Annotated in this window: 60 protein-coding genes (1 of these 60 running past the window's edge); 19 read left to right on the forward strand and 41 right to left on the reverse strand. The window is 54.9% G+C overall.

Translation table 11 applies throughout. The annotated features are described in order from the left end of the window. The 9 genes from L579_RS23360 to fkpA form a co-directional block, all read right to left on the reverse strand. The coding region (locus L579_RS23360; protein WP_235056596.1) for a GTP-binding protein at positions 1 to 143 on the reverse strand (143 nt) is incomplete at its 3' end. A gap of 69 nt (positions 144 to 212) precedes the next feature. Beyond that, the gene (gene fusA, locus L579_RS13645) at positions 213 to 2,327 is read right to left on the reverse strand and encodes an elongation factor G (protein WP_013510773.1); all 2,115 of its coding nucleotides are present in this window, start codon (positions 2,325 to 2,327) and stop codon (positions 213 to 215) included. A gap of 93 nt (positions 2,328 to 2,420) precedes the next feature. Beyond that, the gene (gene rpsG / locus L579_RS13650; protein WP_013510774.1) at positions 2,421 to 2,891 is read right to left on the reverse strand and encodes a 30S ribosomal protein S7; all 471 of its coding nucleotides are present in this window, start codon (positions 2,889 to 2,891) and stop codon (positions 2,421 to 2,423) included. A gap of 96 nt (positions 2,892 to 2,987) precedes the next feature. Then, complete coding sequence (rpsL, locus tag L579_RS13655) at positions 2,988 to 3,362, reverse strand: 30S ribosomal protein S12 (RefSeq protein WP_003852912.1); 375 nt, start codon at positions 3,360 to 3,362, stop codon at positions 2,988 to 2,990. A gap of 130 nt (positions 3,363 to 3,492) precedes the next feature. Further along, on the reverse strand, positions 3,493 to 3,780 hold the full coding sequence (tusB, locus tag L579_RS13660; protein ID WP_036626698.1) for a sulfurtransferase complex subunit TusB: 288 nt from the start codon (positions 3,778 to 3,780) through the stop codon (positions 3,493 to 3,495). Positions 3,781 to 3,789: 9 nt separating this feature from the next. Next, positions 3,790 to 4,149 carry a sulfurtransferase complex subunit TusC gene (gene tusC, locus L579_RS13665; RefSeq protein ID WP_021184808.1) on the reverse strand — a complete coding sequence of 120 codons (360 nt, stop codon included), beginning with the start codon at positions 4,147 to 4,149 and terminating at the stop codon, positions 3,790 to 3,792. Next, entirely contained in the window at positions 4,149 to 4,535 is a 387-nt protein-coding gene (tusD, locus tag L579_RS13670; protein ID WP_021184809.1) for a sulfurtransferase complex subunit TusD, read from the reverse strand. The genes tusC and tusD overlap by 1 nt, the downstream gene beginning before the upstream one ends. Then, a complete protein-coding gene (locus L579_RS13675) occupies positions 4,535 to 5,257 on the reverse strand; it encodes a helix-turn-helix transcriptional regulator (protein WP_013510778.1) in 723 nt (240 codons plus the stop codon). The genes tusD and L579_RS13675 overlap by 1 nt, the downstream gene beginning before the upstream one ends. A 168-nt stretch (positions 5,258 to 5,425) precedes the next feature. Then, positions 5,426 to 6,256, reverse strand: a complete 831-nt coding sequence (gene fkpA / locus L579_RS13680; RefSeq protein ID WP_021184810.1) for an FKBP-type peptidyl-prolyl cis-trans isomerase — start codon at positions 6,254 to 6,256, stop codon at positions 5,426 to 5,428. A 271-nt stretch (positions 6,257 to 6,527) separates the two neighbouring features. Between fkpA and L579_RS13685 the strand changes: the two genes are divergently transcribed. Further along, positions 6,528 to 6,746, forward strand: coding sequence for a protein SlyX (locus L579_RS13685; RefSeq protein ID WP_013510780.1), 219 nt, complete (start codon positions 6,528 to 6,530; stop codon positions 6,744 to 6,746). A 34-nt stretch (positions 6,747 to 6,780) separates the two neighbouring features. On the opposite strand, the gene slyD is transcribed toward L579_RS13685, so the two are convergent. The 4 genes from slyD to kefG form a co-directional block, all read right to left on the reverse strand. Continuing rightward, the gene (gene slyD / locus L579_RS13690) at positions 6,781 to 7,338 is read right to left on the reverse strand and encodes a peptidylprolyl isomerase (protein WP_021184811.1); all 558 of its coding nucleotides are present in this window, start codon (positions 7,336 to 7,338) and stop codon (positions 6,781 to 6,783) included. Positions 7,339 to 7,534: 196 nt separating this feature from the next. After that, entirely contained in the window at positions 7,535 to 7,735 is a 201-nt protein-coding gene (locus tag L579_RS13695; RefSeq protein WP_152521888.1) for a YheV family putative zinc ribbon protein, read from the reverse strand. 34 nt (positions 7,736 to 7,769) lie between these two features. Beyond that, positions 7,770 to 9,575, reverse strand: coding sequence for a glutathione-regulated potassium-efflux system protein KefB (gene kefB, locus L579_RS13700; RefSeq protein WP_021184812.1), 1,806 nt, complete (start codon positions 9,573 to 9,575; stop codon positions 7,770 to 7,772). Then, complete coding sequence (gene kefG, locus L579_RS13705; RefSeq protein WP_021184813.1) at positions 9,575 to 10,126, reverse strand: glutathione-regulated potassium-efflux system ancillary protein KefG; 552 nt, start codon at positions 10,124 to 10,126, stop codon at positions 9,575 to 9,577. The genes kefB and kefG overlap by 1 nt, the downstream gene beginning before the upstream one ends. Before the next feature lie 116 nt (positions 10,127 to 10,242). Here kefG and L579_RS13710 point away from each other — a divergent pair, with 116 nt between their 5' ends. Continuing rightward, the gene (locus L579_RS13710) at positions 10,243 to 12,150 is read left to right on the forward strand and encodes an ABC transporter ATP-binding protein (protein WP_021184814.1); all 1,908 of its coding nucleotides are present in this window, start codon (positions 10,243 to 10,245) and stop codon (positions 12,148 to 12,150) included. Between the two features lie 46 nt (positions 12,151 to 12,196). On the opposite strand, the gene tauD is transcribed toward L579_RS13710, so the two are convergent. From tauD to L579_RS13735, 5 genes are all read right to left on the reverse strand, one after another. Beyond that, entirely contained in the window at positions 12,197 to 13,036 is an 840-nt protein-coding gene (gene tauD, locus L579_RS13715) for a taurine dioxygenase (protein ID WP_021184815.1), read from the reverse strand. Then, a complete protein-coding gene (gene tauC, locus L579_RS13720; RefSeq protein WP_021184816.1) occupies positions 13,033 to 13,866 on the reverse strand; it encodes a taurine ABC transporter permease TauC in 834 nt (277 codons plus the stop codon). The genes tauD and tauC overlap by 4 nt, the downstream gene beginning before the upstream one ends. Next, entirely contained in the window at positions 13,863 to 14,630 is a 768-nt protein-coding gene (gene tauB / locus L579_RS13725; RefSeq protein WP_021184817.1) for a taurine ABC transporter ATP-binding subunit, read from the reverse strand. Before tauB ends, tauC begins: the two co-directional genes overlap by 4 nt. A gap of 11 nt (positions 14,631 to 14,641) precedes the next feature. Then, entirely contained in the window at positions 14,642 to 15,622 is a 981-nt protein-coding gene (tauA, locus tag L579_RS13730) for a taurine ABC transporter substrate-binding protein (RefSeq protein WP_021184818.1), read from the reverse strand. A 168-nt stretch (positions 15,623 to 15,790) separates the two neighbouring features. Further along, positions 15,791 to 16,393 carry a LysE family translocator gene (locus tag L579_RS13735; protein WP_021184819.1) on the reverse strand — a complete coding sequence of 201 codons (603 nt, stop codon included), beginning with the start codon at positions 16,391 to 16,393 and terminating at the stop codon, positions 15,791 to 15,793. Positions 16,394 to 16,454: 61 nt separating this feature from the next. Between L579_RS13735 and L579_RS13740 the strand changes: the two genes are divergently transcribed. From L579_RS13740 to L579_RS13750, 3 genes are all read left to right on the forward strand, one after another. Continuing rightward, positions 16,455 to 17,471, forward strand: coding sequence for a hydrolase (locus L579_RS13740; protein WP_021184820.1), 1,017 nt, complete (start codon positions 16,455 to 16,457; stop codon positions 17,469 to 17,471). A 2-nt stretch (positions 17,472 to 17,473) separates the two neighbouring features. Continuing rightward, positions 17,474 to 17,692, forward strand: coding sequence for a YheU family protein (locus L579_RS13745; protein WP_036626752.1), 219 nt, complete (start codon positions 17,474 to 17,476; stop codon positions 17,690 to 17,692). 61 nt (positions 17,693 to 17,753) lie between these two features. After that, positions 17,754 to 18,623, forward strand: a complete 870-nt coding sequence (locus tag L579_RS13750; RefSeq protein ID WP_021184822.1) for a phosphoribulokinase — start codon at positions 17,754 to 17,756, stop codon at positions 18,621 to 18,623. A 91-nt stretch (positions 18,624 to 18,714) separates the two neighbouring features. Here L579_RS13750 and L579_RS13755 read toward each other — a convergent pair whose 3' ends face one another. Further along, positions 18,715 to 19,119, reverse strand: coding sequence for an OsmC family protein (locus tag L579_RS13755; protein WP_021184823.1), 405 nt, complete (start codon positions 19,117 to 19,119; stop codon positions 18,715 to 18,717). Positions 19,120 to 19,421: 302 nt separating this feature from the next. Between L579_RS13755 and crp the strand changes: the two genes are divergently transcribed. Together crp and L579_RS13765 are read left to right on the forward strand one after the other, a co-directional pair. Continuing rightward, positions 19,422 to 20,054 carry a cAMP-activated global transcriptional regulator CRP gene (gene crp / locus L579_RS13760; protein WP_013510795.1) on the forward strand — a complete coding sequence of 211 codons (633 nt, stop codon included), beginning with the start codon at positions 19,422 to 19,424 and terminating at the stop codon, positions 20,052 to 20,054. A 58-nt stretch (positions 20,055 to 20,112) separates the two neighbouring features. Further along, positions 20,113 to 22,188 (forward strand): YccS/YhfK family putative transporter, encoded by a 2,076-nt coding sequence (locus tag L579_RS13765; protein WP_021184824.1) that lies wholly within the window; start codon positions 20,113 to 20,115, stop codon positions 22,186 to 22,188. Between the two features lies 1 nt (position 22,189). On the opposite strand, the gene L579_RS13770 is transcribed toward L579_RS13765, so the two are convergent. The 5 genes from L579_RS13770 to ppiA all read right to left on the reverse strand — a co-directional run bounded on the left by L579_RS13770 (position 22,190) and on the right by ppiA (position 25,540). After that, the gene (locus L579_RS13770; protein ID WP_021184825.1) at positions 22,190 to 23,410 is read right to left on the reverse strand and encodes a bifunctional acetylornithine/succinyldiaminopimelate transaminase; all 1,221 of its coding nucleotides are present in this window, start codon (positions 23,408 to 23,410) and stop codon (positions 22,190 to 22,192) included. An 87-nt stretch (positions 23,411 to 23,497) separates the two neighbouring features. Beyond that, a complete protein-coding gene (locus tag L579_RS13775; RefSeq protein WP_021184826.1) occupies positions 23,498 to 24,073 on the reverse strand; it encodes an aminodeoxychorismate synthase component II in 576 nt (191 codons plus the stop codon). 41 nt (positions 24,074 to 24,114) lie between these two features. Further along, positions 24,115 to 24,708: a putative adenosine monophosphate-protein transferase Fic gene (locus tag L579_RS13780; RefSeq protein WP_021184827.1), complete on the reverse strand. Its 594-nt coding sequence runs from the start codon at positions 24,706 to 24,708 to the stop codon at positions 24,115 to 24,117. Continuing rightward, positions 24,698 to 24,868: a YhfG family protein gene (locus tag L579_RS23365; protein ID WP_021184828.1), complete on the reverse strand. Its 171-nt coding sequence runs from the start codon at positions 24,866 to 24,868 to the stop codon at positions 24,698 to 24,700. The genes L579_RS13780 and L579_RS23365 overlap by 11 nt, the downstream gene beginning before the upstream one ends. 99 nt (positions 24,869 to 24,967) lie before the next feature. Then, positions 24,968 to 25,540 (reverse strand): peptidylprolyl isomerase A, encoded by a 573-nt coding sequence (ppiA, locus tag L579_RS13785; protein ID WP_021184829.1) that lies wholly within the window; start codon positions 25,538 to 25,540, stop codon positions 24,968 to 24,970. A 263-nt stretch (positions 25,541 to 25,803) separates the two neighbouring features. On the opposite strand from ppiA, the gene tsgA reads away from it, so the two are divergent. Continuing rightward, positions 25,804 to 26,982 (forward strand): MFS transporter TsgA, encoded by a 1,179-nt coding sequence (tsgA, locus tag L579_RS13790; RefSeq protein ID WP_021184830.1) that lies wholly within the window; start codon positions 25,804 to 25,806, stop codon positions 26,980 to 26,982. 33 nt (positions 26,983 to 27,015) lie between these two features. Here tsgA and L579_RS13795 read toward each other — a convergent pair whose 3' ends face one another. Beyond that, entirely contained in the window at positions 27,016 to 28,299 is a 1,284-nt protein-coding gene (locus tag L579_RS13795) for a cytosine deaminase (protein ID WP_021184831.1), read from the reverse strand. Positions 28,300 to 28,513: 214 nt separating this feature from the next. Between L579_RS13795 and nirB the strand changes: the two genes are divergently transcribed. The 4 genes from nirB (at position 28,514) to cysG (ending at position 33,699) form a co-directional block, all read left to right on the forward strand. Next, positions 28,514 to 31,054, forward strand: coding sequence for a nitrite reductase large subunit NirB (nirB, locus tag L579_RS13800; RefSeq protein WP_021184832.1), 2,541 nt, complete (start codon positions 28,514 to 28,516; stop codon positions 31,052 to 31,054). Next, positions 31,051 to 31,377 (forward strand): nitrite reductase small subunit NirD, encoded by a 327-nt coding sequence (gene nirD / locus L579_RS13805; RefSeq protein ID WP_021184833.1) that lies wholly within the window; start codon positions 31,051 to 31,053, stop codon positions 31,375 to 31,377. The genes nirB and nirD overlap by 4 nt, the downstream gene beginning before the upstream one ends. A gap of 30 nt (positions 31,378 to 31,407) precedes the next feature. Continuing rightward, a complete protein-coding gene (nirC, locus tag L579_RS13810) occupies positions 31,408 to 32,211 on the forward strand; it encodes a nitrite transporter NirC (protein WP_021184834.1) in 804 nt (267 codons plus the stop codon). A gap of 123 nt (positions 32,212 to 32,334) precedes the next feature. Continuing rightward, entirely contained in the window at positions 32,335 to 33,699 is a 1,365-nt protein-coding gene (gene cysG / locus L579_RS13815) for a siroheme synthase CysG (protein ID WP_021184835.1), read from the forward strand. Between the two features lie 56 nt (positions 33,700 to 33,755). Here the strand turns inward: cysG and trpS are convergent, their stop codons facing one another. The 12 genes from trpS to pilM form a co-directional block, all read right to left on the reverse strand. Continuing rightward, positions 33,756 to 34,760 carry a tryptophan--tRNA ligase gene (gene trpS, locus L579_RS13820; protein WP_021184836.1) on the reverse strand — a complete coding sequence of 335 codons (1,005 nt, stop codon included), beginning with the start codon at positions 34,758 to 34,760 and terminating at the stop codon, positions 33,756 to 33,758. A 16-nt stretch (positions 34,761 to 34,776) separates the two neighbouring features. Further along, positions 34,777 to 35,454: a phosphoglycolate phosphatase gene (locus tag L579_RS13825; RefSeq protein WP_021184837.1), complete on the reverse strand. Its 678-nt coding sequence runs from the start codon at positions 35,452 to 35,454 to the stop codon at positions 34,777 to 34,779. Continuing rightward, entirely contained in the window at positions 35,438 to 36,121 is a 684-nt protein-coding gene (rpe, locus tag L579_RS13830) for a ribulose-phosphate 3-epimerase (protein WP_021184838.1), read from the reverse strand. The genes L579_RS13825 and rpe overlap by 17 nt, the downstream gene beginning before the upstream one ends. Positions 36,122 to 36,186: 65 nt before the next feature. After that, on the reverse strand, positions 36,187 to 36,999 hold the full coding sequence (dam, locus tag L579_RS13835) for an adenine-specific DNA-methyltransferase (protein ID WP_021184839.1): 813 nt from the start codon (positions 36,997 to 36,999) through the stop codon (positions 36,187 to 36,189). A 96-nt stretch (positions 37,000 to 37,095) separates the two neighbouring features. Further along, a complete protein-coding gene (locus tag L579_RS13840; RefSeq protein WP_021184840.1) occupies positions 37,096 to 38,109 on the reverse strand; it encodes an SPOR domain-containing protein in 1,014 nt (337 codons plus the stop codon). 70 nt (positions 38,110 to 38,179) lie between these two features. Then, a complete protein-coding gene (gene aroB / locus L579_RS13845) occupies positions 38,180 to 39,271 on the reverse strand; it encodes a 3-dehydroquinate synthase (protein WP_021184841.1) in 1,092 nt (363 codons plus the stop codon). A 38-nt stretch (positions 39,272 to 39,309) separates the two neighbouring features. Continuing rightward, on the reverse strand, positions 39,310 to 39,831 hold the full coding sequence (aroK, locus tag L579_RS13850) for a shikimate kinase AroK (protein ID WP_021184842.1): 522 nt from the start codon (positions 39,829 to 39,831) through the stop codon (positions 39,310 to 39,312). A gap of 380 nt (positions 39,832 to 40,211) precedes the next feature. Further along, positions 40,212 to 41,477: a DNA uptake porin HofQ gene (gene hofQ / locus L579_RS13855; RefSeq protein WP_081692783.1), complete on the reverse strand. Its 1,266-nt coding sequence runs from the start codon at positions 41,475 to 41,477 to the stop codon at positions 40,212 to 40,214. Continuing rightward, positions 41,413 to 41,802, reverse strand: coding sequence for a HofP DNA utilization family protein (locus L579_RS13860; RefSeq protein WP_036626717.1), 390 nt, complete (start codon positions 41,800 to 41,802; stop codon positions 41,413 to 41,415). The genes hofQ and L579_RS13860 overlap by 65 nt, the downstream gene beginning before the upstream one ends. Then, the gene (locus L579_RS13865; protein ID WP_021184844.1) at positions 41,792 to 42,283 is read right to left on the reverse strand and encodes a HofO family protein; all 492 of its coding nucleotides are present in this window, start codon (positions 42,281 to 42,283) and stop codon (positions 41,792 to 41,794) included. Before L579_RS13865 ends, L579_RS13860 begins: the two co-directional genes overlap by 11 nt. Next, positions 42,276 to 42,818, reverse strand: coding sequence for a PilN domain-containing protein (locus L579_RS13870; RefSeq protein WP_021184845.1), 543 nt, complete (start codon positions 42,816 to 42,818; stop codon positions 42,276 to 42,278). The genes L579_RS13865 and L579_RS13870 overlap by 8 nt, the downstream gene beginning before the upstream one ends. After that, positions 42,818 to 43,615 carry a type IV pilus biogenesis protein PilM gene (gene pilM, locus L579_RS13875; RefSeq protein ID WP_021184846.1) on the reverse strand — a complete coding sequence of 266 codons (798 nt, stop codon included), beginning with the start codon at positions 43,613 to 43,615 and terminating at the stop codon, positions 42,818 to 42,820. Before pilM ends, L579_RS13870 begins: the two co-directional genes overlap by 1 nt. A gap of 231 nt (positions 43,616 to 43,846) precedes the next feature. On the opposite strand from pilM, the gene mrcA reads away from it, so the two are divergent. Next, positions 43,847 to 46,396, forward strand: coding sequence for a peptidoglycan glycosyltransferase/peptidoglycan DD-transpeptidase MrcA (gene mrcA / locus L579_RS13880; RefSeq protein WP_036626722.1), 2,550 nt, complete (start codon positions 43,847 to 43,849; stop codon positions 46,394 to 46,396). A gap of 88 nt (positions 46,397 to 46,484) precedes the next feature. Here mrcA and nudE read toward each other — a convergent pair whose 3' ends face one another. Continuing rightward, positions 46,485 to 47,051 (reverse strand): ADP compounds hydrolase NudE, encoded by a 567-nt coding sequence (gene nudE / locus L579_RS13885; RefSeq protein WP_021184848.1) that lies wholly within the window; start codon positions 47,049 to 47,051, stop codon positions 46,485 to 46,487. A 405-nt stretch (positions 47,052 to 47,456) separates the two neighbouring features. On the opposite strand from nudE, the gene L579_RS13890 reads away from it, so the two are divergent. From L579_RS13890 to pckA, 5 genes are all read left to right on the forward strand, one after another. After that, the gene (locus L579_RS13890; protein WP_036626725.1) at positions 47,457 to 49,598 is read left to right on the forward strand and encodes an intracellular growth attenuator family protein; all 2,142 of its coding nucleotides are present in this window, start codon (positions 47,457 to 47,459) and stop codon (positions 49,596 to 49,598) included. Between the two features lie 53 nt (positions 49,599 to 49,651). Continuing rightward, entirely contained in the window at positions 49,652 to 50,320 is a 669-nt protein-coding gene (yrfG, locus tag L579_RS13895) for a GMP/IMP nucleotidase (protein WP_021184850.1), read from the forward strand. A gap of 13 nt (positions 50,321 to 50,333) precedes the next feature. Beyond that, on the forward strand, positions 50,334 to 50,735 hold the full coding sequence (gene hslR, locus L579_RS13900; RefSeq protein ID WP_021184851.1) for a ribosome-associated heat shock protein Hsp15: 402 nt from the start codon (positions 50,334 to 50,336) through the stop codon (positions 50,733 to 50,735). Positions 50,736 to 50,760: 25 nt separating this feature from the next. Continuing rightward, a complete protein-coding gene (gene hslO / locus L579_RS13905; RefSeq protein ID WP_021184852.1) occupies positions 50,761 to 51,627 on the forward strand; it encodes an Hsp33 family molecular chaperone HslO in 867 nt (288 codons plus the stop codon). A gap of 259 nt (positions 51,628 to 51,886) precedes the next feature. Further along, positions 51,887 to 53,509, forward strand: coding sequence for a phosphoenolpyruvate carboxykinase (ATP) (gene pckA, locus L579_RS13910; protein ID WP_021184853.1), 1,623 nt, complete (start codon positions 51,887 to 51,889; stop codon positions 53,507 to 53,509). Positions 53,510 to 53,587: 78 nt separating this feature from the next. Here the strand turns inward: pckA and envZ are convergent, their stop codons facing one another. Both envZ and ompR read right to left on the reverse strand, forming a co-directional pair. Next, a complete protein-coding gene (gene envZ / locus L579_RS13915) occupies positions 53,588 to 54,946 on the reverse strand; it encodes a two-component system sensor histidine kinase EnvZ (protein WP_036626728.1) in 1,359 nt (452 codons plus the stop codon). After that, positions 54,943 to 55,662: an osmolarity response regulator transcription factor OmpR gene (gene ompR / locus L579_RS13920; protein ID WP_001157751.1), complete on the reverse strand. Its 720-nt coding sequence runs from the start codon at positions 55,660 to 55,662 to the stop codon at positions 54,943 to 54,945. Before ompR ends, envZ begins: the two co-directional genes overlap by 4 nt. A gap of 491 nt (positions 55,663 to 56,153) precedes the next feature. Between ompR and yjbE the strand changes: the two genes are divergently transcribed. Then, the gene (yjbE, locus tag L579_RS13925; protein WP_021184855.1) at positions 56,154 to 56,399 is read left to right on the forward strand and encodes an exopolysaccharide production protein YjbE; all 246 of its coding nucleotides are present in this window, start codon (positions 56,154 to 56,156) and stop codon (positions 56,397 to 56,399) included. A 100-nt stretch (positions 56,400 to 56,499) separates the two neighbouring features. Here yjbE and greB read toward each other — a convergent pair whose 3' ends face one another. After that, on the reverse strand, positions 56,500 to 56,936 hold the 3' portion of the coding sequence (greB, locus tag L579_RS13930) for a transcription elongation factor GreB (protein ID WP_021184856.1). 67 nt of this gene lie beyond the right edge of the window; 437 of the gene's 504 nt are visible here — the last part of the coding sequence; its start codon lies beyond the right edge, outside the window — the gene reads right to left on this strand; it ends in the stop codon at positions 56,500 to 56,502.

Raw genomic sequence — 56,936 nt, forward strand, 5'->3', positions numbered from 1 at the left:
TCGAATGCACGAGCCTGACCGCCGTAGGTTTTAGCCAGAACGGTGGTGATCGCTGCAGTCAGAGTGGTTTTACCGTGGTCAACGTGACCGATGGTGCCCACGTTTACGTGCAGTTTGTTACGTTGAAATTGCTCTTTCGCCATGGCGATAATCCTTACGTTATGCCTTCATCAGTGATGAAGGCATCAGTTCACAATTTTTAAACCGTAGCCTTATTTGCCACGAGCTTCAATAACGGCCTGAGCGACGTTGTTCGGCGCATCATCGTACTTCAGGAACTCCATGGAGTAAGAAGCACGGCCTTTGGTCAGAGAACGCAACTGAGTCGCGTATCCGAACATTTCAGACAGCGGAACCTCAGCGTGAATCACAACGCCAGTTACGTTGGATTCCTGACCGCGCAGAATACCACGACGGCTGCTCAGGTCACCGATGACGTCACCAGTGTTCTCTTCCGGCGTCTCAACTTCAACCTTCATGATCGGCTCAAGCAGTACCGGCTTCGCTTTCTTAAAGCCATCTTTAAAGGCGATAGAAGCAGCGAGTTTAAATGCCAGTTCTGAGGAGTCAACATCATGGTATGAACCGAAGTGCAGACGAACACCCAGATCAACTACCGGATAACCAGCCAGCGGACCTGATTTCAGCTGTTCCTGGATACCTTTGTCAACCGCAGGGATGTATTCGCCAGGAATCACACCACCTTTGATGTCGTTGACGAACTCGTAGCCTTTCGGGTTTGAACCCGGCTCCAGCGGGTACATGTCGATGATGACATGACCATACTGACCACGACCACCAGACTGCTTGGCGTGTTTACCTTCGATATCGGTAACTTTCGCGCGAATCGCTTCGCGGTAAGCAACCTGCGGTTTGCCCACGTTCGCTTCAACGTTGAATTCACGCTTCATGCGGTCAACGATGATGTCGAGGTGCAGCTCACCCATACCAGCGATGATGGTCTGGTTAGACTCTTCGTCAGTCCATACGCGGAATGACGGGTCTTCTTTCGCCAGACGACCCAGAGCCAGACCCATTTTTTCCTGGTCAGCTTTGGTTTTCGGCTCAACGGCGATAGAGATTACCGGCTCAGGGAACTCCATACGCTCCAGGATGATCGGCGCGTTTGGATCACACAGGGTATCACCGGTGATCACGTCTTTCAGGCCGATTGCTGCAGCGATGTCGCCCGCACGAACTTCTTTGATCTCTTCACGCTTGTTGGCGTGCATCTGAACGATACGGCCAAAACGCTCGCGCGCAGATTTCACTGAGTTCAGCACGGTGTCACCGGAGTTAACCACACCAGAGTACACGCGGAAGAACGTCAGGTTACCCACGAACGGGTCAGTTGCGATTTTGAATGCCAGTGCAGAGAAAGGCTCATCATCGCTAGCGTGACGCTCAGCCGGAGTATCTTTACCATCGTCCAGCATACCGTTAATTGCCGGTACGTCGGTCGGAGCTGGCAGGAACTCAACAACTGCATCCAGCATCGCCTGAACACCTTTGTTCTTAAATGCAGAACCACAGGTCACGAGGATGATCTCGTTGTTCAGTACGCGCTGACGCAGAGCGCCTTTGATCTCTTCTTCGGTCAGCTCTTCGCCGCCCAGGTACTTGTCCATCAGCTCTTCAGAAGCTTCGGCAGCAGAGTCGATCAGGTTTGAACGCCATTCTTCAGCCAGGTCCTGCATGTCAGCCGGGATATCTTCGTAAACGAAGGTAGTACCCTGGTCAGCATCGTTCCAGTTGATAGCTTTCATTTTGATCAGGTCAACAACACCGGTGAAGTTCTCTTCTGCACCGATAGCCAGCTGCAGCGGAACCGGGTTCGCGCCCAGACGGGTTTTGATCTGACCTACAACTTTCAGGAAGTTCGCACCCATGCGGTCCATTTTGTTAACGAACGCAATACGCGGAACTTTGTATTTGTTAGCCTGACGCCATACGGTTTCAGACTGCGGCTGCACGCCACCTACTGCACAGTAAACCATTACTGCGCCGTCGAGCACACGCATGGAACGTTCTACTTCGATGGTGAAGTCAACGTGTCCCGGGGTGTCGATGATGTTGATGCGGTGCGGCTCAAACTGCTTAGCCATACCTGACCAGAACGCAGTAGTCGCTGCGGAGGTGATGGTAATACCACGCTCCTGCTCCTGCGCCATCCAGTCCATTGTTGCTGCGCCATCGTGTACTTCACCGATTTTGTGGTTAACACCGGTGTAGAACAGGATACGCTCGGTAGTGGTAGTCTTACCGGCGTCGATGTGTGCACTGATACCGATGTTACGGTAGCGCGCAATGGGTGTTGTACGAGCCATTTTATTCCTCGGTTTTTCGGACGTTCAAAGTTAGTCGACCCCAGCGGGTTGGCCGTTTGAGCGCCCGCTGGTTTAACAACAACTACGTGGCTGTTACCAGCGGTAGTGAGCGAACGCCTTGTTGGCTTCTGCCATACGGTGAACGTCTTCACGTTTCTTAACTGCAGTACCTTTGTTTTCTGCAGCATCAGAAAGTTCGTTCGCCAGGCGCAGAGCCATAGATTTATCACCGCGTTTACGAGCAGCTTCTACGATCCAACGCATTGCCAGAGCATTACGACGAACCGGACGGACTTCTACTGGTACCTGATAGGTAGAACCACCAACGCGACGTGACTTAACTTCGACAGTCGGACGTACGTTTTCGAGGGCTACTTCAAAGGCTTCCAGCTCGTTTTTACCAGAACGCTGAGCCAGGGTCTCAAGAGCGGTATAAACGATTGATTCAGCGGTAGATTTTTTACCATCTACCATCAGGATATTTACAAATTTAGCCAGCAGCTCTGATCCGAACTTAGGATCCGGCAGAATTTTACGCTGACCAATGACGCGACGACGTGGCATGGAAATACTCCGTTGTTAATTCAGGATTGTCCAAAACTCTACGAGTTTAGTTTGACATTTAAGTTAAAACGTTTGGCCTTACTTAACGGAGAACCATTAAGCCTTTGGCTTCTTCACGCCATACTTGGAGCGAGCCTGCTTACGGTCTTTAACACCTGAGCAGTCCAGCGCACCACGAACGGTGTGGTAACGCACACCTGGCAGGTCTTTAACACGACCGCCACGGATCAGGATCACGGAGTGCTCCTGCAGGTTGTGACCTTCACCACCGATGTAGGAAGTCACTTCGAAACCGTTAGTCAGACGCACACGGCAAACTTTACGCAGCGCTGAGTTAGGTTTTTTCGGGGTAGTGGTGTACACACGAGTACAAACACCACGTTTTTGCGGGCAAGCTTCCAGCGCCGGCACGTTGCTCTTTGCAACTTTGCGGACGCGTGGTTTGCGAACCAGCTGGTTAACTGTTGCCATTAAATAGCTCCTGGATTTGCTTTAGCTTTTGCTTCGTAAACACGTAATAAATCGCCTCGTATTACTACGAGGAGGCAGAATTTTAGGGCTGTGTCAAAAGGGTGTCAAGAAATAACCAGGTTTTAGCGTACTACCAGGCTATTTGCTGCTGGTGCTTCGCCGTTAAAGCAACGAATTCAGTATAGTCCACGCAGGTTGCGCTGGTCGAAATTTGTGCAACCAGGCCACGCGCCACCACATCATCCTGCAACACCCAAAGTTTTGCCGCGGTGTTTTGTAACTTTTCCAGCATGGCACTACCCAATAACGCGGCCGTCACGCCGTCCTGGAGCAGCAACAGATCATCCTGCGGCTCCAGCAGCAACAATAAGGTATCGATATCGCATTGCCAGGGTGAATGCATAAGGGTGTAGAGCATGGTGAAGTCTCAGAAGCGAATGATGCGATGATAAGTCGCCAGTTTCTGGCGTAGCGCAGCCGCGTCCAGCACCTCAGCGGGTATCACACGCGGTGACGCAGCGTTGAATCCGCGTGTATGCAGTGATTCCTCACAGACAAAACACTGGTCGATATCATAAAGCGCCAGCACGCCAAAGGTGGCGATATAGTTACGTGCCAGAATCGGCTCAGGCTGTTGATCGCAATTAAGTTGCAGTACCCCATCGCCAATAAAAAACAGCGCAATATCCTCGCTGAGTGCAGCGGTAGCCAGCACCGCATCCAGCCCCTCCCTGCCTGCGCTGCTGCCATGGGGAGGTTGAGTAAAAAGAAAAGCCACACGGTTCATCAGAATTGCACCAAACGGTCACAGGTCAGTGAGGCTTCCGCCAATGCGCCAAGCCCGCTTAATACGAATCCGGGTTGCAGATTACTGCCTGCCAACTGCAAGCGCGCAGCTTCCTGAGCGTCAGTGACACCACGCCGCAACGCCGCAGCCACGCAAATATTCAACGCCACACCGTGCGATTGCTGAAGCTGCTGCCACTCGCGCACCATATCGACTTCATCACTGGCGGGAGCCGTCAGCTGATTGGCATTCAGCACACCTTCACGATAAAAAAACACGCTCTCAAGCTGATGCCCGGCCTGTAACAATGCACGGGCGAATAGCAACGCGCTGCTGGCGTGTTGGGTACCGTAAGCCGGGCCAGTGACCAGCAGGGTGTAGCGCATTAACGATCCTGTCCCTGAAAATCGCCGCTTTTAAACTGACGAATATAGAGATACACCGTGTGCTTGGAGATATTGAGGCGATCGGCAACCTGATTAATCGCGTCTTTAATATCGAAAATGCCCTTCTCGTACATGTTAAGCACAATCTGACGATTCTTGGCATTGTTGGATACATTGCGATCGGCGCTCACTTCCTCAATGGTAAACTCCAGCGTTTGCATCACCAGGTCTTCTACCGAGCTGGCAAAGTTCACGTTAGAGTCAACCTGCTGCATCTCTGGCGGCATAAAGGTCGACATAATCTGCGAGAAAGGCACATCGAGGTTCATGTTGATGCACAGCAGGCCAATGACCCGCTGCTGGCGATTACGAATAGCAATCGTCACCGACTTCATCAGTACGCCACTTTTGGCACGGGTGAAGTAGGCTTTTGAGACATTACTATCCGCACCGTGCATGTCATGCAACATGCGCAGCGCCAGGTCGGTAATCGGTGATCCGACTTTACGTCCGGTGTGTTCGCCATTGGCGATACGCACAGCGGAGCATTTTAAATCTTCCAGTGAATGCAGCACGATTTCACAGTGCGAGCCAATCAGCATCGCCAGACCATCGACGACAGCCTCATAGGATTTCAGGATATCGTAGTCTGCTTGCTCAAACGGACGTTGCTCCAGTAAATCGAAGTCAGTCAGTTCACCGGGATTGAATGGATTAGACATCGAAGACATCACCCTAAATGGCTGGAGCCTGTCACGGCAGCTCTGGGGCAGACTCATTTTGATAGTAGTAGTTGTGCAGGCGCTAGTCTGGCAAATGTCGCCGGGTTATGCCAGAGCTTTGTCATCCATCAGAAATGAAACCGCCGCACTGAGGCGGCGGTAGGCAGATTACTGCGCTTTCTTATCAGCAGCGGCCGGAGCCTGTGCTTTTTCATCGGCTTTCGGCGCCGGTTTGATGTCGAGCAGCTCAACATCGAACACCAGCGTAGAGTTCGCCGGAATACCCGGCACGCCGTTTTTACCGTAGGCCAACTGCGGTGGGATGACCAGCTTGATCTTACCGCCTTTCTTCACATGCTTCAGACCTTCGGTCCAGCCTGGAATCACACCATCCAGACGGAATGACAGCGGCTCGCCACGGGTGTAGGAGTTGTCGAACTCGGTACCGTCAATCAGGGTGCCTTTGTAGTTCACCACCACGGTATCGCTGTCTTTCGGTGCGTCGCCAGTACCTTCTTTCTCAACCTGGTACAGCAGGCCAGACTCAGTTTTCTTCACGCCTTTCTCTTTGGCGAATTTGTCAGCGAAAGCGGTGCCTTTATCAGCATTCTCTTTCGCGTCTTTTTCCATCTTAGCCTGAGCAGCGCCTTTCACGCGGCCTTCAAACGCCTGCAGAGTTTGCTCGATCTCTTCATCAGAGAGTTTGCTCTTGCCGCCGAACGCGTCCTGAACACCAGCAATCAGCTGTTGCTTGTCCAGTTTGATGCCCAGTTTCTCTTGTTCCTTAAGAGAGTTGTCCATGTAGCGACCCAGAGAAGCACCCAGCGCATAGGCTGATTGCTGATCTTCATTTTTGAAGGCAGCATTTTTCGGTGCCTGCGGCGCAGCCTGAGCAGCATCAGCCGGGGCGGTGGTCGCTTCAGCGGCCATTGCCAGCGGGGCATTCAGTGCGATGGCCATTGTGGTAGCTAACAATGTGACTTTAAACAGTGATTTCATCCTTTCTCCAAAACCGAAGCCTCTCGCCTCGGGAATCATTGCGGACTGTGGCCCACACTATAACTTTACGTGGCAGCGGCGAACACTCCCACAACGTAATTATCCGGTCAACCTCTGACCTTTTTTGCATCAGGAAGTTTCATCAGAGATGGTGGCATAATGTCCAGATTCAAGCACCCCTGTGGATTTACGCAAAAAACCAGACGATTCCGGGGTAAAACACGTAGAATCTCGCCCGCAATACGCAAGCACCGTAATATGAGGAGTGGTGATGGAACAAGCAGAATGGGAGCAACGCCTTGAGGCGCTGGAAAGCAAACTGGCTTTTCAGGAACACACCATTGATCAGCTCAATCAGACGGTGGTTCAACATGAACTGGAGATGAGCAAACTGCGCGAGCAGGTGCGTCTGTTGGTCGATAAAGTGAAGGCAGCCGCGCCATCCATGATTGCATCGCAATCTGAAGAAACCCCACCACCGCACTACTAAAGAAAAGGCCACCGCGAAGGTGGCCCTGAAATACTTAGTGGTTGCAACCGCAACCGCCGTGGCCGCCGCAGCCGCCCTGGCCGTGATCATGACCGTGGTCGTGATCATGATCGTGGTGATGACCGTGTTCACCATGAACATGACCGTGCGCCAGTTCTTCCGGCGTCGCTTCACGAATCGCAACCACTTCAACGTTGAAGTTCAGGTTCTGACCCGCCAGCATATGGTTACCATCAACCACAACATGCTCGTCTTCAACTTCAGTGATTTCAACCGGTACCGGGCCCTGGTCGGTTTCTGCCAGGAAGCGCATGCCAACCTGCAATTCGTCCACGCCCATGAAGACATCTTTCGGTACACGCTGCACCAGATTGTCATCGTACTGACCGTAAGCGTCGTTTGCCGGGATATGCACGTCAAACTTGTCACCTACCGCGTGATTTTCCAGCGCTTTTTCCAGACCAGAAATCAGGGAACCATGACCGTGCAGATAGTCCAACGGTGCACTCACCGGTGACTCGTCAACCAACACACCGTCTTCGGTACGAACCTGATACGCCAGGCTCACCACCAGGTCTTTTGCTACTTTCATGATATCTCCTAACCGTTGAGAACTGCGAATCCCGTCTCATTGGTCCATTTTTGCGAGCAAAAACACCAACCAGAAAGGTTCAAGACTGAGGATGCTGACAACGCAATGCCGCATACTGCTCAGCGTTAATGGCGCCGATTGTAGCGGAATTCAATCCCGCTGTAAGTTTAAGCTTAAAAAAAGCTGCGCCATCACGCTACTCGGGATGAAAAATGCCGATCACCTGCTCCTGACTGCGTACCTGATCGCGCACCTGCTTATCGGCTTCGCGCATCTGATGCCCGCACTTCACGCATTCCACCACGTCCACATTGTTTTCACGCCACATCGCCAGCGTGTCCTTCTGCTGACAGTGCGGGCACACCGCACCGGCAATAAAACGTTTACGCATACTGATTCCTGCCCGTTACACACGGATAAGGTAAGTGTAGTTACTCATCATCCCAGCCATCAAACTGACGCTTCTCATGCTGCATTTCGCGCTGGAAGATATCTTCCAGCTCGCGCCGCGCCTCACGCACGCGTGAAACGGTCGCGCTATCGGTTTGCTGGTTAGGCATCAACTCACGCAGCATACGCATATCCAGACGTCGGAAATGATGTTGCGCACGCTGCGCCTGATGCGGATGCATACCCAGCGAGATCAGCGCCTTGCGTCCCAATTCCAGCGCACTGGAGAAGGTTTCACGCGAGAACAGCGTCACGCCCGCCTGCAATAGCTCGTGAGCTTCCACACGACCACGCGCCCGCGCCAAAATCTTCAGTTGTGGGAAATGCTGCTGGCAGAGATGCACAATGGTCATGGCATCTTCCGGCTCATTACAGGTGATAACAATTGATTGCGCCGTTGCCGCACCCGCCGCTCGCAGCAGCTCCAGCTCGGTTGCATCGCCATAATAAACCTTGTAGCCATATTTACGCATCAGGCTGACGGCCGAGATATCGCGTTCCAGCACCGTGATGCGTTTGTTGTTTGCCATCAGCAAACGCCCCACCACTTGTCCGAAACGACCAAAACCGACCACGATCACCTGCGGCTGATCATCTTCAACAAAGGGCTTCTCGCTATCGTCTTCCGCCTCATTAAAGCGATGCGCCAGCAGACGATCAATCCCCTGCATCAGCAGCGGCGTGGTCATCATCGACAGCGTCACCGTCACCAGCAACAACGGCAGTTGATCGCCACTAAACAGCTTCGCCGACGCGGCCGCCGAAAACAGCACAAAGGCAAATTCCCCGCCCTGACTCAGCACCCCGGCGAACTGCTGACGCTCCGAACTGCGCAGGCCATATACCCGCGCCAGCACATACAGCACCAGCGTTTTCACCATCACCAGGATCACCACGCCCAGCAAAATTTCCAGGATGTGGGTGTAGAGCACGCCGAGGTTGAGCGCCATGCCGACGGAGATAAAGAACAACCCCAGCAGCAGCCCCTTAAACGGTTCGATCGCCACTTCCAGTTCATGACGATACTCACTTTCCGCCAACAGGATACCGGCGATAAAGGTCCCGAGCGCCATCGACAGGCCCAGAGCATCCATAAACAGTGCGGAGCCGAGCACCAGCAACAACGACGCTGCCGTGAAGACTTCACGCACACCGGAGGCAGCGATAAAGCGGAAAATAGGACGCAACAGGAAACGGCCACCAATCAGCATCCCGGCAAAGGCCAGCACCTTCATGCCAACCTTCAGCCAGTCCACATGGCCGCTGTCGCCACCCGCCAGCAGGGGCACCAGCGCCAACGCCGGGATCACCGCCAGGTCCTGGAACAACAGCACCGAGAAACCGAGCTGCCCGGCTTCGCTCCGGTTCATCCCTTTATCGCGCATCAACTGCAACGCCATCGCGGTGGATGACATCGCCAGACCGATACCGCCAATCACCGCGGCCTGCCAGGAGAAATCGGTCAGCCACAGCAGAACACCGAGAATCGCCGCAGAAATCAGCACCTGAGCCGCACCCACACCAAAAATCGAACGCCGCAGCGCCCAAAGTTTTGCCGGGTTCAGCTCAAGGCCGATGATAAACATCAGGAACACCACGCCAAGTTCGGAGAAGTGCAGAATCTCATCCACATCGCTGATGAAACCCAGCCCCCAGGGGCCGATGGCAATACCCGCAAGCAGATAACCCAGCACCGCGCCTATTCCCAGCCGCGCGGCGATCGGCACAATCAGCACCGCCGCCACCAGATAGATGACGCCCGCAGTCAGCAACGTTTGACCTTCCATCAGGCACCTCCCTGCGGCAACGGCGCAGAAAGCCAGTCGCTGTAAGCCTGCGCAAAATTACGCAGCACTGCCGGTGTCTGACGCCGCGCCCAGTAGATCACCATCGGTGTCATCCAGTGCATACGGCACATCTGTGCCGTCAGCTCAAACGGCCGCATGATGTCACTCATCGGGTAGCGGTTCAGTCCCTGTTGCGAATAGGCGGTTTCCGGCTCACCGGTGGTGACCACGCTACGCCAGTATTTCCCCTCCAGCGCATTGCCATCCACGCCGCTGGCAAAGCCACGCGACAACACGCGATCCAGCCACTCCTTCAGCAGCGCCGGGCAGCTGTAGGTATAAAGCGGATGCTGGAAAACCACGATTTGATGCTCACGCAGCAGTTGCTGCTCATAGTGAATATCGATAAAAAAATCCGGATAGTGGGCGTATAAATCGTGCACCGTGACGTGGTCCAGTTCCATAGCCGACTGCAGCAAAACCCGATTAGCAATCGAATCCTGTGATTCCGGATGGGCGTAAAGCAGCAGGATTTTGGGTGGCTGCGACATCGTTCCCCTCCAAAGCGTCGTCATAGCGCAGGAATTCCGCTACCATGCTCGACGCAACTAACAGTTCATCTAATTATGTTGCCAGTAAATTAACATATTCTGACGATACGGCGCTTATGATTGTCTTCTCCTCGTTACAAATTCGTCGCGGCACCAATGTGCTGCTGGATAACGCAACTGCGACCATTAACCCCGGCCAGAAAGTGGGCCTGGTGGGTAAAAACGGCTGCGGCAAATCCACGCTGTTGTCGCTGCTCAAAGGTGAAATGAGCAGTGATGCCGGTAGCGCCACCTTCCCGGGCAACTGGGCGCTGGCGTGGGTCAATCAGGAAACCCCGGCGCTGAGCAAAGCCGCGCTGGAATATGTTATCGATGGCGACCGCGAATATCGTCAGCTGGAGTCCGAATTAGCCGATGCCAACGCACGCAATGACGGCAATGCCATCGCGCTGCTGCATGGCAAGCTGGATGCCGTACAGGCGTGGAGTATCCATGCCCGCGCGTCAAGCCTGTTGCACGGTCTGGGTTTCAACCAGGAACAGCTTCAACGCCCGGTGAGTGACTTCTCCGGTGGTTGGCGTATGCGCCTCAACCTTGCGCAAGCGCTGGTGTGCCGTTCCGATTTGCTGCTGCTTGATGAACCGACCAACCACCTCGATCTCGATGCGGTGATCTGGCTGGAACGCTGGCTGAAAAGCTACGAAGGCACCCTGATCCTGATCTCGCACGACCGCGACTTCCTCGATCCGGTGGTGGATAAGATCATCCACATCGAACAGCAAACGATGTTTGAGTACACCGGTAACTACAGCTCGTTTGAACGTCAGCGCGTCGCCAAACTGGCACAGCAGCAAGCGTTGTATCAAAGCCAGCAGGAAAAAGTGGCGCACCTGCAAAGTTATATCGATCGTTTCCGCGCACAGGCCACCAAAGCCAAACAGGCGCAGAGCCGTATCAAAATGCTGGAGCGCATGGAACTGATTGCCCCGGCACACGTTGATAACCCGTTCAGCTTTAGCTTCCGTCCGCCGGAAAGCCTGCCGAATCCATTGTTAAAAATGGAAAAAGTGACTGCCGGCTACGGCGATCGCATCATTCTTGACGCCATCAAACTTAACCTGGTGCCGGGTTCGCGTATTGGCCTGCTGGGGCGGAATGGCGCGGGTAAATCGACGCTGATCAAGCTGCTGGCCGGTGAGCTCTCCCCCATTGATGGCGAAATTGGTCTGGCGAAAGGCATCAAACTGGGTTACTTCGCCCAGCACCAGTTGGAATTTTTACGTGCCGATGAGTCGCCATTGCAGCATCTGGCACGTATCGCGCCGAAAACGCTGGAACAGCAACTACGCGATTATCTGGGTGGTTTTGGCTTCCAGGGCGATAAAGTCAGTGAAGTGACCGAACGTTTCTCCGGTGGTGAGAAAGCCCGTCTGGTACTGGCGTTGATCGTCTGGCAGCGTCCCAACCTGTTGCTGCTCGACGAACCAACCAACCACCTCGATCTCGATATGCGTCAGGCTCTGACCGAAGCGCTGATTGATTTTGAAGGCGCCCTGGTGGTGGTGTCGCATGACCGCCATCTGCTGCGCGCCACCACCGATGACCTCTATCTGGTACACGATCGTAAAGTGGATATCTTCGAAGGTGACCTGGAAGATTACCAGCAGTGGCTGAGCGACCTGCAAAAACAGCAGGCGCAACAGGATGCCGCCCCCAGGCAGGATAGCGGCAACAGCGCCCAGGCCCGTAAAGATCAGAAGCGCCGTGACGCCGAACTGCGCGCCCAGACTCAGCCGCTGCGTAAAGAGATTGAGAAACTCGAAAAGCAGATGGCCAAGTGGCAGAGCCAGTTGAGTGAAGCTGAGCAGCTGCTGTCAGACAGCGCAATTTATGATCAGAGCCGCAAAGCGGATCTGACCGCTGCGCTTCAGCGCCAGGCAGAGAGTAAATCGGCGCTGGAAGAGGTGGAAATGGCGTGGCTGGATGCGCAAGAACAGCTGGAGCAGATGCTGGCCGCACCATAACAGCCCATTCCGTATCGGCGCGATTTATCGCGCCGATACGGACGTGTTACACCGGAACATCGCCTAAAACCGTCGCGCGCTGCATCACCCGCCGCGCCGGATAATAATCCGCATTAGCGTAATGCTGCGTCACGCGGTTATCCCAAATCGCCACATCATTCTCCTGCCAACGCCAGCGCACCTGAAACTCCGGCTTCGTAATATGGGAGAACAGGAAGCCCAGCAGGGCATCGCTCTCCTTTTCACTCAACCCAATCAGCCGCGTGGTAAATCCTTCATTGACGAATAACGCCTTACGCCCGCTAACCGGGTGAGTGCGGATCACCGGATGCGTCACCGGCGGATGTTTCGCCACCGCCTGCTGCCAGCGCTGATGTTCCTCTGCAGTTTTGCGATATTTGAACTCCTGAAAAGACTTTTTAAAATCGTGCTCGGCCCGCAACCCGGCCAACAACGTCTTAAAGGGTTCCGATAACGCCTCATACGCCGCAATGCCGCTGGCCCACAACGTATCACCGCCGCTTTCCGGCAACAGCTTAGAAGCCAGAATGGCAATCGCCGGGGGTGTTTCGATAAAGGTGACATCGGTGTGCCAGTTGTCGTTATCCGGCGGATTATCCTGATGGGTATCCAGCACGATGATTTCTTCCACGCCCGGCGCATGGGGATAGACGGGATGAATATGTAAATCACCGAAGCGTACCGCCAGCGCACGCTGCTGCTCCGGGGTAATCACCTGATTACGCAGGAACAACACCTGATGCCGCAACAGGCCATGATAAAGCTGTTCAAATTGCGCATCGCTCAGCGGGCGACTGAGATCCACATCGCTCACCTGCGCACCGATATTCGGCCCCAGTGCGCTAAAAGTCACACGTTCGTTCATTGCTGCTCTCCATTCCACGGCGTCAGGCGACGCTGCAAAGCGCGCAGACCCAGTTCTAAACTAAACGCGATCAACGCAATCACCAGGATGCCCGCCAGCACCACATCCGTCGCCAGAAACTCCCCGGCTGACTGCACCATAAAACCGAGGCCGCGCGTGGCGGCAATTAACTCGGCGGCGACCAGCGTTGACCACCCCACCCCGAGGCCGATACGCAGCCCGGTCAGGATTTCCGGCAACGCCCCCGGCAGAATCACCCAGCGCAACAGTTGCCAGCGCGTGGCACCCAGCGCCTGTGCGGCACGGATACGGACCTGCTGCGCATTTTTCACCCCGGCCAACGTGGACAAGGTGACAGGCGCGAAAATCGCCAGATAAATCAGTAAGATTTTTGAGGTTTCGCCAATGCCGAACCAGATCACCATCAACGGCAGATAAGCCAGCGGCGGCACCGGGCGGTAGAGTTCAATCAACGGATCGAGCAGCCCACGAATCGCCGGACTCAGCCCCATCGCAATCCCAACCGGAATGCCGATCAGCGCCGCAAAAAACAGCGCCACCAGCATGCGCGTCAGGCTGGCACCGAGATGCTGCCACAGCGTGGCATCCATAAAGCCCTGCGGGCTGGCAATCAACAGCAGCTTTTTCAGCACCTGCTGCGGCGCAGGCAGAAACAGCGGCGCAATCAATCCCAATGCCGTAACGCCCCACCACACCAGCAACAGCACCGCGACGCTCAGCAAACTGAGCGACAATTGCCGGGAAAACGGCCAACGCAGGCCACGGCGACGGCGCGCCGCCCGTGCTTTGTCATCAATTAATGCGCTCATGCAAACGCCTCCCGCTGGGCAAACACCTGATTCAGCACGTATTCGCGGCGTGCAATAAACGCCGGATCGGATTTAATGCTGCGGCAGGGTTCCCCGTCAGCGAAGCGTTGACCAAAATCGAGTTTCAGCCGCTCCACCACGCGTCCTGGCCCAGGTGAGAGCAGCACCAGCTCGCTGGCGAGGAACACCGCTTCCTCAATGTCATGCGTAATCAACAGGATCTGCTTGCCGGTATCGCGCCACAGCGTCAGTAACAGGGTTTGCATCTGTTCACGGGTAAAGGCATCAAGCGCGCCGAAGGGTTCATCTAACAGCAGCAGCTGAGGGTCAGCCGCCAGCGCACGCGCAATCCCCACGCGCTGACGTTGACCCCCAGAGAGCTGCCAGATAAAACGCTTTTCCGCTCCCTCCAGCCCGACTTTGCGAATCAGACGACGCGCGATGCTATGACGCTCCGCTTTTGCCATCCCCGCCAGTTGCAGACCAAAGGCCACGTTGTCGATCACATTGCGCCACGGCAGCAGCCCTTCGTTCTGAAACACCACGCCACGTTCAGCGCCCGGCCCGTTAACCGATTTGCCATCCAGCGTGATGCTGCCGGACTCCAGCGGCAGGAATCCGGCGATTAAATTCAGCAGCGTGGTTTTGCCACAGCCTGACGGTCCCAGCACCACCAGCAGTTCACGCTGATCCAGTTGCAGATTGATATCCTGCAACGCAGGTTGTCCGGCGTAACGCGCATTCAGATGGGTGATGCTGAGCATAGGACCTCCGGTTATTTCACTAAGGGGGCAACGAAGCGGGTAGTCACGAAGCTGCTGTAATCACTGGCGGCGTCCGGCACCTTGCCCTGCTCTTTCAGGAAGTGCGCGGTATCGACAATCGCCTTGTTCACCGGCTTGCCGAGCTGCTCCAGTTGCTGCTGCGCGGTCAGATAGGTGTTGCCTTCCACCAGTCCCGGCACCTGCGCTTCCGGCACACCGCTCAGACGCGACAGCTTGCTGAGGTTATCCGGCTGCTTCAGCCACTGTTGAGGGTTGTCGATGTAGGCTCTCTGCGCGTCCAGGGCGCTGCGGGCAAAGGCGGTGACAATTTCTGGATGCTGCTGGGCAAAGTCTTTACGCACCACCCAGACATCCAGCGTCGGCGCGCCCCATTTGCCCACCTGCGAGGAGTCGGTCAGCACCTTGCCATCCTTCTCCAGTTCGTTAACTGCCGGTGCCCAGACGTAGGCACCATCAATATCGCCACGCTGCCAGGCGGCAATGATCGCGGGGGGTTGCAGGTTCACCAGTTGGACGTCCGTGGGTTTGATACCCCAATGTTTCAGCGCCGCCAGCAGGCTGTAATGGGTGGTGGAGATGAAGGGGACGGCAATCCGTTTGCCGATGAGATCTTTGGGATTGTTGATGGATTTCTTCACCACCAACGCTTCGGAATTTCCGAGCTGCGAAGCCAACAGGAAGGCCTCGATCGGCAGTTGCTGCGTGGCCGCTACCGCCAGCGGGCTGGAGCCGATGTTGCCAATCTGGACATCGCCAGACGCCAGCGCACGCAACACGCTGGCTCCGCTATCAAACTTACGCCAGTCAACAGTCGCGCCGCTCTGTTTGGCGAAGGTGTTGTCGGCCTGTGCCACTTTGGCCGGTTCCGCCGAAGTCTGGTACGCCACCGTGACGTTAACCGCCTCGGCCTGGAAGGTCAGCAACGCCAGCGTTGCTGCCAATGTGGTTATGGTTTTCTTCACTGCCATCATCGTACACCCCAATATTTTTATGTTGGGTGCAGTGTCGCCATCAGTAATGGTTTCATAAAGGAATTAAAAATTATCCCTAATGAAAATCGGTTCTTAGGCAATCATCGGGCAAGACTATGCAGAATACGCAAATACAAAAAAGGCGCGTCAGACGCGCCTCGGATTGGCTTAGTGCCAAATCAACAGCACACAGGCGGCGGTCAGGATTCCCATCGCCAGGTTAAAGATTTTCCACGCACGCGGGCTTCGCAGCAAACGACCAATCAGTGAGCCGAAGCCCATCCAGATCACCCCGGAAACCACATTCACCAACGCCATACCGACGCTGATTGCTACCACCGAGTGCAGGTAAGCGGCCCCCGCCAGGCTAAAGCTGGCTACGGCCCCCAACGCCATCAGCCACGCCTTTGGATTAATCAGTTGCAGTAACCCGCCCTGCCAGAACGGCGTTGGCACCGGCGGGGCCGAATCCGTATCCAGTTGCTCATACTCCGCCGTGGCGATTTTCCATGCCAGCCACAGCAGATACAGGCTACCGGCGATTTTCAGAACCAGATGTAAGGCAGGATAGAGTAGGATAAGGCCACCCACGCCAAAGGCCACCATCAGCAGCATCGCCTGCATACCGATCATGATGCCGATTAACAACGGGAAAGAACGCAGAAAGCCAAAGTTGGCAGCGGAGGCGGTAAGTAACATATTATTAGGCCCTGGCGTGATCGCAGCGACCCAGAGAAAGCCCAGCATTGACAAAAACAGACTCAGTTCCATGTTGATTCGGGTGCTCCTCACCCAGGAAAGCCAAAAAACCCATCGAAACTATCAGCGAGATATGCATCAGACAAGCGTTTACCACAGTAATTTTGACTCCCCGCCCGAAGAGGACTTCATTCCTCTCAGCGGTTTTCGCAATCCGCATCTGCAAACTCTGCTGCCGCGTCTGCTCAGGCGGCGCGTGACTCTGCGCCCACACTGGCAACGCCTCGATTTACCGGACGGCGATTTTGTCGATCTTGCGTGGAGTGAAGACCCTATTCAGGCCGCGCACAAACCACGCATGGTGCTGTTTCATGGTTTAGAGGGCAGCTTTCACAGCCCCTATGCGCATGGGTTGATGCAGGCATGTCAGGCACGCGGTTGGCTGGCAGTGGTGATGCATTTTCGCGGCTGTAGCGGTGAACCGAACCGCCTGCACCGGATTTACCATTCCGGCGAAACCGAAGATGCCAGCTTCTTTCTGCGCTGGTTAAAGCGTGAATGGGGTGATGTCCCCACCACCGCCGTCGGCGTGTCGCTGGGCGGTAATATGCTGGCGTGCCTGACTGGATTAGAGGGGCATGATGCGCCGCTGGATGCCGCAGTCGCCATCTCTGCGCCCCTGCTGCTGGAACCCTGTAGCCAGAAGCTGGAGAACGGTTTCTCACGTTTTTATCAGCACTACCTGCTGACGCAGCTGAAAAAGAACGCTAAACGTAAGCTGAAGGCCTGGCCGGGCACCCTGCCGGTCGATTTGCGTGAACTGCGCGCCCTGCGCCGCCTGCGCGACTTTGACGATGCCGTCACCTCCAGGGCGCACGGCTTTGTGGATGCAGGCGATTATTATCATCGGGCCAGCGCGATGCCGCTGCTGACCGGGGTACGCAAACCGCTGCTGATCATCCATGCTAAGGACGATCCCTTTATGACCGACGCAGTAATACCGAAGCCGGAGCAACTGTCGTCCTCGATTCAATATCAGCTGACGCAGCAAGGCGGCCATGTCGGCTTTGTTGGCGGTACGCTGCTACGACCGCAAATGTGGCTGGAACAACGCGTGCCGCAGTGGTTATCAACTTACCTGGATGTATGATCGTGATTATTCCGTGGCAACAACTTGAAGCTGAAACGCTGGAAAACCTGATCGAAGCCTTTGTATTACGCGAAGGCACCGACTACGGTGAACAGGAGCGCAGTCTGGCGCAAAAAGTCGCTGATGTGCGTCGCCAACTGGAACGCGGTGACGCTGTGCTGGTGTGGTCAGAACTGCACGAAACCGTCAATATCATGGCACGCGGTGAATTTCGCGGCTAATGCACATCCCGGCTTTTCGTGCTAACAATGCTCATCGCCGGACTTCACAGGGAGCTTTGTTATGTCAGCCAGGCATCCGATCATTGCCGTTACCGGTTCCAGCGGCGCCGGAACCACCACCACCAGCCTTGCCTTCCGCAAAATATTCCAGCAGTTGAACCTGCATGCGGCGGAGGTCGAAGGTGACAGTTTTCATCGCTACACGCGCCCTGAGATGGACATGGCGATCCGCAAAGCGCGCGACCTTGGCCGTCATATCAGCTATTTCGGCCCGGAGGCCAACGATTTTGGCCTGCTGGAGCAAACCTTTAAGCAATACGGTAAAACCGGTCTTGGTCAGTCGCGCAAATATCTGCATACCTATGACGAAGCCGTGCCGTGGAATCAGGTGCCGGGCACCTTCACCCCGTGGCAGCCGCTGCCGGAAAACACCGATGTGTTGTTTTATGAAGGCTTGCACGGCGGGGTGGTGACGCAGCAGCACAACGTGGCTGAACACGTCGACTTATTGGTAGGTGTGGTACCGATCGTCAACCTTGAGTGGATTCAAAAGCTGATTCGTGACACCAGCGAACGCGGCCATTCACGCGAAGCGGTGATGGATTCGGTGGTGCGTTCGATGGAGGATTACATCAACTTCATCACCCCGCAGTTCTCACGCACCCATATCAACTTCCAGCGCGTACCTACCGTCGATACGTCTAACCCGTTTGCTGCGCGTGAAATTCCATCACTGGATGAAAGCTTTGTGGTGATCCATTTCCGTGGTCTGGAAGGTATTGCCTTCCCCTATCTGCTGGCGATGATTCAGGATTCCTTTATCTCGCATATGAACACCCTGGTGGTGCCCGGCGGCAAAATGGGGCTGGCGATGGAGCTGATTATGACGCCGCTGGTGCAGCGACTGATTGAAGGCAAACGCATCGAATAATCAAACATAACCGTAACGGCGCGATTTATTGCGCGATCCCGAGATCGCTGCGGGAAAAATCCGCACGATAAATCGCGCCGCTACGTTCGTGCTAAAGTTCGATAACCTCGTAACTGTGGGTGATTTCTACCCCTTTGCCCAGCATAATCGCCACCGAGCAATATTTCTCAGCCGACAGATCAACCGCTCGCGCCACCGCTTTATCGCCCAGCGCTTTGCCGGTAACAATAAAATGCAGGTTGATATGTGTGAAAATGCGTGGCGCTTCTTCACGACGTTCCGAGGTCAGTTTGACCTCACAATCCTTCACATCATTGCGCCCTTTTTGCAGGATCGACACGACGTCAATCGCGCTGCAACCGCCTGCCGCCATCAGCACCATCTCCATCGGGCTCGGTGCTTTGTCGCCCGAATTGCCATCCATTAATATCTGGTGACCTGATGAGGATTCTCCGAGAAAGGTAAGCCCTTCCACCCATTTAACCCGTGCCTGCATTATTCTTTCTCCTGAATAGGCTGATTTGCCGCCAGAGTACGCTTTCACCTGAGAAACAGCAATCCAGACTAATCGCCCTTTTGCTGAAGCGAGACAACAGAAGACAGCTAGCAAAAGCTGTGCTACAAACAGAGCTGAAAATATTTTCGTCGCAATAGACGAAGGCGGGAAGAATCAGAAGCCTGGCTTAAGAGTCCACCCGAATAATTTTCCTTAACAGGAAGCGCTCTACGATTTCACCGCCTGACAGGGAAAACTGCCCCCTGTGTTTTGGGCACGATTACAACAGAGGATAATAGCGAATGGTTCTCGGCAAACCGCAAACAGACCCTACACTCGAATGGTTCCTGTCCCATTGCCATATTCACAAATATCCATCCAAAAGCACCCTGATTCATCAGGGTGAGAAAGCGGAAACGCTCTACTACATCGTGAAAGGTGCCGTTGCGGTGCTGATCAAGGATGAAGAAGGCAAAGAGATGATTCTCTCCTACCTCAATCAGGGGGATTTCATCGGCGAGCTTGGCCTGTTTGAAGAAGGTCAGGAACGTAGTGCCTGGGTACGAGCCAAAACTGCCTGCGAAGTGGCTGAAATTTCCTACAAAAAATTCCGTCAGCTGATTCAGGTAAACCCGGATATTTTAATGCGTCTTTCGGCGCAGATGGCGCGTCGCCTACAGGTGACATCAGAAAAAGTGGGCAACCTTGCCTTCCTTGATGTGACCGGTCGCATTGCGCAGACGCTGCTCAATCTGGCCAAACAGCCCGATGCCATGACCCACCCGGACGGGATGCAGATCAAAATCACCCGTCAGGAAATTGGTCAGATCGTCGGATGCTCACGCGAGACAGTTGGCCGTATTCTGAAAATGCTGGAAGATCAAAACCTGATCTCCGCACATGGTAAAACCATCGTCGTTTACGGCACCCGCTAATTTCTTCTCACCCACGGCGTGATGGCAGCATCACGCCGTTTTTGTCTGCGATGAGCTGATGTGGCGTCGAATCATCTATCATCCCGAAGTGAACTATGCCCTGCGGCAAACGCTGGTGCTGTGCCTGCCCGTGGCCCTCGGCTGGCTGTTTGGCGACCTGCAAAAAGGGTTGCTGTTCTCCTTAGTGCCCGCCTGTTGCAACATCGCCGGTCTTGATACGCCGCATAAACGCTTTTTTAAACGCCTGATTATTGGCGGTTCCCTGTTTGCGACCGGCAGCTTTCTGATCCAGTGGCTGACGGATTATCACGTCCCCCTGCCGCTGATTCTGCTGGTGCTGCCATTATTAGTGGGCGTGACGGGTGAGATCAGCCCGTTGCATGGCCGCTTGTTGCCCGCCACGCTGATTGCCTCCATCTTTACCCTGAGCCTGGTGGGACGTATGCCGATCTGGGTGCCGCCGCTGCTCTATATCGGCGGGACCTTGTGGTATGGGTTGTTCAACTGGTTCTGGTTTTGGCTGTGGAAAGAGCAGCCGATGCGCGAGTCGCTGAGCCTGCTGTACCGTGAGCTGGCGGATTATTGCGATGCCAAATATACCCTGTTGACGCAGCTGACCGACCCGGAGAAAGCGCTGCCGCCGTTGCTGGCACGCCAGCAAAAAGCGGTAGATCTGATCACCACCTGCTACCAGCAAATGCATATGCTGTCGGCCAGCCGCGATAACAGCCATAAACGCCTGACGCGTGCCTTTCAGGTGGCACTCGATTTGCAGGAACATATCTCCGTCAGCCTGCATCAGCCGGAAGAAGTGCAAAAGCTGGTGGAGCAGAGCCATGCAGAAGCGGTGATTCGCTGGAATGCCAAGACCATCTCCGCCCGTCTGCGCTTGCTGGCCGATGCCATTTTGTATCATCAGCTGCCGGAACGGTTTCAAATGGATAAGCAGCTGGGTGCGCTGGAAAAAATTGCCCGCCAGCACCCGGACAATCCGGTGGGGAATTTCTGCCTGTATCACTTCAGCCGCATTGCGCGCGTGCTGCGCACCCAGAAACCGCTGTATACCCGTGATCTGATGGCCGACCGCCAACGGCGTCTGCCGTTTTTTCCGGCGCTGCGCAGCTATCTGTCGCTGAAATCCCCCGCCTTACGCACCGCTGCACGTTTTGCCGTGATGCTGATGTTTGGTAGCGCGCTGGCGCTGTTCTTCAACATCCCCAAACCTTACTGGATTCTGATGACCACCATGTTCGTCAGCCAGAATGGCTACAGCGCCACGCGGGTAAGAATTCAGCACCGAGCGCTCGGCACCTTTGCCGGGCTGTTGATTGCTGCCGCCTCGTTACGCTTTGACGTACCGGAATCCATCACCCTGTTGTTTATGCTGGCGATCACCCTCGCCAGCTATCTGGTGACACGTAAATATTACGGCTGGTCAATGATTGGCTTTACGGTGACGGCGGTGTATTCGCTCCAGTTGCTGTCGCTGAATGGCGCGCAGTTCCTGCTGCCACGCATGATGGATACGCTGATGGGATGTCTGATTGCCTTTGGCGGCATGATTTGGCTGTGGCCGCAGTGGCAGAGCGGCTTACTGCGTAAGAATGCGCACGATGCGCTGGAAGCCGATCAGGAAGCGATGCAGTTATTGCTCGGACCGGAGCAGTCACCGGAGAAACTGGCGTATCAGCGCATCAAGGTCAACCAGGCGCATAACGCCATGTTTAACTCGCTGAATCAGGCGATGACCGAGCCGGGCTTCAATTCGCAGTACCTGAAAGATATGCGGCTCTGGGTGACGCACAGTCAGTTTATTGTCGAACACATCAACGCCATGACTATCCTGGCACGCGAACATACCATGCTGACGCCTAAGCTGGCGGAAAGGTATCTGCAATCCTGTGAGATCGCGCTGCAACGCTGTCAGCAGCGGCTGGAGCATGATGGCCCCGGTAACGACAGCAATATTCTGGAAGCACCGGAAAACATCAATGAGGGGGCGGTAACGATTGTCGAGCAGCATGTGAAGCGCATTCTGCAACACCTGAACGTGATGCACACCATCTCTTCTCTGGCATGGAGCCAGCGACCACATCATGGCCGCTGGCTGACCGGGCTACGGGTGAAAAACTGAGTTACGCCGCCAGCACCTTCTCGATAGCCACTGCGAACCGCGCCATACCTTCTTCGATATCGGTCGGTTCAATCACCAGTGACGGTACAAAACGGATCACATCATTGCCAGCAGTCAGGATCATCAGACCTTCGGCGGCAGCGGCATGCAGAATGTCACGCGCCTTGCTGGCATGCTGCGGCTTCAATGCCGCACCGATCAACAGACCTTTGCCACGAATATCCGTGAACAGGTCAAATTTGCTATCCAACGCTTTCAAGGCTTCCACAAACTGCTGACGGCGTGATTCAACACCGTCCAGCACGTCAGGGGTGTTGATGATGTCGAGCGCCGTTTCGGCAATCGCACAGGCCAGCGGGTTGCCGCCGTAAGTGGTGCCATGCACGCCGGGCGCCATCACCGAGGCGATTTCATTGGTGGTCAGCATCGCGCTTACCGGGAAGCCGCCGCCCAGCGCTTTCGCGGTGGTGATGATATCCGGGGTGATGCCGTAGTGTTCGTAAGCGAACAGCTTGCCGCTACGGCCCATGCCGCTCTGCACTTCGTCCAACACCAGCAGCGCGTTGTGCTCATCACACAAGGCACGCAGGCCCTGCATGAACTCAGGAGTGGCAGGCATCACACCGCCTTCGCCCTGAATCGGTTCGACCACGATGGCGCAGGTGTGATCGTCGATCACCGCTTTTACCGCCGCCAGATCGTTGAAGGGAACATGCACGATATCAGCCGGTTTCGGGCCAAAGCCGTCGGAGTATTTCGGCTGACCACCCACTGATACGGTAAACAGCGTGCGCCCGTGGAAAGCGTTATGGAAGGCGATGATTTTGCTTTTGAACGGACTGTGTTTTTTGCAGGCGTAGTAACGCGCCAGTTTAAACGCGGCTTCGTTAGCTTCGGCACCGGAGTTACCAAAGAACACGCGATCAGCAAAGGTCGCGGCAATCAGTTTACTCGCCAGACGCAACGCCGGTTCATTGGTGAACACGTTGCTGGTGTGCCACAGGGTTTCCCCCTGGGTTTTCAGTGTCTCCACCAGCGCCGGATGGCAGTGGCCCAGCGCAGTCACCGCGATGCCGCCAGAGAAATCGATATATTCTTTGCCCTGTTGATCCCAGACTCGGCTGCCCTTGCCTTTTACCGGCACAAACTGCGCTGGTGCATAAACAGGCAAAATAACGTTATCGAACGTTTCCCGGGTTACCGCTAGCTTTTCTGCTGCCATTGCCTACCTCATCGGATTATTTGTTGAGCTGACGTGAAATTATAATCACAAAATATGCATAAAAAATCACACAAAGGCAAACACAACTTAAGTCTTCAGGAAATTCGCCAGAAGCTGATGGCCCTGCTCGCTGAGGATGCTTTCCGGGTGAAATTGCACCCCCTCGAGTGGCAGCGTTTTATGGCGGAATCCCATGATCTCATCCGGTTCACCATCACGCAGGCTCCAGGCGGTAATTTCGAACTCTTCAGGGAGGGTCGCGCGCGCCACAATCAGCGAATGGTAACGGGTGACGTTGAGCGGATTATTTAACCCACGAAAGACACCGCTGTCGTTATGGCGAATCGCCGACGTTTTGCCGTGCATCACCTGACGCGCGCGTACCACCTGCGCGCCATACGCCTGGGCAATGGCCTGATGGCCGAGGCATACGCCAAGGATCGGTAAGCGGCCAGCAAAATGGCGGATCGCCGCCAGCGAGATGCCGGACTGATCCGGAGTGCAGGGGCCAGGCGAAATCACCAGATGAGTGAGCGGTAGCGCCTCCATTTCGTCGAGGGTGATGGCATCGTTGCGCACCACCCTGACGTCAGCACCCAATTGGCAAAAGTATTGGTAGAGATTCCAGGTGAAGGAGTCGTAATTATCGATTAACAGCAGCATAGCGCCCTCAGGCAGGTCAAACCGCCGCTATTCTACGCATTTTAGCGGGCGGGGCTTACCACTTTTGCAAACTGCGCACTGAGCAGAGTTAAATCGCCACCTACCGCCTCGCGAATCGCCGCACGCCAGCTATCACGGTCCAGTTTATCCCACGTCAGCAGATAGCCTGCGTGCAACGCCAGTTGCTCGAAGAAGATGCGTTGTGCGCGGCCATTCCCGGCCCGGAACGGATGCAGCACATAAATCTCGCAGTAGTAATGTGCCAGACGCCTGACAAATTCATCCTGCGCCAGATGGCTCAACCCGTCTTCATCCGCCAGCGCACTCATCAGGTTGTTACCCTCTTTCTCGATGTAGGCGCAGTGACAATATGGCGTCTCGTCGCTCCAGATATCTACCGTGCGCAGCTCACCGGCCCAACTGTAGAGATCCTGAAACAGGGTGCGATGAATATGACACAGCCATGGCATCCCTCTGCGCTGCGGCCCCAACTCCAGGGTGGCAAGCCGTGCCGCGCTGAACGCCAGTTCGGCTTTACGCAATTGGGCGCTGTCGTGAATATCCAGGCGATTCTTCAGCACGCTGTCGTTATGCCACAGATAGGGATCGCGTACCGCCAGTGAGTTATCCGCCATATTGCCTCCTTAACGAGGTCAGCCGTTCGTCGGCCTGTTCAGGCGTGATGGCCGGTTCGCTCAGCATATAGCCCGCCAGACGGCAGCTGGCCTGATAGCTGGCAGCACGGCGCTGTTGCCACAGCGTGGCTTTCTGTTTGTCGGTCAGTTTGCTGGTCATAGAGCCTCCGGCAAGCAATATGCCCTAAGTATAAGCAGCAAATATTCGCTTTGCCGGAGAGCGGCAGGAGGCGCCATCGCAAAATGGCGCGCAAAAAAATCAGGGCAGAACTTTGGCGGAGAGGATAACGATCGGTTTTGACGGCACATTCTGGTACGGACCCACATCTTTGGTCGGCACCTGAGAAATCTTATCGGCCACGTCCATTCCTTTCACAACTTTACCAAATACGGCATAGCCAAAATCACGCTGGCCGTGATCAAGGAAGGCGTTGTCGGTAACGTTAATAAAGAACTGGCTGGTTGCGCTGTCTTTCTCCGCAGTACGCGCCATCGCGATGGTGCCGCGCAGGTTACGCAGGCCGTTATCTGCCTCGTTTTTGATTGGCGCGTTGGTTTGCTTCTGCTGCATATCCGTGGTGAAACCGCCACCCTGCACCATGAAGCCAGGGATCACGCGATGGAAAATGGTGTTGTTGTAGAAACCATTGTTGACGTAATCAACAAAGTTTTTCACCGACACCGGGGCTTTCTGGTTATTCAGTTCGAGTTCGATATTACCCGCAGAGGTGGTGAGCAGAACGTGAGTATCGCCTTTTGCCGCCAGGGCAGAAGCGGAAACAGATGAGAGCGCTAACAGGGCAACTGCCGCTGTCAAAGTACGTTTAAACATGAAAGATTCCTTACCATGAAGTGCAAGCTCAAAACGAGATTGATTGTAAAGAGCATGTAATACAAGAGCCAGCGTTTTACCTATATTTACGCGGCAGCGGCAAATGCCCGAAATTCGGCGCTACGCAATCATTTGCGTGACGCAAATCACACTATTAGTGAAATCTAATATCCTTATTTCACTCTTTGTTTATTAAGATCACAGTTGCATTTACAATTCATGACACTTTTTGCCAACTTCGGTGCTCAAAACAGGTCCCCCACATGACAAACCGTAATCGTATTGGCCTTACCTGGATCAGCTTTTTCTCTTATGCGCTGACGGGCGCACTGGTGATTGTGACCGGGATGGTACTGGACAATATTGCACAGTATTTCCAGCTGCCGATCTCGGAAATGAGTAACACCTTCACCTTTCTCAATACCGGTATTCTGGTCGCAGTATTCCTTAACGCTTGGCTGATGGTGATTGTGCCGTTAAAACGTCAGTTGATCTTTGGCTTCGTGCTGATGGTACTGGCGGTGTTTGGTCTGATGACCAGCCACAACCTGTCGGTGTTCTCACTGTGCATGTTTGTGCTTGGTGTGGTGAGCGGCATTACCATGTCGATCGGCACCTTCCTGATTACCCATCTGTACGATGGTCGCCAGCGCGGTTCACGCCTGCTGTTTACTGATTCCTTCTTCAGCATGGCCGGTACGCTGTTCCCGATTATCGCTGGCATCCTGCTGGCGCGCGCCCTGCCGTGGTACTGGGTTTACGCCTGCATTGGCGTTATTTATATCGCCATCTTTGTGCTGGCGCTGTGCGTTGAGTTCCCGGTTTTGAAAAACAACACCGAAACGCAGGCGGCGGAAAAAGAGAAATGGGGTATCGGCGTGCTGTTCCTGTCGATTGCCGCGCTGTGCTACATCCTCGGCCAACTGGGCTTCATCTCCTGGGTGCCGGAATACGCCACCAAAACCATGGGGATGGATATCGCTGCTGCCGGTCAGTTAGTTGGTAACTTCTGGACCGCCTATATGGTCGGCATGTGGGTGTTCAGCTTCCTGCTGCGCTTCTTCGATCTGCAACGTATCCTGATGGTACTGGCGGCGATTGCCACCGTGTTGATGTACTGGTTTGTCAGCACCAATGACGCCAATATGCTGCACTGGATCATCATGACACTCGGCTTCAGCTCCAGCGCTATCTACACCACCATCATCACCCTGGGTTCACTGCAAACCAAAGCCTCATCACCGAAGCTGGTTAACTTTATCCTGACTTGCGGTACCGTCGGCACCATGTTGACCTTTGTGGTCACTGGTCCGATTGTGGCGAAAGGCGGTGCGCATGCGGCACTGGCGACTGCTAACGGCTTATACGCTGTGGTGTTTGTGATGTGTGTACTGCTCGGCTTTGTCACTAAACATCGCCAGCACGGCCATATTACGCACTAACCTGCGCGGGCGGACGTCAGTCCGCCCTGCAACTCAACGCCGAAAGGTTACCGCTTCCGTTTCCCCCAGATAGATCTCACTGCTTGCAGGCTCCGTTGCTGCCACCAGCTCGCCTTTACGCAACGAATAACGCACCGGCACCTGACGTCGCACCGCATCAAATCCGCTTTCGGCTGGCAGGATAATCAGGCTGGCATCATTACCCGGCTCCAGGCCATAACCGCTAAGTTGCATGGTTTTGGCGCTGTTGGTGGTGATTAGCTGCAACCCCGCATCAATCTGTTCATAACCCATCAACTGGCAGACATGCAGCCCCATATGCAGCACCTGCAACATGCTGGCGGTACCGAGCGGATACCAGGGATCAAACACATCGTCGTGACCAAAACAGACGTTGATATTCGCCTCCAGCAACTCCTTAACCCGGGTAATGCCGCGCCGTTTGGGGTAGCTGTCAAAACGGCCCTGCAAATGAATATTCACCAACGGGTTGGCGACAAAGTTGATACCGGACAGGCGCAGCAGACGGAACAGACGTGAGGTATAGGCATTGTTGTAGGAATGCATCGCCGTGGTATGACTGGCGGTCACTCTGCCCCCCATGCCATCGCGATGAGCCAGTGCCGCGACGGTTTCTACAAAACGCGACTGCTCATCATCGATTTCATCGCAATGCACATCCACCAGCCGGTCGTAGCGATTCGCCAGCGCAAAGGCCTTGTGTAATGACTCAACGCCATACTCACGGGTAAATTCGTAATGGGGGATCGCTCCCACCACGTCTGCGCCGAGGCGCAGTGCCTCTTCCAGCAGGGCTTCGCCATTGGGATAAGAGAGAATACCTTCCTGCGGAAAGGCGACTATCTGGATATCAATCCACGCCGCCATCTCCGCTTTCACTTCCAGCATGGCTTGCAGCGCGGTCAGCGTCGGGTCCGAAACATCCACATGGGTACGCACATGCTGGATACCGTTAGCGATTTGCCATTTCAACGTCTGCTTTGCACGCTGCTTCACGTCATCATGACTCAGCAGAGCCTTACGCTCGGCCCAGCGTTCAATGCCTTCGAACAGCGTGCCGGATTGATTCCACGCCGGTTCACCCGCGGTTTGCGTGGTATCGAGATGGATATGCGGTTCAATAAAGGGGGCGCTCGCCAGGCCGCCTTCGGCATCGAGTACACCTTCCTGGGCGCTGCACTCGGCCGATTGTGGGACAATACGGGAAATTTTCCCCTGCCCGATTTCGATTTGCCACAACCCCTGCTGGCCGGGTAAACGCAGATTGTTGATCCATTGCAGCGACGTCTTAGCCATGCCCTTCTCCTGTAGAAACGCGACATCTTAAAATAGCGTCAATACCTGTCCCTTGCACATCCCCTGGCCGCACGATTTACCGCCCAGAGGCGAATGTTTTTAATATCAGCAACATACCTCTAAATGAGTATATAAAGGGGTATTTGATATGCATCAATAACCCCATTCTTGTAACGGCTAAGGTAGCCGCATACACCTTCGTTTTGGGGAAAATATGAGCAAACATCAGGTCGTCATTATTGGCAACGGCATGGTCGGTCACCGCTACATAGAAGAATTAATTGATAAGGCAGAACCCAGTCAATTTGCCATCACCGTTTTTTGTGAAGAACCGAGGGTCGCCTATGATCGCGTCCACTTGTCCGCTTATTTCACCCACCACAGCGCGCAAGCGCTTTCGCTGGTCAGTGCAGGCTACTACGAAAAACATCAGATCAACCTGCTGCTGGGTGAGCGCGCGATTGCTGTTGACCGCGACAAGCAACGGATTCATTCCAGTACTGGCCGTGTTGTGCCCTATGACACGCTGATCTTCGCTACCGGCTCTTACCCGTGGATCCCCCCGATTCAGGGAGCGGATGGCAGCGACTGCTTTGTTTATCGCACCATCGAAGACCTCGATGCCATTGCAGCCTGTGCACAGCGCAGTCAACGCGGGGCCGTGATTGGCGGTGGCCTGCTCGGACTGGAGGCCGCTGGCGCATTACAAACTCTCGGTATTGAAACCCATGTGATCGAATTCGCGCCAGTGCTGATGGCAGAACAGCTCGATCGTCAGGGTGGCGAACAGTTGCGCCGTAAGATTGAGCAGATGGGCGTACAGGTGCACACCGGTAAGAATACGCACGAAATTGTCCACCACAGCCACGGGGGTAAAACGCTGCACTTCAAGGATAACAGCGCGCTGGACGTCGATTTTATTGTGTTCTCCACCGGTATTCGCGCGCAGGACCAACTGGCGAAGCACTGTGGCCTGCCACTCGGCCCACGCGGCGGTATCGCCATTGATGATCGTTGTCAGACCCACGATCCGGCCATCTTTGCCATCGGCGAATGCGCGGCATGGCAGAATCAGGTATTTGGCCTGGTGGCACCGGGCTACAAAATGGCCCAGGTAGCCAGCGATACCTTGCTGGGCCGCGACAATGCCTTCACCGGTGCCGATATGAGCGCCAAACTCAAGTTGTTGGGTGTAGATGTCGGCGGCATTGGCGATGCGCATGGCCGCACGCCAGGCGCACGCAGCTATGTCTGGCTCGACGAACAACAATCCATCTACAAGCGCCTGATCGTCAGCGAAGATAATCAAACCCTGCTCGGCGCGGTGCTGGTGGGTGACACCAGCGACTACGGCAACCTGCTGCAACTGGCGCTGAATAAAATCCCCTTGCCAGCGCGCCCTGAGTTGCTAATCCTGCCCGCAGGCAGCGGTGAAAAACCGGCCATTGGGGTCGATACGCTGCCGGATAGCGCACAGATTTGCTCCTGCTTCGACGTCAGCAAAGGCGATATTGTCAGCGCCGTGAAAAAGGGCTGTCACACCGTGGCAGCACTCAAGGCAGAAACCCGTGCAGGAACCGGTTGCGGTGGCTGCCTTCCACTGATCACCCAGGTGTTGAATGCCGAGCTGAGCCGTCAGGGCATCGAGGTGAAAAACCATCTGTGCGCTCACTTCCCTTACTCACGCCAGGAGTTGTACCACCTGATCCGCGTGGAAGAGATAACCTCGTTCGACGCGCTACTGGCGAAGTACGGGCAGGGTTATGGTTGTGAAGTGTGTAAACCCACCATCGGTTCGTTGCTGGCCTCCTGCTGGAATGAGCACATCCTTCAGCCACAACTGACCCCCTTGCAGGACAGCAACGATCTGTTTCTCGGCAATATCCAGAAAGACGGTACCTACTCAGTGATCCCGCGCTCACCCGGCGGGGAAATCAGCCCGGATGGGTTGATGGCAATTGGCCAGGTGGCGCGTCAGTACCATCTCTACACCAAAATCACCGGCTCACAGCGTATTGGCCTGTTCGGCGCACAGCGCGACGATCTTCCCGCTATCTGGACACAGCTGATCGCCGCAGGCTTTGAAACCGGGCAAGCCTACGCTAAAGCGTTACGTATGGCGAAAACCTGCGTTGGCAGCACCTGGTGCCGCTACGGTGTCGGTGACAGCCTTGGCTTCGGCATCGAACTGGAAAACCGCTACAAAGGCATCCGTACCCCACACAAAATGAAGTTTGGCGTCTCCGGTTGCACACGCGAATGCGCTGAAGCTCAGGGCAAAGACGTTGGTGTGATCGCCACTGAAAAAGGCTGGAACCTGTATGTCTGCGGCAACGGCGGCATGAAACCACGCCATGCCGACCTGCTGGCCGCTGACCTCGATCGTGACACGCTGCTGCATTATCTGGACCGTTTTATGATGTTCTACATCCGCACCGCTGACCGCCTGCAACGTACCTCGGTCTGGCTGGAAAATATGGAAGGCGGCATTGATTATCTGCGCAGCGTCATCGTCGATGACAAGCTCGCCCTGAACAGCCAACTGGAGAGCGAAATTACGCGTCTGCGCAGCCTGGTGGAATGCGAATGGGCCGCAACAGTCAGGGATGCGAAGCCGCAGGCGCACTTCGCCACCTTTATCAACAGCAGCCAACGCGATCCGTTGATACAGAATATCAACCAGCGCGATCAACATCGCCCGGCGCGCCCTGCCGAACGCATTGCCGTTAACCTGATTGAGGAGGCCGACCTGTGAGCCAGTGGCATGCCGTATGTGAACTTAACCAAATTCTGCCCGCCACTGGCGTATGCGCACTGGTGCGAGGGCAACAAATCGCCATTTTCCGTCCCCACGATGATGAGCAACTGTTTGCCCTGAGCAACATCGATCCCTTTGCCGCAGCCAGCGTATTGTCGCGCGGCATCATTGCTGAGCATCAGCAGACGCTATGGGTTGCCAGCCCGCTGAAAAAACAACGTTTTCGCCTGAGCGACGGGTTGTGTCTTGAGGATGAAGCGCGATCAGTAGCGAGCTATCCGGTGCGCGTCAGTCAAGGCCGGGTTGAAATCTGCGTCTGAAAAAATTCTTTTACTTTCTGAGACATGACTATGTTTACTGACACCCTGGAAAAATGCGCCGCCAATGCGGCGCGCATTGCGCGCACCACCCAACACCATCCACTGGCCTTCTGGATCAGTTCAGCAATGGCAGGTGCCTACGTCGGGCTGGCGATTATCCTGATCTTCACCCTGGGCAATCTCGCCGATCCGGCCTGGCGACCACTGATTATGGGGGCGACCTTTGGCCTGGCATTGACGCTGGTCATCATTGCCGGTTCGGAATTGTTTACCGGTCACACCATGTTCCTCACCATTGGCGTCAAAGCAGGCAGCATTCGCGCCGGTCAGATGTGGTGTATTCTGCCGCAAACCTGGCTCGGCAATCTGATCGGTTCTGTGGCCGTAGCGTTGATGTATTACTACGCGGCGGGCGCGCTGTTGCCCAATGCGGGTTCATTGATCCACAGCGCGGCTCTGGCGAAAACCACGCAAACCGCCAGCGCATTGTTCTTTAAGGGGGCGTTGTGTAACTGGCTGGTTTGTCTCGCGATCTGGATGGCAGTTCGCACCGAGGGGACGGCAAAGTTCCTCGCTATCTGGTGGTGTCTGCTGGCCTTTATCGCCTCTGGCTATGAACACTCTGTCGCGAATATGACGCTCTTTGCGTTGTCCTGGTTTGGTCAGCATAATGCCGACCTGACTTTAGCGGGTATCGGTCACAACCTGTTGTGGGTAACGCTGGGTAATATGTTCTCCGGCATGGTGCTGATGGGGCTTGGTTACTGGTACGCCACGCCGCAGGCACAACGACCACGGGCAGCATCCCAGACCAGTGAACTGAAATCCGCATAATATTTTTCACACCAATGTCCGTAGCGGCGCGATTTAGCGCGCGTTTTTTTCCAGCAAAGCACACGGAATTGCGCGATAAATCGCGCCGCTACGGATCACAGCAACACTCTTTTAGGATGAGCTATGGATTACTTTCCCCTGTTTTGCCGTCTTCAGGGCAAACGTTGTTTGCTGGTCGGCGGCGGTGATGTCGCGGAACGCAAAGCACGCTTGCTGCTGGAGGCCGGTGCTGATTTGCACGTTGGCGCGCTGGATTTTTCCCCTGCTTTCTTACAGTGGGAACAACAGGGGAAAGTGGTGTTATGGCAAGGCGCGTTCACTGAAGAGTGGCTGGCAGACTGCTGGCTGGTGATTGCCGCCACCAACGATGATGCAGTGAATCAACAGGTGGGCGCAGCCGCCGAAGTTCGCCGTATCTTTTGCAATCTGGTCGATGCCCCTGAGCAGGCCAGCGCCATCATGCCCTCCATCGTCGACCGTTCACCGTTGATGATCGCCGTATCGAGCGGTGGTCGCGCACCGGTGCTGGCTCGTCTGTTGCGAGAGAAGCTGGAGGCGATGCTGCCACAGCATCTGGGCCAACTGGCTACATTGGCCGGTTCACTGCGCCAGCGGGTGAAAAATCGCTTTAGCAGCATCGCTCAGCGTCGTCATTTTTGGGAACGCTTCTTTGCCAGCGATCGTCTGGCGCAAACGCTGGCAAACGCTGATCATCCCCGCGCGGAGGCACTGGTCGAGACGCTGTTTGATGCGCCGCTGTCACAACAAGGTGAGGTGGTGCTGGTCGGTGCCGGACCTGGCGATGCGGGACTGCTGACGCTGAAAGGCCTGCAACATATCCAGCAGGCGGATGTGGTGGTGTATGACCGTCTGGTATCCGACCCGATACTCAACCTGGTACGACGCGATGCGGAGCGTATTTTTGTCGGCAAACGCGCCGGTCACCACTGTGTGCCGCAGGCGGAAATTAATCAGTTGCTGTTGGAACAGGCGCAGCGTGGTAAACGCGTGGTGCGCCTCAAAGGTGGCGATCCCTTTATCTTTGGTCGTGGCGGCGAGGAGCTGGAGGTGTTGGCGCAGCATCATATCCCGTTTAGCGTGGTACCGGGGATTACCGCAGCATCGGGTTGTGCGGCTTACAGCGGCATCCCGCTCACCCACCGCGATCATGCGCAGAGCGTGCGTTTTGTCACCGGCCATTTGCAGCAGCATGGTGACATTGAGTGGCAAAAATTGGCCGCCGAGCAGCAAACGCTGGTGTTTTATATGGGTCTGACGCAGGCACCTGAGATCCAGCGCCAATTGATGTCACATGGCATGGACGCGGAGATGCCGGTAGCGCTGGTGCAAAACGGCACCACCCCACAGCAGCGCGTTGCCACCGGCACGCTGGGTACACTGGCCGCGCTGGCGCAGCAGTTTACCAGCCCGGCGCTGATTATTGTCGGTCGCGTGGTCGGACTGCGCGATCGGCTACGCTGGTTCTGAGAAACAAAAACGGCGGATCCTCATGGCCCGCCGTTTCACCTTTGCTGCGTTAGCGCTTATGGCTGAGCAACAAAGCCAACTGCTTCGTATACCTTCTTCAGCGTCTCCTGCGCATGTGCACGGGCTTTGGCCGCACCATCACGCATCACCTGATTGAGGAACTCTTCATCATTGCGGTAGCGGTTGTAACGCTCCTGCAACTCGGTCAGCATGCCTGAAACCGCATCAGCAACGGCGCCTTTCAGGTGGCCATACATCTTACCTTCGAACTCCTGCTCAAGTTCCGGGACGGGTTTGCCCGTTACACCCGAGAGAATATCCAACAGGTTCGATACCCCGGCCTTCTCTTTGATGTCGTAGCGCACCACTGGCGGCTCTTCAGAGTCGGTCACCGCGCGTTTGATTTTCTTCACCACCGATTTCGGATCTTCCAGCAGGCCGATCACGTTGTTACGGTTGTCGTCGGATTTCGACATCTTCTTAGTCGGCTCCAGCAGCGACATCACGCGTGCACCCGATTTCGGAATAAAGGGCTCCGGCACTTTGAAGATGTCGCCATACAGCGCGTTAAAACGCTGGGCGATGTCACGGCTCAGCTCCAGATGCTGCTTCTGATCTTCACCCACCGGGACCTGGTTGGTCTGATACAGCAGGATATCGGCCGCCATCAGCACCGGATAGTCAAACAGACCGGCATTGATGTTCTCTTCATAACGTGCAGATTTGTCTTTGAACTGCGTCATGCGGCTCAACTCACCGAAGTAGGCGTAGCAGTTGAGGATCCAGCTCAGCTGAGCATGCTCCGGGACATGCGACTGAACAAAGATGGTGCTTTTGTTCGGATCGATGCCACAGGCAAGATACAGCGCCAGAGTATCCAGCGTCGCTTTACGCAGCGCGGCGGGGTCCTGGCGAACGGTAATGGCGTGCAGATCGACGATGCAGTAAATGCAGTGGAAATCATCCTGCATCTGCACCCACTGACGCAGCGCACCCATGTAGTTGCCAATGGTCAGTTCACCGGAAGGCTGGGCGCCGCTGAAAACGATGGGTTTGCTCATGCTTATATCCTGATAATCACAGCCCGAGTGCGGGCAAAAGTTCGTCAAAAGAGTCGAGTGTTAAATCGGGTTGGCTGCTGGCGATGGGTTCGCCGTAGTTGTAACCAAAGGTCATGCCAATGTTCGGTACGCCTGCTGCCTGGGCTGCGAGGATATCATTGCGTGAATCGCCAACAAACAGCAATTGCTGTGGCAACACACCAAATCGTCCCAGTACGAGGAAAATCGCTGCCGGATGCGGTTTTTTCACTACCACATCATCGCCACCAATAATCAGAGAGAAGTAGTCAGCGATGCCCAGCGAAGCCAGCAGAGGGGCAACAAACGGCGTCGGTTTATTGGTGACGATCGCCAGCGGCAAGCCCTTTTCTGCCAATTTTGCCAGTGTGGCTTTTACCTGGGGGAACAGCGTACTGCCCGCTTCCACGGTTTCGGCGTAATACTTATCGAACAACGTGCGCGCATCACGCTGTTCATTTTCCTGCGGTTCGCGGCCCAGTGCCCAGGTCAGTGCACGGGTCATCATCACATCGGCACCGTTACCAATCCAGGTTGAGGCACGCGCTACACCTGGCGGCGGCAACTGCAAATCACCCAGGGCATGATCGATGGCCTGGGCCAGGCCAGGCGCGCTGTCCACCAGCGTACCATCCAGATCAAACGCCAGAGCGCGAATATCAGTGAAATGAGCCATTTACCTTCTCCAGTTCGCTGCGCATCGCATCGATCACTTTTTTGTAATCGGGGTGACCAAAAATGGCGGAACCAGCGACAAACATATCCGCACCGGCTGCGGCAATCTGACCGATGTTGTCGATCTTCACACCGCCATCCACTTCCAGACGGATATCGTAGCCGCTCTGATCAATGAGACGACGCGCCTGACGCAGTTTATCCAGCGTACCGGGAATGAAAGACTGACCGCCAAAGCCAGGGTTAACCGACATCAGCAGGATGATATCCAGCTTATCCATCACATAATCGAGATAGCTGAGTGGCGTTGCCGGGTTAAACACCAGACCCGCTTTACAACCGTGTTCTTTGATTAGTTGCAGCGTGCGGTCAACATGTTGGCTGGCTTCAGGGTGAAAAGTAATGTAGCTGGCACCGGCTTTGGCAAAGGCCGGGATGAGTTCATCCACCGGTTTAACCATCAGATGCACATCGATCGGTGCGGTGATGCCGTAATCACGCAATGCTTTCAGCACCATCGGCCCCATCGTCAGATTGGGAACGTAGTGGTTATCCATCACATCGAAATGCACCACATCGCCGCCTGCCGCCAGCGCTTTGGCGGTGTCTTCACCCAGACGGGCAAAGTCAGCAGACAGGATTGAAGGGGCCAGTAAAAATTGTTTCATCCGATTCTCCCAATTTTGTGCGCCAGCACGAGCTGGCGTAATGCGTTGGTCGCGGACGAAACAGGCTAGCGGAAAAGCGCCAGCAGTTCGTCAACCTGAGTGCGACCACTTATGCTTCGGCTGATGGAACGCCGGGCTTTAACAACATGTAATACCGCATTCCGATACCACTCACGCGTCAGCAGGGTATCGTGGTTGGAAATTAATACCGGAATCTGATTCTCTTTTGCCAGCTGGGCCGCCAGTTCTGCCAAATGCTGCTGCTCGCGCATACTGAAGCTGTTGGTATGGTAGGCAGTAAAGTTGGCCGTCGCCGACAAGGGCGCATACGGCGGATCGCAGTACACCACCGAGCCTTTGTGTGCGCGGTTCAGAGTAACATCGTACGATTCGCAGACAAAAGTGGCTTTTTGCGCCCGTTCAGCAAACCACAGCAGTTCCGCTTCAGGAAAATAAGGTTTGCGATAACGGCCAAAAGGCACATTAAACTCACCGCGCAAATTGTAGCGGCACAGGCCGTTATAACCGTGACGATTGAGATACAGAAACAGCAAGGCGCGCTGATACACATCACGACTGGCGTTAAAGGCCACCCGCTGCGCGTAGTAGAACTCTGCGTTGTTGACTTCCGGTGTGAATAACTTACGCGCATCGTCGATAAATTCCGTGGTGCGGGTTTTGACGATGTTGTACAGGTTGATCAGGTCACTGTTGATGTCAGCCAGATGATAACGGTCATAATCCGTGTTGAGAAACACAGAGCCGGCACCAACAAATGGCTCAATCAGGCAGTCGCCTTGCGGCAAGTGACGACGAATGTCATCAAGGAGCGGGTATTTCCCTCCGGCCCATTTCAGGAAAGCGCGATTTTTTTTCATGCTGTCGTGGTTATTACATCTTAATTATTGGCTGTGGCGGTACCGACAGCAGCTTTGCGCTTAAAACGGGGCCACAGTGACGCGGCCCCACAATGATTACTCGCTTTCTTTTTTCACCTGGCTCAGGGGTTTCACCCACGGGTTCTGCGCGCGCACTTCGGCAGGCAGCGAAGAGACTGCACGTTTGGCATCTGCGGGGGTAGCGTAGGAGCCACTTACCAGCACATACCAGGGCTGACCATTACGGGTGGTTTTATACACATGATAGCCGCTCAGATTCTGTTTCTTCGCCCAGGCATTCAGGCTTTCCGCTTTCGAAGCGCCACTCAGCTGCAACGTATAGTTACCGCCAGGCAGAGACTTACTGGCTCCACTGCTGACCGGTGCGGCGTTATGCGTGACTGTCGACTGCGGTTTGCTCTCGCGTACGGCTGGCTTGCTGGCCGTCGGGGCTTTATGCGTTGGGGTATGGGTTTCACGCTGGCTGCTGGCACGCGGCTTTTCTTCACGCGCGATCGGCGGGGAAATGGCTTTACCACTGCCGCTTACCGTCGCGGGAGCCGTAGGCAATGAACTGTTGCCCTGCGCACCCTGTGCTGCGCTATCCACCTGGCCCTGCTGATTATTCAGTGCAGTATTGAGATCGCCTGGCAGGGTCACGCGTTGCTGATTCGCCGGCGTGTCTACCGGTGCAGCCTGCGTCGGCGTCGATGACACAGGAGGCATAGAGATGGATTGTGAGCCGTTGTCAGCGGTTGGCGCATTCGCGGCGGGTTGTGACGCGCTGCCTTCCGGCGCTGGCGTCGTGTTCTGCTGGCCGCTCATGGAGGTGGAACCGGAGAGATCAATATTCTTTTCCGCGCCGCCAGAAGCCGGAGCTGGGCTGTTACTTCCTGCGGTATTCGCTGGCTTGCTTTCATCCGGGCCGTTCAGTGCCGAACCAATACCCAGTACCAGCAATAACAGAACCAGAATCCCGATGCCCATCATCATATGCTGACGGGAAACCGGTACTTTTACTTTTGGCGCAGACGACGATTTGCGGGGCCGTGTGGGGCGACGGTCACTGGCATCAGGTTTTAACTCGTCTTCCGGTTTAAACTCATCCATTTAGCCTCCTCCGTAAAACGGCACGCATCCGACGCGCCGCATCACCACTCTTTTCTTTACCCGGCGGGTATTATAATGATTTCTGACAATCGTTAATTGCAGCCAGCACCATATCATGTGCTACGCCTGCACGCACTTCAGAGCGACCGATAGCGAGAGGCAGCACCAGACGCAGTTCGCCCGCCAGTACTTTTTTATCACGCATCATATGCGGCAAATACTCTTCCGCCGCCATGCTTTCCGGACCATGCACCGGTAAACCGGCACGCAGCAACAACGCAATAATGCGATCGGTATCCGCCGCACTGAACTGACCAAGACGTTCAGCGGTACGCGCAGCCATCACCATGCCTGCGGCAACCGCTTCACCGTGCAGCCAGTTGCCGTAACCCATATGGGCTTCAATGGCATGACCAAAAGTATGGCCCAGATTCAGCAACGCGCGCAGACCTGTTTCACGTTCATCAGCGGCCACGACTTCGGCTTTCAGCTCGCAGCAGCGGCGAATACAGTAAGCCATGGCTTTTTCATCCAGCGCCAGCAGAGCATCAAGATTTTGCTCCAGCCACTGGAAAAAATCACCATCAAGAATGATGCCGTATTTAATCACTTCCGCCAGGCCAGACGCCAGTTCACGCGGCGGCAGTGTGGCAAGGCAATCGGTATCAACCACCACGGAGGCAGGCTGATAAAACGCGCCTATCATGTTTTTGCCGAGCGGATGGTTAACGGCGGTCTTACCACCAACGGAAGAATCCACCTGAGAAAGCAAGGTCGTCGGTACCTGAATAAAACGCACGCCGCGCTGATAGCTGGCCGCAGCGAAACCGGTGAGATCACCAATCACACCACCGCCCAGCGCAATCAGCGTGGTATCGCGGCCATGCGGCTTCTGCAACAAGGCGGTAAACACCTCATCCATCACCGCCAACGTTTTATACTGCTCACCATCGGGCAGGATCACCTGATCCACTTTCACCCCTGCTGCACTCAGCAGTGCCGACAGCTTCTGCAAATAGATCGGCGCCAGCGTCTGGTTGGTGACCAGCATCGCATTGTCACCGGCTTTCAGCGGCCAAAAAGAAGCCGGATCGTTAAACAGCCCGGCAGCAATGGTGATGGGATAACTACGATCCCCGAGCGAGACAGTGATCTTCTCCATGATGACCGATACCTATGACTTAGCCCTCAGGCGCTGGATCAACTTTTTTCCAGCATATTGATGATCTGATTTGCCACTACTTTTGCACTTTGATCGTCAGTGCGGATAGTGACATCAGCGATCTCTTCATAAAGCGGGTTACGTTCGTCTGCCAGCGCTTCCAGTACTTCACGCGGCGGCGAGTCAACTTGCAGTAATGGGCGCTTTTTATCACGCTGCGTACGAGCAAGTTGCTTTTCGATGGTGGTTTCGAGGTAGACGACCACACCGCGGGCGGAGAGACGATTACGGGTTTCTCGGGATTTGACGGAACCGCCACCGGTAGCCAGCACGATGCCCTGCTTCTCGGTCAGTTCATTGATAATCTTTTCTTCACGATCGCGGAAACCCGCTTCGCCTTCAACGTCAAACACCCAGCCCACATCCGCTCCGGTACGTCGCTCAATTTCCTGATCGGAATCGAAAAATTCCATATTGAGTTGCTGAGCTAACTGACGACCAATAGTGCTTTTGCCGGCACCCATCGGCCCAACCAGAAAGATATTGCGTTTCTCTGCCATTTTGTCGGTATTACTAAGAATTCGTTGATGATACCCCGCGTTCAGCTTTAGCTGGCGGGACAGGAACTGAGACCTCATGAGCGTTAGCAAGAGTCAGACGAAAAATTATCTCAACACTCATGGCCGTTTGGCAACCGAATAAATTGCCCCCGGCGACCTCATAACAGGACCGGTCTGTGGTTCGCGAGACGGTAACGCACCTCCGCAACCCCTTTAGACCTCAGGGTATATGTTCATTTGGCGTCAGTATCGCTTGTGACTGACGCCCATCGGGAGATTTTTTGTCGCGTTCCGTTACACCGTTTAAAAATCGCTAAACCTTGTAAGCTAATTCCTGTCCTGCGTCAACGCAGTTGGCATCACAGAGCGAATTTTCCTCTTTATCCGGTTGTAAGCGCTGCTTCCCTGACCAGTCTGGGGGTAATGAAGATCACCAGTTCCTTTTTCTTCCGCTCATCCGTTTGATGACGAAAAAGATTTCCCACCACCGGTAACTGACCCAGCCAGGGGACGCGATTTTCGTTTTGCGCCCGCTGCTGCTGAAAAATTCCCCCCAGAGCCAGGGTTTCACCATCACGCAGCGTGACCTGGGTGTCGATTTCCTGCTTATCAATACTTAAGGTTTGATGCTCACCCGTGTTGATACTGCGGCCCGGCATGTTCTGGCTCAGGCGAAGTTTTAACTGAATACGGCCATTGCCCAGTACTACCGGCGTCACCTCCATACCCAGGACCGCCTCCTTAAATTCGATGGCAGTCGCGCCGCTGTTACCGGATTTCACCTCATAAGGAATTTCCGTTCCCTGTTTAATGGTGGCGGTTTGCTGATGCGAGGTAAAAAGCCGTGGGCTGGCGATGATTTCAATCTGGCTTTCCTGCTCCAGCGCACTCAGCTCAAGATTGAGCAACTCACCTCCCACCTGTCCCAGTGTCACCCCCATGCGAAAGGCGGGATTACTTACCGCCAGCGGAATCGCCAACTGCGGATTACGCAGGGCTTGCGTGACCTCTTCCGCCGGTGAAATCCCCCAATTCACCCCCAGCTCGCGCAAATGCTCCTCGCTGATGGTCACGATATGGGCTGATAACTCGACCTGCTCCAGTGGCAGGTCCAACGCTTTGAGCCAGCTTACGGTGTTCTGCAACGCCTCGGGCGTGTCGCGCAGCAACAAACTGTTGGTGCGGCTGTCCACGGTGACACTGCCGCGCGAGGTCATTAGCGAGCGCTCGGTTTGCAAGCTACGTGCAGCATCACTGGCATTGGCGTAATAAAAAGTGACCGTCTGCTGTGTCAATGCGATGTGTTGCTGTTGTTCCTCACGTTCCGCCTGGATTTTTTGCGCCTGCCACTGCTGCCAGCTTTCCGGATAAACCAGCAGCACGTCTTCTTCCTGTACCACGCTCAGTCGCGCCAGTCGGGCAACCAGCGCCAGAGCACGTTGCCAGTCGACATTTTCCAGCCGTAGGGAGAGCCGCCCTTCAACCCCCGGAGCAATCAGCAAATTGGTTTGCTGATAATCCGCCAGCGCCTGAAAAATGTTTTCAACTGGGGCATCGTCAAAAACCAGACTCAATCTCTGTTCACTGGCGTGCAATGGCACGTTCAGACACAGCACCACCAGCATCCATAGCGTCTTCCGTGACATAGAAACCTCCTTTTATACGAAACTGTATTTGCTGTGGCGAACAACTCTGTTCAGCCAGCAAAAGTAATGAGCGTGCCGTGAGGTGTTGCACACGCCAGGGCGTCTGGGGCAACTGCATCTGTTGCTCCAATCTGACATTTTTACCCTGTGGTGAGCGCAGCCAGGCAACATAGTGATCAGGGATACCGACGATGCCTTGCAACCGCCACCCTTGCGGTGGAGCTATTGTGGACTGGCAGAATACAGGTGCCATCGGTTGGAAAGGGTCCCGCGCCAGTACCGCTGGACTGCCCAACAGGAAACACAGCAGCACGCTAACCCTCATCGCGGCTCTCCAGCCAAAGTTGCGTCATCAGCGTTCCCTGATCTGCCTGAAGTTGAAAACGTTCCGGCACGGGCAACGCCGTATGCGCCAGTTCAGCAAACAGCGGCGTAAATTGCTGCCAGTTCAGTTTGAGGATAATATGCTGTGGCTGGCTTTCCGGCTGCCAGGCTTCCAGTTGCGTTCCCCTTGCCGCCAGTAGAGTTTCAAGTAATTGGGGTGGACTGAAGGTGGCAGGTTGTTGCAGCTCGCTGATCTCAACCAGCAACTCAGCAACGGGCGGATGCAACGCTAGCCGTTGCAAGCGCTGCTGCTCAAGTTGTGCCTGCTGCACCAATTGACGCTCTTGCCCGGCACGCATCTGTTGTTGCGGCAATAGCACCACCAACCACCCCAGTGCCAAAACCAGCAGTGGCAACGCCAACAGCAAGGCGGCACGCCACGGTAGCGCCAGATGCATCAGGCGCTGAAGCCCTTCATTCACCTTTCACCTCCACCACCTGTGCACGTAAGGTAAAACGGTAATGACCATCTGGCTGACGCTGCACGTTCCCCTGACGAATCCCCGGGAACAGTGGCACTTTCGCCAGCAGGCGGCGAAAATCGCCAATCGCAGCCATGCTCGACGCCAGCCCTTCCAGCACCAGTTGCCCTTGCCTGCGCTCCATGCGGCTCAGCCACAACGTTTCCGGCATCAGTTCGGGTAATTGCTGCCAGAACTGCTGCCAGGCCAGATGCTGCAATTGCCGCGTCTGTTGCTGGCGTTGCGTTTGTATTAAAGCATCACGTTGCAGCAGCAACCGCTGTTGATCACTCAGCTGTTGATCAAGCTCGCCAAGTCGTTGTGCGAGTTGTTGTTGCTCAGCCTGGTGCTGCTGACTGACGAGATATCCGCGCCAGCCACACAGCAGTAAAATCAGCAGGCTGATACCAAAACCACTCGCCAGGAACATCAGGCTCTGTTGACGCTGACGCCGCCACTGTTGGAGACGCCAGGGAAGTAGATTAACCGTCAGCATCAGGCATCCTCCGGGCGTAATGCCAGACCGAGCGCCAGGGTGTAATCCCCTTCGTTGTCCGGGAGGGGTAACTGCAAATAATGCAGCAGTGAAAAGGGCTGAACCGCGGTGAATCCCGTCATGGGTGTGGTACTTAACGCGGATTCCATCTCTGGAAATGTCGCTTGCAAATACGCCAGAGAGAGGGGTTCCGTACTCGCCCCCGAAGTAGCCGTAGAGCCTGCCAGATACCACAGCCAGTGGTCGGTTAATGGGTGAATCAATAATTGCTGATGACGCAAAGGTAAACGCCATGCCACCTGTGCCAGTGCGAGGTTGTTTAATTCGAACACATCAGGTTGCAATCCGGCCTGCTGCAATGGTTCGAGCCATTGCGTGATCACTTCACGCCGTGCCGCAGTGATGCATAACTGGGTTGATGCGGAAGATGCACGATAATCCAGAGCCAACGATGCCGGTTCTACCGGGAATAAGCGCTGCGCCGATGCCTGAACATAACGATTTAGCGCCGGTTCACGTAGCGTGACGTCAGGTAGCGGCAACGAGCGTTGCAGAACCAGCTGTGGCGGCAAGCCAACGCGCAATGAATATCGGCCTGGCAACTGACATCGCCACTGCTTCAACGCCGCCAATAACGCGGGGGATGACTGGAGCACGCCATTTTTCAACGTATCTTCAGGCAGCGTCTGCTGTTGCCAGGACCTGAGCTGCCAACCCAGGCGGCGGCGCTGGATCGCCACCGCACAAAATTTCCCATTCTGAATATCCAGGCCAATTTGCCAGCGCTGAAAAGCCATGCGCGCGATCTCCTTATCGTTAGAGGTAAATAGCCGAAATATCTCGTGTCCTCGGAGGGGCGCTGCTGCCTAAACTCTCAGGTTAGCCGTCAGGGGCCAGTGCGCCTGTCTCAAAAGTCGTCCCCTGGAGGACTTGAAGTATGCCGGGTATATCAAAGCGTCAGGCTTGCCTTTATACTACCGCGCGATTGTTTATAAACTGCCCAAACGACAACAGATGGGAAATCTCAGGTGAAGTTCGTAAAGTATTTATTAATCCTTGCAGTGTGTTGCATCTTGCTGGGAGCCGGCTCGATTTATGGTTTGTACAAATACATAGAGCCGCAGTTGCCCGACGTGAACACATTAAAAGATGTGCGCCTGCAAACCCCGATGCAGGTTTACAGTGCGGATGGCGAGCTTATCGCCCAGTACGGTGAAAAACGCCGTGTGCCGCTCACCCTGCAACAAATGCCGCCTGAGCTGATCAAAGCGTTCATTGCCACCGAAGATAGCCGTTTCTACGAGCATCATGGCGTTGATCCAGTGGGTATTTTCCGTGCTGCCAGCATTGCGCTGGTGTCCGGCCATGCCTCTCAGGGTGCCAGTACCATTACCCAGCAGCTCGCACGTAACTTCTTCCTCAGTCCGGAACGCACACTGATGCGTAAGATTAAGGAAGCGTTTCTGGCGATTCGCATCGAACAGCTGCTCAGCAAAGATGAAATTCTCGAGCTGTACCTCAATAAAATTTACCTCGGTTACCGCGCCTACGGCGTCGGTGCTGCCGCTCAGGTCTATTTTGGCAAGTCAGTCGATCAACTGTCGCTGAGTGAGATGGCGATGATTGCCGGTCTGCCGAAAGCGCCCTCCACTTTCAACCCGCTTTACTCGCACCAACGTGCGTTGGCGCGTCGTAACGTGGTGCTGTCGCGTATGCTGGATCAGAAATACATCACCCAGCAGCAGTATGACGACGCTCGTAACACCCCGCTGGCGGCCAGCTATCACGGCCCGGAAATCGCCTTTGCTGCACCTTATCTGAGTGAGATGGTGCGTCAGGAAATGGTGAAACGTTACGGTGACAGTGCCTACGAAGATGGTTACAAGGTCTACACCACCGTGACGCGTCGTTTACAGGAAGCGGCACAGCAGGCGGTACGCAATAACGTGATGGCGTATGACATGCGCCACGGTTATCGCGGCCCCACCAACGTGTTGTGGAAAGTGGGTGAAGCCAGTTGGGATAAAACCCGCATTCAGAATGCCCTGAAGGACCTGCCGCTGTATGGCCCACTTAACCCGGCGGTTGTCACCAACGTCAGCAATGATGAAGCCAGTGCGATGCTGAAAGATGGCAGCAGCGTGTCACTGACGATGGCAGGTGTGCGCTGGGCGCGTGCTTACAAATCCGACATGCTGCAAGGCCCTACGCCGCGTAGCGTGTCGCAGGTGTTGCAGACGGGTCAGCAGATTTGGGTGCGCAAAGTCGACAACGACTGGTGGCTGGGTCAGGTACCTGTGGTGAACTCCGCACTGGTGTCGCTCAATCCTGAAGACGGTGCGGTTCGCGCGCTGGTGGGTGGTTTTGACTTTAATCAGAGCATGTTTAACCGCGCTACCCAGGCACTGCGTCAGGTCGGTTCCAACATTAAACCGTTCCTGTACACCGCAGCGATGGACCGTGGTCTGACACTGGCGTCAATTCTCAACGATGTCCCAATTTCTCGCTGGGATGCGGGTGCCGGTACCGACTGGCGACCGAAAAACTCGCCACCAACCTATGACGGACCGATTCGTCTGCGCCAGGGCTTAGGCCAGTCGAAAAACGTGGTAATGGTGCGTGCCATGCGTGCGATGGGCGTTGATTACGCTGCACAGTATCTGCAACGTTTCGGCTTCCCGGCGCAGAATATTATGCATACCGAATCGCTGGCGCTGGGTGCAGCTTCGTTCACCCCAATGCAGGTGGTGCGTGGCTACTCGGTGATGGCAAACGGTGGTTTCCTGATTGATCCCTATTTCATCACCAAAATTGTGAATGAACAGGGGACCACGGTGTTTGAAGCCAAACCGAAGATCGCCTGCCCGCAGTGCAATCTGCCCGTGATTTATGGCGACACGCAGAAATCCCTCGCCCTGAACGAAGAGAGCGTTGAAAACGTTGCGGTGTCTAATCAGGCGCAAAACCAGACCGTGCCGCAGCCTGAGCTGGAGCAAGTACCCGCTCAGCCGCAACCGGCAGGCGACCAGCAGTATGCGCCGCATGTGATCAACACACCGTTGTCGTTCCTGATTAAAAGCGCCCTGAACACCAACATCTTTGGTGAACCGGGTTGGATGGGAACGGGCTGGCGCGCCAGTCGTGATCTGAAACGTAACGACATCGGTGGCAAAACCGGTACAACCAACAGCTCGAAAGACGCCTGGTTCTCCGGTTATGGTCCAGGTGTGGTGACCTCGGTCTGGATCGGCTTTGATGATTCACGCGCGCTGGGCCGCACCACCGTTTCCGGTGCTATCCCGGACCAGATTTCTGGCTATGAAGGTGGCGCGAAGAGTGCGCAACCGGCATGGGATGCGTATATGAAAATCGCGCTGGATGGTGTGCCGGATCAACCGCTGACACCACCTGATGGCGTGGTGACAGTGACCATTGATCGCAGCACCGGCAAGTTAGCCAATGGCGGCGGTAATTCGCGTCAGGAGTATTTCATCAACGGCACCCAGCCGACGGAATACTCGGTGCATGACGTGGGCACCACCATCATGGACAACGGACAAAGTCACGAATTGTTCTGATCGAAAAAGCCGGCATAATTGCCGGCTTTTTTATGGTCATCGAATAAAACTGGCGCGATAAATCGCGCCGCTACAGATGACACCTTCATCAATAAGTCAGACGCCCCTGCTTTACCAGCCACTCGCGCACCATAAACAGCGCGCTGACATTACGGGCTTCGCGAAAATCAGGCTCATCAAGCAACGCCAATAGATTATTCAGCGGCCAGCGACGCACAATCAACGGCTCAGGTTCATCCCCTTCCAGCTTCTCTTCATACAAGCCTTCCGCCACCACAATGTTCATTTTGCTGGAGAAATAAGAGGGTGCCATGGTCAGTTTGCCAAGCGTTTCCAGTTTAGCGGCACCGAACCCCGCTTCTTCTTTTAACTCGCGATCCGCCGCTTCAAACGCGCTTTCACCGGGATCAATCAACCCTTTGGGGAATCCCAGCTCATAGCTTTCCAGTCCAACGGCATATTCCTGAATCAGGATTACGTCATCGCCAAGAATCGGCACAATCATCACCGCCTCGCGTTCGGACGGTTTCATCCGTTCATACACCCGTCGCGCGCCATTACTGAAAGCGAGATCGACAGCTTCAATGGTAAATAACCGGGAGCGAGCCACCGTCTCGACGTTGAGGATGTCAGGTTTTTTCTGTGGAGTTTTCATATCAACCTCAAACTTTACACAACCTTGTGATGCGATAATGCCAGCATCGGCACAGCATACCGAAGCCCAAACAATTGTGCGACAAACAGCGCAGGTAAACTATGCTGTCATATATTTGCTAACGGGTACTAACAACATATTGTTATTTCTGCATTAAAATTCTCACAATAAGTCAATGACAGGAGGGGAAATTCAGAAAATACCGATATTTAATTGAGTGGAGTCTCGATAACATTCCTGTAAGGAATAATCTAATAATTTATAATTCAATGATTTTGCGCGTTATTTTATCTGACATTTCACTTGTCAGAATGACATCAGCTCGCCAAAATTGACCTGTATTGATCATTCATCGGGAGCAGATCGTTAACGTGAAGGCAGTTTTTTGGCTGAACTGAGCAGAGCATGAGCACAATTATCATTATTTTAGCCATTGTGATGGCTTGCTCCATGCTCGCGGGCATAGGTTATTGGTACGCTATGCGGCATCGTCCGCCGTTGGCGAAACCTCTGCCGTTCATTAATCCGCCCTACCGAAAACTCACCGATGAAGAACGCGCTGCCGTTGAAAAGTATATTGCCGCCCTGACAAAACAACGTCAGCAGCCCGTATCCCGGCCAGGTAAAAAGCAGCAGGAACCGGAAGGCCTGACGCTGACCGCGCAAAGTAATAACGTCTACCCCGTCACCCGCGCCATCACCCGTTATGGTTTATCCACCGATGATCCACAAAAGTGGCGCTACTATCTGGATGCCGTCGAAGTTCATCTGCCACCGCTGTGGGAACAGTACATTGCCGATGAAAACTATGTTGAACTGATCCGCACCCAGACCATGCCGCTGGTCATTTCACTCAATGGCCATTCCCTGGTGAATTACGTGGTCGAGCAACCCGCCCTGCCTCCGCTGGTGCGAACCATGTCGACCAACGCTTCGATTCGCAAAGAAGAGAGTGAAAATGTCGAGTTACTTCGCGTACGTAAAGAGACATCGGAAGAGTACCAACTGTCACGCCCCGATGGCACCCGCGAAGCCGCCACCATCTGTTTCGCCTTTTTGTTGTTCTTCCTCAGTCTGATATTGCCCGGCAGCATGATGATCTGGATGGTTCTGCTGGGTAGCGCCTTAATCGCCGTCAGCCTGTGGTTCCTGTACCGTTTCCCTGGAGAAAATGGCCTGCGCGAGGTGCACTGTCTGCGCGGCGCACCGAAACGCTGGGGTTTGTTTGGTGAGTCAAATCAGGAACAGAGCAACATCTCGCTGGGCATTATCGATTTGATCTATCCGTCACACTGGCAGCCCTATGTGGCGCATGATTTAGGCCAGGTCACGGATGTCGATATTTACCTGAATCGTCAGGTGGTGCGCCAGGGACGCTTTCTGTCGTTACAGGATGAAGTTCGTAACTTCCCGGTACAGCGCTGGCGCAAGAATCTGGTACTGGCCTGTGGTTCGCTGCTGGTGTTGGTGATGTTGGTAAGCTGGATACCTCTCAGCATGCCGATCAAACTCAGCCTTGCCTGGGTCAAAGGCACCGAAAGCCTGGAAGTGAATAGCGTCGATAAACTCAATGCGATGCCACTGCATATTGGTGACAGCCTGAAGGTCAGCGGCACCGGCATGTGTTCTGTGCCCGGCAACTATCAAAGCAATCGCAGCTACGCGTTTATGCCGTTCGACTGCTCCGCTATTTACTGGAACAACGCCACACCGCTGCCACAACCGCAGTCCGATATTATCGATAAAGCAGCCGCACTGCTCGACACCACTACACGTCAGCTGCATCCCGAAACCAATACCGATCCGAAACTCAATCCGCAGCTCGCCTCAGCCATTCAGAAATCGGGGATGATTTTGCTGGATGATTTCTCCGACCTGGTGTTAAAAACCCAGGACCTGTGCAGCCAGCAGCAGGATTGCGTGCGCCTGAAAAACGCGCTGGTCAATCTGGGTAATGCGAAAGATTGGGATACATTGATTCATCGTGCGGATTCTGGTCGCCTGAATGGCATGAACGTGTTGCTGCGCCCGGTTAGCGCTGAAGCGTTGGAAAACCTGGTTAACACCGCTACCTCCACCTTCTTCTCGCGTGAAACACGCCGCGCAGCGGAAAACCTTAACAGCCCGCCACCGGGTGGTTTTCTGATCATCAGCGATGAAGGTCGTCAGTTGGTCAATCAGCCACAGCCATCCGTTCCCTTGTTTGATCTGGATGCCCCCTCGCAATGGCGCGAGCTGCAACATATGTCCGGCATGCTGCTGCACACCCCCTTCACCGCCAGCGGTATCATTACCAGCATCACCACCGATGCCAATGGCACCCGTCATATCGCGCTGCATAATGAACCAGATGCCCTGGCACAGTGGCGCTATCTCGGCACCGCCTTGTTGATGGTGGTCCTGGCTGGTTGCGCATTGATTAATGGGCTGCTGGCGATGCGTCGCGTCCATCGTAATCGCCTGCGGATGGCCGAGATTCAGCAATACTACGACAAATGTTTTAACCACAATCTCAGTACTATGCAGAGCGTGCGCTCACTGTTCTGAGCCTTTCCCTTCTGTGCTACCCTGTCGCCCTGTTTTCAGGGCGGGGAAAAAACATGCAAGTTACGCTTAACTGGACCGGTATCGATACCGTGCTGCTGGATATGGACGGCACCTTGCTCGATCTCGCTTTTGATCGCCACTTCTGGCTGGAACATGTCCCGGAAACCCTGAGCCGCCAGCGCGCCATCACGCTGACCGAAGCGCATCAACTGATTCGGGAAAAATATCACGCCGTTGCGCATACGCTAAACTGGTACTGTCTGGATTATTGGTCGCAGGAACTGGCATTGGATATCCGCGCCATGACCTTCGCACAGCGCGATCGCGCCGCTTTGCGCGAGGATACGCTGCCGTTTTTGCAGGCTCTGCGTGCGGCAGGAAAACGTACCATCCTGCTGACCAATGCCCATCCTTACAATCTGGACGTCAAACTGGCGCAGACCGGATTGGCTGCCCACCTTGATTTATTACTTTCTACCCATACCTTTGGGTATCCGAAAGAGGACCAGCGTCTCTGGCAAGCGGTACAGCAGCAAACCGGCTTCAATAATGCCCGCACGTTGTTTATTGACGACAGCGAACCGATTCTGGATGCCGCAACGCGTTGGGGCATCGGTTGGTGTTTAGGCGTCAGCAATCCGGATTCAGGCCGGCCGGATCAATCTTTCAGCCGTCATCCGGCAGTGCGAGATTATCGGGAGCTACTGGAGACGCTGCGTTAAATCAGGAGCCGCAATGAAAGAAAAAATCAGCGAAGGCGTGCGCCTCGACAAATGGCTGTGGGCGGCGCGCTTTTACAAAACCCGTGCCATCGCACGCGAGATGATTGAAGGCGGTAAGGTGCATTACAACGGCCAGCGCAGTAAACCCAGTAAGCTGGTGGAGCTGGATGCAGAGCTGACGCTACGTCAGGGCAATGATGAGCGCACCGTCATTATCACCGCCATCAGCGATCAGCGCCGCCCGGCCACTGAAGCCCAGGCGCTGTATGCTGAAACGGCTGTCAGCATTGAGAAACGGGAAAAGCTGGCGCTGGCACGCAAGATGAACGCGCTCAGTATGCCGCACCCGGATCGCCGCCCGGATAAGAAGGAGCGCCGCGATCTGATGAAATTTAAATTGTCGGGCGATGAATAACTCGCGCCCCAACGAGAGAAAACCTATGTCTGTTCAAGATCAACTGCATCGTTATCTGTTTGAAAATGTGGCCGTGCGCGGCGAGCTGGTGAATGTCTCCCAAACCTGGCGCGACATCGTGGAAAACCACGACTACGCTGAGCCGGTGAAAAACCTGATGGGCGAACTGCTGGTGGCCACCAGCCTGCTGACCGCAACGCTGAAATTCGAGGGTGATATTACCGTGCAGTTGCAGGGCGATGGCCCGTTGTCGCTGGCAGTGATCAACGGCAACAACCGTCAGGAGCTGCGCGGCGTGGCTCGCGTGAAGGAAGAGATCGCCCCTGGCAGCAGCCTGAAGCAGATGGTTGGCAATGGTTATCTGGTGATCACCATCTCCCCGGAGAAAGGTGAGCGTTATCAGGGCGTCGTCGGTCTGGAAGCCGATACGCTGTCCGGTTGCCTGGAAGATTACTTTATGCGTTCTGAGCAGTTGCCGACTCGCCTGTTTATTCGTACCAATGAAAAAGGTGCCGCCGGTATCCTGTTGCAGGTACTGCCAGCCCAGGAACCGCACCTCGACGACTTCAACCATCTGGCAACCCTGACCGAAACCGTGAAAAGTGAAGAGTTGATCGAGATGTCTGCGACTGACGTTCTGTGGCGTCTCTACCACCAGGAAGAAGCGACGGTGTTCGATCCGACCACAGTCAGTTTCAAATGCACCTGCTCACGCGAACGCTGCGGCGAAGTATTGAAAACGCTACCGATTGAAGAGGTCGATGAGATCCTCGAAGAAGACGGTGAGATCGACATGCACTGCGACTACTGCGGCGCACATTACGTTTACGATGCGGTCGATATCGCAGCCATCCGCAATACGCCGACGGGCAGCAGCGATCAACTGCATTAAGGGTTATCCGGGCGGCCAGCCGCCCTTTTACATCCCCTTCATTTTCAAAGAAATTACCTTCTTTTCCCTAACTTTAGTTTCATAAGTGGCATATTTATCCGCTTAACACGCCCTGAGTCGCATTTCTGACTGACAAGCCTTTCCCACCCTGCCAACTCGGGTACACTGCGCGCGATCATCCTCGGCCCCTGACCGGGCCGACCTGCAGGATCATCTTTCATAATTACAAATAGAACAGACCCCGATGAGGAGCATTCACATGCGCGTTAACGGCCTGACATCGCACGATCTTGCCGCTTTGGGCATCAATGGCACTACGGAAGTGGTGTACAACCCTGATTTCGATACTCTGTTTCAGGAGGAAACGCGCCCCGAACTGGAAGGTTTTGCGCGGGGCATCCTGACGCAAAGCGGGGCTATCGCTGTCGATACCGGTATTTTCACCGGTCGATCCCCCAAAGATAAATACATCGTGCGTGATGACACCACGCGCGACACGTTGTGGTGGAACGACACCGGCGAAGGCAAGAATGACAACCAGCCACTCTCAACAGAAACCTGGCAGGCGCTGAAGCAGTGCGTAACTGAACAGTTATCGGGCAAGCGTCTGTTTGTGGTCGATGCATTCTGTGGTGCCAATCCGGATACGCGCCTCAGCGTGCGCTTCGTGATGGAAGTGGCGTGGCAGGCGCACTTTGTCAAAAACATGTTTATCCGCCCGAGCGACGCAGAGCTGGCAAAGTTCACGCCCGACTTCGTGGTGATGAACGCCGCCCAATGCACTAACCCGAACTGGCAGGCTCAGGGGTTGCATTCAGAAAACTTTGTCGCCTTTAACCTGACCGAACGCATGCAGTTGATTGGCGGTACCTGGTACGGCGGTGAGATGAAGAAGGGCCTGTTTGCCATCATGAACTATCTGCTGCCGCTGAAAGGCATTGCCTCGATGCACTGCTCAGCCAACGTGGGCAAATCCGGCGATGTGGCGGTATTCTTCGGCCTTTCTGGCACAGGAAAAACCACGCTGTCGACCGATCCGGATCGTCAGTTGATCGGTGATGATGAGCACGGCTGGGATGATGACGGCGTCTTCAACTTTGAAGGGGGCTGCTACGCGAAAACCATCAATCTGTCGGCCCAGGCCGAGCCGGAGATCTATAACGCGATTCGCCGTGATGCGTTGCTGGAAAACGTGGTGGTATACGGTGATGGCAGTGTCGATTATGCCGACGCCAGCAAAACCGAAAACACCCGTGTCTCCTATCCGATTGAGCATATTGAAAACATCGTGCGTCCGGTTTCCAAAGCGGGCCATGCGAAGCGGGTGATTTTCCTCACCGCCGATGCCTTCGGGGTGCTGCCGCCAGTCTCGCGTTTAACACCAGAACAGACGCAGTACCATTTCCTGTCAGGCTTTACCGCCAAACTGGCCGGTACGGAACGCGGCGTCACTCAGCCGACCCCCACCTTTTCTGCCTGTTTTGGTGCCGCATTTCTCACCCTGCATCCAACGCAGTACGCCGAGGTGCTGGTAAAACGTATGGAGGCAGCTGGCGCACAAGCGTATCTGGTGAATACGGGCTGGAACGGCAGTGGTAAACGTATTTCGCTGAAGGAGACGCGCGCCATCATCAATGCGATTCTGGCGGGTGAACTGGATGATGTGGAGACGCAGACGCTGCCGATCTTTAATCTGCAAATCCCCACCACCCTGGCCCAGGTGAGCGACGAGATTCTGGATCCTCGCGCCAGCTGGTCCAGTCCGAACGCATGGCAGGAAGCGGCACAGGATCTGGCACAGCGTTTTATCAACAACTTCGAAAAATACACTGACAACGCTGCCGGGGCCGCGTTGGTGCAGGCGGGTCCACAACTGCCGTAAAACGTACTCGTAGCGACGCGATTCATCGCGCACGTTGACAGTAAAGGTCAAAGGCGCGCGATGAATCGCGCCGCTACGTCAGACGTTATGGTTGCTGTTGACCAGCGCGGTTCCGGTTCCCGGTACGGGCAGCCAGGCGCGAATACGCAGGCCCCCGCGCTCGCTGACACCAATCTCCAGCGAGCCGTCATGCGCATCAATAATACGTTGCACAATCGCCAACCCAAGACCGGTGCCGCTGGTGCTTCGGGCACTGTCGCCGCGAACAAAAGGCTGGAACAGATGCTGCAACTGTTCCGGCTTAATCCCCGGACCGTCATCTTCGACCTGGAACCAGGCGCGATTCAGCTCCTGACCGCTGCTGACTTTAATCCAACCATTGCCGTAGCGTGCCGCATTCACTACCAGATTCGCCACCGCCCGTTTAATCGACAGCGGATTGATATCCAGTATCAACTCCTCTGGCATCACCGCGTTCTCAATCTCACGCTCGTAGCCACTTTCCGCTGCAACCACTTCACCCAGCACGCTATTCAGATCGGCGCGCTCAGTCTGCATTTCCTGGCCGGTACGCAGATAGTCGATAAACTGCTCGATAATCGCATTGCACTCCTCGATATCTTTGTTGATCGACTCCGCCAGATAGCCATCTTCCTCGCTCATCATCTCGGTGGCGAGACGAATACGCGTCAACGGGGTGCGCAGATCGTGGCTGACACCCGCCATCAGCAAGGTGCGGTCATCGGCTAATTGCTTCACACCCGCGGCCATCTGGTTAAAGGCCCGTGTCACCGAACGCACTTCGGATGCGCCATACTCGCGCAATGGAGGGGGAATAATTCCTTTACCCACCTGCAAGGCGGCATGTTCGAGGTCAACCAGCGGTCGGTTCTGAATCCGGATAAACAGCCAGGCTCCACCTATCGCCAAGAGCATAATCGCCAGCGTGTAGCGGAACAGCGGTGAAAAATCGCCCTGGTGAATTTCGGTCAACGGCACGCGAACCCAGATATCGGGAGACAACCAGGTTTTAAGCCACACCACCGGGGAGTTTTTATTTACCTCAACCCGCACATCAGTTGGCCCGCCAAGCTGCTGCGCCATCTGCTCACTGAGAAACTCGTAATGCTGTGCCCAGCGCAACCCACTCTCTTCCGCGGCCGCATTGGTATACAGCGAAATGCCCAGTTCACGATAGATTTCACGCCGGAAGGCCGGTGGCACCTCCAACTGGGTACCATCCTCCAGTTGCAGGCGGTCCGTCATCAGCATACGAACTTCATAAGCGAGGACTTTGTTGAACTGCTGCAAACTGGGAAGAATGGCGAAATTGAGCACCACCAGATAGGTCGTTACCAGGCTGACGAACAGCAAGGTAACGATCAATAACAGGGTGCGGGCAAACGAACTGCGAGGTGAGAAGCGCAATCGCCTCATGCTTTACTGCCGTCCGGAACGAAGACGTAGCCAAGACCCCAAACGGTCTGAATGTAACGCGGATGCGCCGGATCTTCTTCTACCATGCGGCGCAGACGGGAAATCTGCACGTCGATAGAACGTTCCATCGCGCTGTATTCACGACCACGCGCCAGGTTCATCAGCTTATCGCGGGACAGCGGTTCACGCGGATGGCTAACCAACGCTTTCAGCACAGCGAATTCCCCACTGGTGAGCGGCATCGGCTCATCTTCACGGAACATTTCACGCGTACCAAGGTTCAGTTTGAATTTACCAAACGCAATCACCGCTTCTTCCTGAGACGGCGCGCCCGGCAGTTCATTGGCCTGACGACGCAGCACGGCACGGATACGCGCCAGCAGCTCACGCGGGTTGAAAGGTTTCGGAATATAGTCGTCAGCGCCGATTTCCAGCCCAACGATACGGTCCACTTCTTCCCCTTTCGCCGTAACCATAATGATCGGCATCGGGTTGCTTTGGCTACGCAGGCGGCGGCAAATTGACAGGCCATCTTCGCCCGGCAGCATCAGGTCAAGGACCATCAGATGGAAAGATTCGCGGGTTAACAGACGATCCATTTGCTCGGCGTTGGCAACGCTGCGCACCTGAAAGCCCTGTTCGGTGAGATAGCGTTCGAGCAACGCGCGCAAACGCATATCATCATCGACGACCAGAATTTTGTAGTTCTCTTGCATGTTCAACTCCCAAAGGCGCCATTGCCTGAGCCAATATTGTTAAAAAAAGATGCCTTACAGTGACAGTCATTAATGGTTTATATTCTAGCCGAAATTGTTACAAAGCATATTAAACAGCAGCTTATCTTTAATTTCACCGCATAATTGTGGCGCATTTCGCGCTTTTTGCTCGGCTGATCAATATGTTTAAGGGATCTCTGAAAAATCAGCGCATTTTATGATTGTTGCTGGCTCTGCCTTCCTGACGGCCTTTTTTGTACACATTCCTGTTGAGAATAGGCCATCGAACCCTGCCGGGGGGATAAAATGTGGCGTTTGTTTATTACGCCGCCCTTACGCTCTCGGATGAATCCCACCTCGAATATGAAATAAAGACCATCATTAAATAAAGCAATAAAAATCAATCATTAACAACCGCTTTCTTCTCCCGACGCAATCTCCGACACTGCCCTCATGGCGGGTGAAATTGCGTTCATGTGGAGAGAAAGAAGATGAAAAAAATCGCCGTTCTGCTGGGCATATTGATCCTGACGGGCTTCACCCAGGCTAAGGCCGCAACTGCCATCGGTGAAGCCGCCGGTACGCAGGCATCCACAAACGCAAAAGGCACCTCAGAAGCGATCGGGGTTGGTGCCCTTGCCGCATTACTGGGTGTTGCCTTAGCCTCCGCAGGCGGCGGAGGTCATGGCACCAACACCTCGACTTCGACTACCACAACCACGATGCCCGCTAAGTAATGAAATCAGGCGCGGCAGGAACGCGGCGCCTTCCCTGTTGTTTACCAGCCCTTTCGCCACCGGAGAATAAGTGTCACCCCCGGCTTTCTTACAAAAGCTATTATTCTCCGCCTCTTTTTTCTTCCGCGTCTCGCAGATACTCGATACGGTTCACAAACCACAACTTTTGACCTTCCGGCGTATTCACCGTCACTTCGTCATCGACTTCTTTCTTGATCAAGGCGCGCGCCATTGGCGAATCAATCGAGATGTAATCCTTTACCTCACCATAAATTTCATCCGGGCCGACAATACGAAAGCGTTTTATTTCGCCCTGCTCATTCTCCACCTCGACCCAGGCGCCAAAGAACACCTTCCCCTCCTGTTGCGGGGCGTAATCGACGATCTTCAGCTCTGCCAAACATTTGCGCAGATAGCGCACGCGGCGGTCGATTTGCCGCAGCAGACGCTTGTTATAGGTGTAATCGGCATTTTCCGAGCGATCGCCCAGGCTGGCGGCCCAGGAGACAATTTTGGTGATTTCCGGACGCTTTTCAT

This window comes from Pantoea sp. AS-PWVM4 (assembly GCF_000468095.1).
Classification (GTDB): domain Bacteria; phylum Pseudomonadota; class Gammaproteobacteria; order Enterobacterales; family Enterobacteriaceae; genus Pantoea; species Pantoea phytobeneficialis.

Coding starts and splice junctions, on each gene's coding strand:
- L579_RS23365 (WP_021184828.1), bottom strand. CDS start 24,868: ATGACCAGCAAACTGACCGACAAACAGAAAGCCACGCTGTGGCAACAG.
- kefG (WP_021184813.1), bottom strand. CDS start 10,126: ATGTCGCAGCCACCCAAAATCCTGCTGCTTTACGCCCATCCGGAATCA.
- aroK (WP_021184842.1), bottom strand. CDS start 39,831: ATGGCAGAGAAACGCAATATCTTTCTGGTTGGGCCGATGGGTGCCGGC.
- L579_RS13775 (WP_021184826.1), bottom strand. CDS start 24,073: ATGCTGCTGTTAATCGATAATTACGACTCCTTCACCTGGAATCTCTAC.
- L579_RS13870 (WP_021184845.1), bottom strand. CDS start 42,818: ATGCTGACGGTTAATCTACTTCCCTGGCGTCTCCAACAGTGGCGGCGT.
- tsgA (WP_021184830.1), top strand. CDS start 25,804: ATGACAAACCGTAATCGTATTGGCCTTACCTGGATCAGCTTTTTCTCT.
- L579_RS13740 (WP_021184820.1), top strand. CDS start 16,455: ATGCATCAGACAAGCGTTTACCACAGTAATTTTGACTCCCCGCCCGAA.
- hslR (WP_021184851.1), top strand. CDS start 50,334: ATGAAAGAAAAAATCAGCGAAGGCGTGCGCCTCGACAAATGGCTGTGG.
- L579_RS13710 (WP_021184814.1), top strand. CDS start 10,243: ATGATTGTCTTCTCCTCGTTACAAATTCGTCGCGGCACCAATGTGCTG.
- cysG (WP_021184835.1), top strand. CDS start 32,335: ATGGATTACTTTCCCCTGTTTTGCCGTCTTCAGGGCAAACGTTGTTTG.
- aroB (WP_021184841.1), bottom strand. CDS start 39,271: ATGGAGAAGATCACTGTCTCGCTCGGGGATCGTAGTTATCCCATCACC.
- ppiA (WP_021184829.1), bottom strand. CDS start 25,540: ATGTTTAAACGTACTTTGACAGCGGCAGTTGCCCTGTTAGCGCTCTCA.
- tusB (WP_036626698.1), bottom strand. CDS start 3,780: ATGCTCTACACCCTTATGCATTCACCCTGGCAATGCGATATCGATACC.
- tauC (WP_021184816.1), bottom strand. CDS start 13,866: ATGAGCGCATTAATTGATGACAAAGCACGGGCGGCGCGCCGTCGCCGT.
- trpS (WP_021184836.1), bottom strand. CDS start 34,760: ATGAGCAAACCCATCGTTTTCAGCGGCGCCCAGCCTTCCGGTGAACTG.
- rpsG (WP_013510774.1), bottom strand. CDS start 2,891: ATGCCACGTCGTCGCGTCATTGGTCAGCGTAAAATTCTGCCGGATCCT.
- nirC (WP_021184834.1), top strand. CDS start 31,408: ATGTTTACTGACACCCTGGAAAAATGCGCCGCCAATGCGGCGCGCATT.
- pilM (WP_021184846.1), bottom strand. CDS start 43,615: ATGGCTTTTCAGCGCTGGCAAATTGGCCTGGATATTCAGAATGGGAAA.
- fkpA (WP_021184810.1), bottom strand. CDS start 6,256: ATGAAATCACTGTTTAAAGTCACATTGTTAGCTACCACAATGGCCATC.
- hslO (WP_021184852.1), top strand. CDS start 50,761: ATGTCTGTTCAAGATCAACTGCATCGTTATCTGTTTGAAAATGTGGCC.
- tauD (WP_021184815.1), bottom strand. CDS start 13,036: ATGAACGAACGTGTGACTTTTAGCGCACTGGGGCCGAATATCGGTGCG.
- L579_RS13755 (WP_021184823.1), bottom strand. CDS start 19,119: ATGCAGGCACGGGTTAAATGGGTGGAAGGGCTTACCTTTCTCGGAGAA.
- L579_RS13825 (WP_021184837.1), bottom strand. CDS start 35,454: ATGGCTCATTTCACTGATATTCGCGCTCTGGCGTTTGATCTGGATGGT.
- crp (WP_013510795.1), top strand. CDS start 19,422: ATGGTTCTCGGCAAACCGCAAACAGACCCTACACTCGAATGGTTCCTG.
- L579_RS13735 (WP_021184819.1), bottom strand. CDS start 16,393: ATGGAACTGAGTCTGTTTTTGTCAATGCTGGGCTTTCTCTGGGTCGCT.
- ompR (WP_001157751.1), bottom strand. CDS start 55,662: ATGCAAGAGAACTACAAAATTCTGGTCGTCGATGATGATATGCGTTTG.
- slyD (WP_021184811.1), bottom strand. CDS start 7,338: ATGAAAGTAGCAAAAGACCTGGTGGTGAGCCTGGCGTATCAGGTTCGT.
- L579_RS13750 (WP_021184822.1), top strand. CDS start 17,754: ATGTCAGCCAGGCATCCGATCATTGCCGTTACCGGTTCCAGCGGCGCC.
- fusA (WP_013510773.1), bottom strand. CDS start 2,327: ATGGCTCGTACAACACCCATTGCGCGCTACCGTAACATCGGTATCAGT.
- L579_RS13675 (WP_013510778.1), bottom strand. CDS start 5,257: ATGTCTAATCCATTCAATCCCGGTGAACTGACTGACTTCGATTTACTG.
- L579_RS13840 (WP_021184840.1), bottom strand. CDS start 38,109: ATGGATGAGTTTAAACCGGAAGACGAGTTAAAACCTGATGCCAGTGAC.
- L579_RS13770 (WP_021184825.1), bottom strand. CDS start 23,410: ATGGCAGCAGAAAAGCTAGCGGTAACCCGGGAAACGTTCGATAACGTT.
- hofQ (WP_081692783.1), bottom strand. CDS start 41,477: ATGTCACGGAAGACGCTATGGATGCTGGTGGTGCTGTGTCTGAACGTG.
- yrfG (WP_021184850.1), top strand. CDS start 49,652: ATGCAAGTTACGCTTAACTGGACCGGTATCGATACCGTGCTGCTGGAT.
- L579_RS13795 (WP_021184831.1), bottom strand. CDS start 28,299: ATGGCTAAGACGTCGCTGCAATGGATCAACAATCTGCGTTTACCCGGC.
- pckA (WP_021184853.1), top strand. CDS start 51,887: ATGCGCGTTAACGGCCTGACATCGCACGATCTTGCCGCTTTGGGCATC.
- tauA (WP_021184818.1), bottom strand. CDS start 15,622: ATGATGGCAGTGAAGAAAACCATAACCACATTGGCAGCAACGCTGGCG.
- envZ (WP_036626728.1), bottom strand. CDS start 54,946: ATGAGGCGATTGCGCTTCTCACCTCGCAGTTCGTTTGCCCGCACCCTG.
- kefB (WP_021184812.1), bottom strand. CDS start 9,575: ATGGAAGGTCAAACGTTGCTGACTGCGGGCGTCATCTATCTGGTGGCG.
- tusC (WP_021184808.1), bottom strand. CDS start 4,149: ATGAACCGTGTGGCTTTTCTTTTTACTCAACCTCCCCATGGCAGCAGC.
- L579_RS13890 (WP_036626725.1), top strand. CDS start 47,457: ATGAGCACAATTATCATTATTTTAGCCATTGTGATGGCTTGCTCCATG.
- L579_RS13765 (WP_021184824.1), top strand. CDS start 20,113: ATGTGGCGTCGAATCATCTATCATCCCGAAGTGAACTATGCCCTGCGG.
- rpsL (WP_003852912.1), bottom strand. CDS start 3,362: ATGGCAACAGTTAACCAGCTGGTTCGCAAACCACGCGTCCGCAAAGTT.
- L579_RS13860 (WP_036626717.1), bottom strand. CDS start 41,802: ATGAGGGTTAGCGTGCTGCTGTGTTTCCTGTTGGGCAGTCCAGCGGTA.
- dam (WP_021184839.1), bottom strand. CDS start 36,999: ATGAAAAAAAATCGCGCTTTCCTGAAATGGGCCGGAGGGAAATACCCG.
- L579_RS13780 (WP_021184827.1), bottom strand. CDS start 24,708: ATGGCGGATAACTCACTGGCGGTACGCGATCCCTATCTGTGGCATAAC.
- tauB (WP_021184817.1), bottom strand. CDS start 14,630: ATGCTCAGCATCACCCATCTGAATGCGCGTTACGCCGGACAACCTGCG.
- L579_RS13685 (WP_013510780.1), top strand. CDS start 6,528: ATGGAACAAGCAGAATGGGAGCAACGCCTTGAGGCGCTGGAAAGCAAA.
- rpe (WP_021184838.1), bottom strand. CDS start 36,121: ATGAAACAATTTTTACTGGCCCCTTCAATCCTGTCTGCTGACTTTGCC.
- nirB (WP_021184832.1), top strand. CDS start 28,514: ATGAGCAAACATCAGGTCGTCATTATTGGCAACGGCATGGTCGGTCAC.
- tusD (WP_021184809.1), bottom strand. CDS start 4,535: ATGCGCTACACCCTGCTGGTCACTGGCCCGGCTTACGGTACCCAACAC.
- yjbE (WP_021184855.1), top strand. CDS start 56,154: ATGAAAAAAATCGCCGTTCTGCTGGGCATATTGATCCTGACGGGCTTC.
- nudE (WP_021184848.1), bottom strand. CDS start 47,051: ATGAAAACTCCACAGAAAAAACCTGACATCCTCAACGTCGAGACGGTG.